Origin of the sequence: Streptomyces sp. NBC_01283, from assembly GCF_041435335.1 — a bacterium.
Taxonomy (GTDB): domain Bacteria; phylum Actinomycetota; class Actinomycetes; order Streptomycetales; family Streptomycetaceae; genus Streptomyces.
This window is the reverse complement of record NZ_CP108430.1, coordinates 903,166-959,360: the sequence shown is the minus strand read 5'-3', so window position 1 is coordinate 959,360 and position 56,195 is coordinate 903,166. Positions and strand designations below refer to the sequence as shown.

Annotated in this window: 53 protein-coding genes and 2 pseudogenes (2 of these 55 only partly in view); 36 read left to right on the top strand and 19 right to left on the bottom strand. The window is 70.0% G+C overall.

The features are described from left to right. The 9 genes from OG302_RS04490 to OG302_RS04450 form a co-directional block, all read left to right on the top strand. Positions 1-11 carry the final stretch of an extracellular solute-binding protein gene (locus tag OG302_RS04490; protein WP_371750016.1) on the top strand. Its footprint begins 1,432 nt before the window's first position, so 11 of the gene's 1,443 nt are visible here — the last part of the coding sequence; the start codon falls outside the window, past its left edge; it ends in the stop codon at positions 9-11. Further along, positions 11-967, top strand: a complete 957-nt coding sequence (locus OG302_RS04485) for a carbohydrate ABC transporter permease (RefSeq protein WP_371525494.1) — start codon at positions 11-13, stop codon at positions 965-967. Before OG302_RS04490 ends, OG302_RS04485 begins: the two co-directional genes overlap by 1 nt. Positions 968-985: 18 nt before the next feature. Beyond that, a complete protein-coding gene (locus OG302_RS04480; RefSeq protein WP_371525493.1) occupies positions 986-1,861 on the top strand; it encodes a carbohydrate ABC transporter permease in 876 nt (291 codons plus the stop codon). Positions 1,862-1,946: 85 nt separating this feature from the next. Beyond that, on the top strand, positions 1,947-3,554 hold the full coding sequence (locus tag OG302_RS04475; RefSeq protein WP_371525492.1) for a glycoside hydrolase family 13 protein: 1,608 nt from the start codon (positions 1,947-1,949) through the stop codon (positions 3,552-3,554). 71 nt (positions 3,555-3,625) lie between these two features. Further along, positions 3,626-5,827 (top strand): discoidin domain-containing protein, encoded by a 2,202-nt coding sequence (locus OG302_RS04470; protein WP_371525491.1) that lies wholly within the window; start codon positions 3,626-3,628, stop codon positions 5,825-5,827. A 315-nt stretch (positions 5,828-6,142) separates the two neighbouring features. Beyond that, a complete protein-coding gene (locus OG302_RS04465; protein ID WP_371525490.1) occupies positions 6,143-7,555 on the top strand; it encodes a family 2B encapsulin nanocompartment shell protein in 1,413 nt (470 codons plus the stop codon). Between the two features lie 98 nt (positions 7,556-7,653). Further along, positions 7,654-8,805, top strand: a complete 1,152-nt coding sequence (locus tag OG302_RS04460) for a family 2 encapsulin nanocompartment cargo protein terpene cyclase (RefSeq protein ID WP_371525489.1) — start codon at positions 7,654-7,656, stop codon at positions 8,803-8,805. A gap of 14 nt (positions 8,806-8,819) precedes the next feature. Beyond that, a complete protein-coding gene (locus tag OG302_RS04455) occupies positions 8,820-9,704 on the top strand; it encodes a geranyl diphosphate 2-C-methyltransferase (protein ID WP_371525488.1) in 885 nt (294 codons plus the stop codon). A 174-nt stretch (positions 9,705-9,878) separates the two neighbouring features. After that, positions 9,879-11,183 carry a cytochrome P450 gene (locus tag OG302_RS04450; RefSeq protein WP_371525487.1) on the top strand — a complete coding sequence of 435 codons (1,305 nt, stop codon included), beginning with the start codon at positions 9,879-9,881 and terminating at the stop codon, positions 11,181-11,183. Here OG302_RS04450 and OG302_RS04445 read toward each other — a convergent pair. Continuing rightward, positions 11,156-11,554, bottom strand: a complete 399-nt coding sequence (locus tag OG302_RS04445; RefSeq protein WP_371525486.1) for a 4-oxalocrotonate tautomerase family protein — start codon at positions 11,552-11,554, stop codon at positions 11,156-11,158. The genes OG302_RS04450 and OG302_RS04445 overlap by 28 nt on opposite strands. Before the next feature lie 137 nt (positions 11,555-11,691). Here OG302_RS04445 and OG302_RS04440 point away from each other — a divergent pair, with 137 nt between their 5' ends. Further along, entirely contained in the window at positions 11,692-12,564 is an 873-nt protein-coding gene (locus OG302_RS04440) for a LysR family transcriptional regulator (protein WP_371525485.1), read from the top strand. Positions 12,565-12,814: 250 nt separating this feature from the next. On the opposite strand, the gene OG302_RS04435 is transcribed toward OG302_RS04440, so the two are convergent. Beyond that, complete coding sequence (locus OG302_RS04435; protein ID WP_371525484.1) at positions 12,815-13,471, bottom strand: alpha-ketoglutarate-dependent dioxygenase AlkB; 657 nt, start codon at positions 13,469-13,471, stop codon at positions 12,815-12,817. A 41-nt stretch (positions 13,472-13,512) separates the two neighbouring features. Next, a complete protein-coding gene (locus OG302_RS04430; RefSeq protein ID WP_371525483.1) occupies positions 13,513-13,779 on the bottom strand; it encodes a GlsB/YeaQ/YmgE family stress response membrane protein in 267 nt (88 codons plus the stop codon). Between the two features lie 292 nt (positions 13,780-14,071). Between OG302_RS04430 and OG302_RS04425 the strand changes: the two genes are divergently transcribed. After that, the gene (locus tag OG302_RS04425) at positions 14,072-14,269 is read left to right on the top strand and encodes a hypothetical protein (protein WP_371525482.1); all 198 of its coding nucleotides are present in this window, start codon (positions 14,072-14,074) and stop codon (positions 14,267-14,269) included. 88 nt (positions 14,270-14,357) lie between these two features. Here OG302_RS04425 and OG302_RS04420 read toward each other — a convergent pair whose 3' ends face one another. After that, positions 14,358-14,780, bottom strand: a complete 423-nt coding sequence (locus OG302_RS04420; RefSeq protein ID WP_361830726.1) for an SRPBCC family protein — start codon at positions 14,778-14,780, stop codon at positions 14,358-14,360. 123 nt (positions 14,781-14,903) lie between these two features. Beyond that, positions 14,904-15,662: a hypothetical protein gene (locus tag OG302_RS04415; protein ID WP_371525481.1), complete on the bottom strand. Its 759-nt coding sequence runs from the start codon at positions 15,660-15,662 to the stop codon at positions 14,904-14,906. 193 nt (positions 15,663-15,855) lie between these two features. Here OG302_RS04415 and OG302_RS04410 point away from each other — a divergent pair, with 193 nt between their 5' ends. Beyond that, on the top strand, positions 15,856-17,901 hold the full coding sequence (locus OG302_RS04410) for a SpoIIE family protein phosphatase (RefSeq protein ID WP_371525480.1): 2,046 nt from the start codon (positions 15,856-15,858) through the stop codon (positions 17,899-17,901). A gap of 108 nt (positions 17,902-18,009) precedes the next feature. Here the strand turns inward: OG302_RS04410 and OG302_RS04405 are convergent, their stop codons facing one another. The 4 genes from OG302_RS04405 to OG302_RS04390 all read right to left on the bottom strand — a co-directional run bounded on the left by OG302_RS04405 (position 18,010) and on the right by OG302_RS04390 (position 24,311). Continuing rightward, positions 18,010-19,530, bottom strand: a complete 1,521-nt coding sequence (locus tag OG302_RS04405) for a catalase (protein WP_371525479.1) — start codon at positions 19,528-19,530, stop codon at positions 18,010-18,012. Between the two features lie 370 nt (positions 19,531-19,900). Continuing rightward, positions 19,901-21,631 carry a thiamine pyrophosphate-dependent enzyme gene (locus tag OG302_RS04400; RefSeq protein WP_371525478.1) on the bottom strand — a complete coding sequence of 577 codons (1,731 nt, stop codon included), beginning with the start codon at positions 21,629-21,631 and terminating at the stop codon, positions 19,901-19,903. Positions 21,632-21,718: 87 nt separating this feature from the next. Continuing rightward, on the bottom strand, positions 21,719-23,302 hold the full coding sequence (locus OG302_RS04395) for an FMN-binding glutamate synthase family protein (protein ID WP_371525477.1): 1,584 nt from the start codon (positions 23,300-23,302) through the stop codon (positions 21,719-21,721). 97 nt (positions 23,303-23,399) lie between these two features. After that, positions 23,400-24,311: an alpha/beta fold hydrolase gene (locus OG302_RS04390; RefSeq protein WP_371525476.1), complete on the bottom strand. Its 912-nt coding sequence runs from the start codon at positions 24,309-24,311 to the stop codon at positions 23,400-23,402. Between the two features lie 78 nt (positions 24,312-24,389). Between OG302_RS04390 and OG302_RS04385 the strand changes: the two genes are divergently transcribed. The 8 genes from OG302_RS04385 (at position 24,390) to OG302_RS04350 (ending at position 32,561) form a co-directional block, all read left to right on the top strand. Then, positions 24,390-25,049 carry a sigma-70 family RNA polymerase sigma factor gene (locus OG302_RS04385; RefSeq protein WP_371525475.1) on the top strand — a complete coding sequence of 220 codons (660 nt, stop codon included), beginning with the start codon at positions 24,390-24,392 and terminating at the stop codon, positions 25,047-25,049. 112 nt (positions 25,050-25,161) lie between these two features. Next, a complete protein-coding gene (locus OG302_RS04380; protein ID WP_371525474.1) occupies positions 25,162-25,659 on the top strand; it encodes a cupin domain-containing protein in 498 nt (165 codons plus the stop codon). A 65-nt stretch (positions 25,660-25,724) separates the two neighbouring features. Beyond that, positions 25,725-26,810 (top strand): hypothetical protein, encoded by a 1,086-nt coding sequence (locus tag OG302_RS04375; RefSeq protein ID WP_371525473.1) that lies wholly within the window; start codon positions 25,725-25,727, stop codon positions 26,808-26,810. A gap of 222 nt (positions 26,811-27,032) precedes the next feature. Beyond that, positions 27,033-27,548 carry a hypothetical protein gene (locus tag OG302_RS04370; protein ID WP_371525472.1) on the top strand — a complete coding sequence of 172 codons (516 nt, stop codon included), beginning with the start codon at positions 27,033-27,035 and terminating at the stop codon, positions 27,546-27,548. A 25-nt stretch (positions 27,549-27,573) separates the two neighbouring features. Next, positions 27,574-28,077 carry a GNAT family N-acetyltransferase gene (locus OG302_RS04365; RefSeq protein WP_371525471.1) on the top strand — a complete coding sequence of 168 codons (504 nt, stop codon included), beginning with the start codon at positions 27,574-27,576 and terminating at the stop codon, positions 28,075-28,077. A 105-nt stretch (positions 28,078-28,182) separates the two neighbouring features. Further along, positions 28,183-29,019: an alpha/beta fold hydrolase gene (locus tag OG302_RS04360; protein WP_371525470.1), complete on the top strand. Its 837-nt coding sequence runs from the start codon at positions 28,183-28,185 to the stop codon at positions 29,017-29,019. A 437-nt stretch (positions 29,020-29,456) separates the two neighbouring features. Next, on the top strand, positions 29,457-31,412 hold the full coding sequence (locus OG302_RS04355) for an RICIN domain-containing protein (RefSeq protein WP_371525469.1): 1,956 nt from the start codon (positions 29,457-29,459) through the stop codon (positions 31,410-31,412). 60 nt (positions 31,413-31,472) lie between these two features. Beyond that, entirely contained in the window at positions 31,473-32,561 is a 1,089-nt protein-coding gene (locus OG302_RS04350; protein ID WP_371525468.1) for a hypothetical protein, read from the top strand. Positions 32,562-32,653: 92 nt separating this feature from the next. Here OG302_RS04350 and OG302_RS04345 read toward each other — a convergent pair whose 3' ends face one another. Then, a complete protein-coding gene (locus OG302_RS04345; RefSeq protein ID WP_371525467.1) occupies positions 32,654-33,481 on the bottom strand; it encodes a hypothetical protein in 828 nt (275 codons plus the stop codon). 128 nt (positions 33,482-33,609) lie between these two features. Between OG302_RS04345 and OG302_RS04340 the strand changes: the two genes are divergently transcribed. Together OG302_RS04340 and OG302_RS04335 are read left to right on the top strand one after the other, a co-directional pair. After that, complete coding sequence (locus OG302_RS04340) at positions 33,610-34,161, top strand: GNAT family N-acetyltransferase (RefSeq protein WP_371525466.1); 552 nt, start codon at positions 33,610-33,612, stop codon at positions 34,159-34,161. Positions 34,162-34,288: 127 nt separating this feature from the next. Continuing rightward, positions 34,289-35,149 carry a helix-turn-helix domain-containing protein gene (locus OG302_RS04335; protein ID WP_371525465.1) on the top strand — a complete coding sequence of 287 codons (861 nt, stop codon included), beginning with the start codon at positions 34,289-34,291 and terminating at the stop codon, positions 35,147-35,149. A gap of 21 nt (positions 35,150-35,170) precedes the next feature. Here the strand turns inward: OG302_RS04335 and OG302_RS04330 are convergent, their stop codons facing one another. Beyond that, positions 35,171-35,623, bottom strand: a complete 453-nt coding sequence (locus tag OG302_RS04330; protein ID WP_361830694.1) for an Lrp/AsnC family transcriptional regulator — start codon at positions 35,621-35,623, stop codon at positions 35,171-35,173. A 111-nt stretch (positions 35,624-35,734) separates the two neighbouring features. On the opposite strand from OG302_RS04330, the gene OG302_RS04325 reads away from it, so the two are divergent. Further along, positions 35,735-36,355: a LysE family translocator gene (locus tag OG302_RS04325; protein ID WP_371525464.1), complete on the top strand. Its 621-nt coding sequence runs from the start codon at positions 35,735-35,737 to the stop codon at positions 36,353-36,355. A 39-nt stretch (positions 36,356-36,394) separates the two neighbouring features. On the opposite strand, the gene OG302_RS04320 is transcribed toward OG302_RS04325, so the two are convergent. Beyond that, entirely contained in the window at positions 36,395-36,952 is a 558-nt protein-coding gene (locus OG302_RS04320; RefSeq protein ID WP_371525463.1) for a GNAT family N-acetyltransferase, read from the bottom strand. 108 nt (positions 36,953-37,060) lie between these two features. Here OG302_RS04320 and OG302_RS04315 point away from each other — a divergent pair, with 108 nt between their 5' ends. Then, positions 37,061-37,711, top strand: coding sequence for a TetR/AcrR family transcriptional regulator (locus OG302_RS04315; RefSeq protein ID WP_371525462.1), 651 nt, complete (start codon positions 37,061-37,063; stop codon positions 37,709-37,711). 40 nt (positions 37,712-37,751) lie between these two features. On the opposite strand, the gene OG302_RS04310 is transcribed toward OG302_RS04315, so the two are convergent. After that, positions 37,752-38,324: a GNAT family N-acetyltransferase gene (locus OG302_RS04310; protein WP_371525461.1), complete on the bottom strand. Its 573-nt coding sequence runs from the start codon at positions 38,322-38,324 to the stop codon at positions 37,752-37,754. 38 nt (positions 38,325-38,362) lie between these two features. Here OG302_RS04310 and OG302_RS04305 point away from each other — a divergent pair, with 38 nt between their 5' ends. After that, the gene (locus OG302_RS04305) at positions 38,363-40,339 is read left to right on the top strand and encodes a PE-PGRS family protein (RefSeq protein ID WP_371525460.1); all 1,977 of its coding nucleotides are present in this window, start codon (positions 38,363-38,365) and stop codon (positions 40,337-40,339) included. Positions 40,340-40,349: 10 nt separating this feature from the next. On the opposite strand, the gene OG302_RS04300 is transcribed toward OG302_RS04305, so the two are convergent. The 3 genes from OG302_RS04300 to OG302_RS04290 form a co-directional block, all read right to left on the bottom strand. Further along, positions 40,350-41,129 (bottom strand): NAD(P)H-dependent oxidoreductase, encoded by a 780-nt coding sequence (locus tag OG302_RS04300; RefSeq protein ID WP_371525459.1) that lies wholly within the window; start codon positions 41,127-41,129, stop codon positions 40,350-40,352. 87 nt (positions 41,130-41,216) lie between these two features. Continuing rightward, positions 41,217-41,783, bottom strand: a complete 567-nt coding sequence (locus OG302_RS04295; protein ID WP_371525458.1) for a DUF6817 domain-containing protein — start codon at positions 41,781-41,783, stop codon at positions 41,217-41,219. 260 nt (positions 41,784-42,043) lie between these two features. Then, positions 42,044-43,075 (bottom strand): LacI family DNA-binding transcriptional regulator, encoded by a 1,032-nt coding sequence (locus OG302_RS04290; protein ID WP_371525457.1) that lies wholly within the window; start codon positions 43,073-43,075, stop codon positions 42,044-42,046. A 281-nt stretch (positions 43,076-43,356) separates the two neighbouring features. Here OG302_RS04290 and OG302_RS04285 point away from each other — a divergent pair, with 281 nt between their 5' ends. The 6 genes from OG302_RS04285 to OG302_RS04260 all read left to right on the top strand — a co-directional run bounded on the left by OG302_RS04285 (position 43,357) and on the right by OG302_RS04260 (position 49,987). Next, the gene (locus tag OG302_RS04285; RefSeq protein ID WP_371525456.1) at positions 43,357-44,724 is read left to right on the top strand and encodes an extracellular solute-binding protein; all 1,368 of its coding nucleotides are present in this window, start codon (positions 43,357-43,359) and stop codon (positions 44,722-44,724) included. Between the two features lie 83 nt (positions 44,725-44,807). After that, the gene (locus tag OG302_RS04280; protein WP_371525455.1) at positions 44,808-45,716 is read left to right on the top strand and encodes a carbohydrate ABC transporter permease; all 909 of its coding nucleotides are present in this window, start codon (positions 44,808-44,810) and stop codon (positions 45,714-45,716) included. A gap of 2 nt (positions 45,717-45,718) precedes the next feature. Continuing rightward, positions 45,719-46,606 (top strand): carbohydrate ABC transporter permease, encoded by an 888-nt coding sequence (locus OG302_RS04275; protein WP_371525454.1) that lies wholly within the window; start codon positions 45,719-45,721, stop codon positions 46,604-46,606. An 80-nt stretch (positions 46,607-46,686) separates the two neighbouring features. After that, a complete protein-coding gene (locus OG302_RS04270) occupies positions 46,687-48,207 on the top strand; it encodes an alpha-N-arabinofuranosidase (RefSeq protein ID WP_371525453.1) in 1,521 nt (506 codons plus the stop codon). Between the two features lie 63 nt (positions 48,208-48,270). Beyond that, entirely contained in the window at positions 48,271-49,470 is a 1,200-nt protein-coding gene (locus OG302_RS04265) for a sialidase family protein (RefSeq protein WP_371525452.1), read from the top strand. Between the two features lie 97 nt (positions 49,471-49,567). Then, the gene (locus tag OG302_RS04260; RefSeq protein ID WP_371525451.1) at positions 49,568-49,987 is read left to right on the top strand and encodes a hypothetical protein; all 420 of its coding nucleotides are present in this window, start codon (positions 49,568-49,570) and stop codon (positions 49,985-49,987) included. 53 nt (positions 49,988-50,040) lie between these two features. Here OG302_RS04260 and OG302_RS04255 read toward each other — a convergent pair whose 3' ends face one another. From OG302_RS04255 to OG302_RS04245, 3 genes are all read right to left on the bottom strand, one after another. Continuing rightward, the gene (locus OG302_RS04255) at positions 50,041-50,931 is read right to left on the bottom strand and encodes a DUF2382 domain-containing protein (RefSeq protein ID WP_371525450.1); all 891 of its coding nucleotides are present in this window, start codon (positions 50,929-50,931) and stop codon (positions 50,041-50,043) included. Positions 50,932-51,165: 234 nt separating this feature from the next. Further along, entirely contained in the window at positions 51,166-51,582 is a 417-nt protein-coding gene (locus OG302_RS04250) for a hypothetical protein (protein ID WP_371525449.1), read from the bottom strand. Positions 51,583-51,807: 225 nt separating this feature from the next. Further along, positions 51,808-52,749 (bottom strand): YihY/virulence factor BrkB family protein, encoded by a 942-nt coding sequence (locus OG302_RS04245; RefSeq protein ID WP_371525448.1) that lies wholly within the window; start codon positions 52,747-52,749, stop codon positions 51,808-51,810. A 378-nt stretch (positions 52,750-53,127) separates the two neighbouring features. On the opposite strand from OG302_RS04245, the gene OG302_RS04240 reads away from it, so the two are divergent. From OG302_RS04240 to OG302_RS04220, 5 genes and pseudogenes are all read left to right on the top strand, one after another. Then, positions 53,128-53,721 carry a hypothetical protein gene (locus OG302_RS04240; RefSeq protein ID WP_371525447.1) on the top strand — a complete coding sequence of 198 codons (594 nt, stop codon included), beginning with the start codon at positions 53,128-53,130 and terminating at the stop codon, positions 53,719-53,721. Between the two features lie 196 nt (positions 53,722-53,917). Next, positions 53,918-54,223: pseudogene (locus OG302_RS04235) on the top strand (ATP-binding cassette domain-containing protein); the annotation flags it as partial. A 234-nt stretch (positions 54,224-54,457) separates the two neighbouring features. Continuing rightward, positions 54,458-55,534: an IS110 family transposase gene (locus OG302_RS04230; protein ID WP_371525446.1), complete on the top strand. Its 1,077-nt coding sequence runs from the start codon at positions 54,458-54,460 to the stop codon at positions 55,532-55,534. 14 nt (positions 55,535-55,548) lie between these two features. Then, a pseudogene (locus OG302_RS04225) lies at positions 55,549-56,118 on the top strand (ABC transporter ATP-binding protein); the annotation flags it as partial. Then, positions 56,115-56,195, top strand: partial view of an ABC transporter substrate-binding protein gene (locus tag OG302_RS04220; protein ID WP_371525445.1) — the 5' end (the start) only. The gene runs 900 nt beyond the window's last position; the window shows 81 of its 981 coding nt (coding positions 1-81); it begins with the start codon at positions 56,115-56,117; its stop codon lies off the right edge, out of view. The pseudogene OG302_RS04225 and the gene OG302_RS04220, both read left to right, overlap by 4 nt.

The window sequence follows — 56,195 nt, the reverse complement described above, 5'->3', positions numbered from 1 at the left end:
CCAACCAGTGATGTCCGCTCCCACCCTCTCCAAGCGCAAGGCCCGGCCGTCCGCACCGACGGACAGCCGGGCCGCCCGCCCCGAACCCGGCGCGTTCCGCCAGGCGTTGAAGCGCAACCTGACCGCCCACGCCTTCCTGATCGGCGCTCTCCTGTGCTTCTCGCTCTTCTCCTGGTATCCGATGGTCAGGGAATTCATCCTGGCCTTCCAGAAGACCGAGAACGGCGAGACGGTCTGGGCCGGCTGGTCCAACCTCACCTACATCTTCAACGACCCGGCGTTCTGGCAGGCGTGGCGCAACACCCTCCTGTTCACCGCACTCGCGCTGGTCCTCGGCTTCGCCGTGCCCTTCGCCATCGCCCTGATCCTCAATGAATTCCGGCACGGACGCGGCTACCTGAGGCTGCTCGTCTACCTCCCGGTGATGCTGCCGCCGGTCGCCTCGGTGCTGCTCTTCAAGTACTTCTACGACCCCGGGTACGGCCTGTTCAACCGCATCCTGGAGTCCGTGGGCCTGCCCGGACAGGCCTGGCTGCAGGACACCGACACCGCGATGCTCTCCGTGGTCGTCGCCGCCACCTGGATGAACATGGGCGGCGCGACGCTGATCTACCTGGCCGCGCTGCAGTCGATCCCGGGCGAGCTGTACGAGGCGGCCGAGCTGGACGGCGCGGGCGTCTTCCGCCGGATCTGGCACGTCACCATCCCGCAGACCCGGCTGATCCTCTCGCTGATGCTGCTCCTGCAGATCATCGCCACCATGCAGGTGTTCGTGGAGCCGTTCCTGCTCACCGGCGGCGCGGGCCCCGAGGGCGCGACCCTGACCGTCGTCCACCTCATCTACCAGTACGCGTTCACCTTCAACAACTACGGCAGCGCGGCGGCGCTCGGCCTGGTCCTGCTCGTACTGCTCGCCGGATTCTCGGCGGCGTACGCGCGACTGAGCCGCGCCGGCAGCGAAGACTAGCCGGGGGAGACGACCGACATGAGCACACGCACCCTGATCTCCCCGGCCCAACTGGCCAGGCCCCGCGGCAAGTTCCTGTACTGGACCGCCTTCACCGCGGTGACGGTCCTCTTCACCCTGGTCTTCATCGGCCCGCTGTACTGGATGGTCATCAGCGGCCTCAAGTCCCCGCAGGAATTCGCCCAGACACCGCCCACCCTGATCCCCGACGCCGTCCATCCGAAGAACTACGCGGACGCCTGGGGCGTGATGGACCTGGCCAAGCTCCTGTTCAACACCCTGTACTACGCGTTCGGCGCGCTCGCCTTCCAACTGGTCTTCGACGTGGCCGCCGCCTACTCGCTGTCCAAGCTGCGGCCCGTGTTCGGCAAGGCGATCCTCGGAATGATGCTGCTCACCCTCATGATCCCGGCCACCGTCCTGGTCGTACCGCAGTACCTCACCGTCCTGGACGTGCCCGTCGTGGAGCGCAACCTCATCAACTCGCCCTGGGTGATCTGGCTGCCCTCGGTCACCAACGCCTTCAACATCTTCCTGCTCAAGCGATTCTTCGACTCGATCCCGCGCGAACTCCTGGACGCCGCCGCCATCGACGGCGCCTCCTCCCTGCGCACGCTGCGCTCGGTGGTCCTGCCGCTGTCCCGGCCGATCCTCGGTGTCGTGTCGATCTTCGCGGTGGTGGCGGTCTGGAAGGACTTCCTCTGGCCGATGCTCACCCTGCCCGACCCCGGCAAGCAGACCGTCAACGTCGGCATCTACTCCCTGGCCGCCAGCGTCTCCGAGAACTGGCTCCTGGCCGCCCTCGCCATCGCCTCGCTGCCGACCCTGATCATCTTCCTGATCTTCCAGCGCAACATCATGAGCGGCCTGACCGCCGGCAGCCTCAAGGGCTGACCCCCGGGACCACCCCCGCACCCCGCACGCCGCCACCGCACCGAGCCACGGCGGCGGGGTCCCACCTGCCCGAAAGGAACCTCACGTGGCAGTCACCTCCCCGACCGATGCCTCCTGGTGGCGCTCGGCCGCCATCTATCAGGTGTACGTACGCAGCTTCGCGGACGGTGACGGCGACGGCACCGGAGACCTCGCGGGTGTCCGGGCCAAGCTGCCCTACCTCGCCGAACTCGGCGTCGACGCCCTGTGGTTCAGCCCCTGGTACCTCTCGCCGATGGTCGACGGCGGCTACGACGTCGCCGACTACCGCGTCATCGACCCGGCCTTCGGCACGGTCGCCGAGGCCGAGAAGCTGATCGCCGAGGCCCGCGCGCTCGGCATCCGCACCATCGTCGACATCGTCCCCAACCACGTCTCCGACCAGCACGTCTGGTTCAAGGCGGCCCTGGCAGCAGGCCCCGGAGCCCCCGAACGCGAGCTCTTCCACTTCCGCCCCGGCCGCGGCGAACACGGCGAACTGCCGCCCAACGACTGGCCGTCCCAGTTCTCCGCGACCGCGTCGACCTGGACCCGCGTCGAGGACGGCGAGTGGTACCTCCACCTCTTCGCCCCCGAGCAGCCCGACCTCAACTGGGCCCACCCGGCGGTCCGCCAGGAGCACGAGGACGTCCTGCGGTTCTGGTTCGAGAGGGGGGTGGCGGGCGTACGGATCGACTCCGCGGCACTGCCCGCCAAGGACCCCGCTCTGCCCGACTTCACCGAGGGAGTCGACCCGCACCCCTTCATCGACCGCGACGAACTGCACGACATCTACCGCTCCTGGCGGGCCGTCGCCGACGAGTACGCGGGTGTCTTCGTCGGTGAGGTCTGGCTCCCCGACGCCGAGCGCTTCGCCCGCTATCTGCGCCCCGACGAAATGCACACCGCCTTCAACTTCTCCTTCCTGTCCTGTCCTTGGGAGCCAGGACAGCTGCGGACGTCCATCGAGGCCACGCTCGCCGAGCACGCCCCGGTCGGCGCCCCCGCGACCTGGGTGCTCTGCAACCACGACGTGACCCGCACGGTCACCCGCTACGGCCGCGACGACACCGGGTTCGACTTCGCCACCAAGGTGTTCGGCACCCCCACCGACCTGACCCTCGGCACCCGCCGCGCCCGCGCCGCGGCCCTCCTGGCCTTCGCGCTCCCCGGCGCGGTCTACATCTACCAGGGCGACGAACTCGGCCTGCCCGAGGCCGACATACCCCGGGACCGCATCCAGGACCCCATGCACTTCCGCTCCGGCGGCACCGACCCCGGCCGCGACGGCTGCCGGGTACCCCTGCCCTGGACGGCCGCAGAACCGCACGCGGGTTTCGGGTCGATGACAGCCCCCTGGCTGCCCCAGCCCGATGGCTGGCCCTCGTACGCCGCCGACCTGCAGGCGGCGGACCCCCGCTCCATGCTCATGCTCTACCGCGCCGCCCTGCGCCTGCGCCGCATCGAACCGGGCTTCGGCGACGGCCCGTTGACCTGGCTGCCGACCGCCGACGGCGTGCTGGCCTTCGTACGGGAGCCGGGCCTGGCCTGCGTCGTCAACCTCGCCCCCGATCCCTGCGAACTCCCCGCGCACACCCGCCTGCTGCTGGCCAGCGGCCCCCTGGACGAGTCGGGCCGCCTCCCGCAGGACACGGCGGTCTGGCTGCGCATGTGACGCGACCGCTCGCCCCATCCCTCCAAGTCCGAGCACTGACCTCCCCACCCACAAGGAAGGTGCACCACTCCATGACCAGACCTGACAGGAGCACTCCAAGAACGGTCCGCAAGTGGTACGCCGTCGTGGCCACCGCGGGCCTCGTCGGCACCCTCGTCACCGGCCTCACGACCACCGGCGCGCAGGCCGCCGAGTCGGCCGCGGGTGCCACCCTGCCCTTCACCTCCGTCGAGGCGGAAAGCGCGACCACCAACGGCACGAAGGTGGGCCCCGACTACACCCAGGGCACCGTCGCCTCCGAGGCATCGGGCCGGCAGGCGGTGCGTCTCGCGGCGGGCCAGAGCGTCGAGTTCATCCTCCCCAAGGCGGCCAACGCACTGAACGTCGCCTACAACGTCCTCGACGGCCAGTCGGGCTCCATGGCCGTGTACGTCAACGGCCAGAAGACATCCAAGACGCTGGCCGTCACATCGAAGTACAGCTACGTCGACACCTCCTGGATCGCGGGCTCCAAGACCCACCACCTCTTCGACAACGCGCGGCTGCAGCTCGGCCAGAACCTGCAGTCCGGCGACAAGGTGAAACTGGAGGCGACCTCCACCCAGGTCACCGTCGACGTGGCCGACTTCGAGCAGGTCGCGGCGGCCGCGCCGAAGCCTTCCGGCGCGCTCTCGGTCACCGACAAGGGCGCAGACCCCAGCGGTCAGGGTGACTCCACCCAGGCCTTCCGCGAGACCATCGCAGCGGCCAAGGGCGGCACGGTCTGGATCCCGCCGGGCGAGTACAAGCTGACCCAGTCGCTCAACAACGTCGACAACGTCAACATCCAAGGCGCGGGCAACTGGCACTCGATCGTGCGCAGTTCACGCTTCATCGACCAGTCGGGCGTATCCACCGGCAAGGTGGGCCTGCACGACTTCGCGGTGATCGGCGAGGTCACCGAGCGGGTCGACAGCAGCCCTGACAACTTCGTCAACGGATCACTCGGCCCGAACTCCACCGTCTCGGGCATGTGGCTGCAGCACCTCAAGGTCGGCTTCTGGCTGACGGGCAACAACGACAACCTCGTCGTGGAGAAGAACCGGATCCTCGACATGACCGCCGACGGCCTCAACCTCAACGGCACGGCCAAGGGTGTCAGCGTGCGCAACAACTTCCTGCGCAACACCGGCGACGACGCCCTGGCGATGTGGGCCCTCAACACCACCAACAGCGACTCGACCTTCGCCGGGAACACCATCTCGCAGCCCAACCTCGCCAACGGCATCGCCATCTACGGCGGCCGCGACATCACCGTCAAGGACAACCTGATCCTCGACACCAATGCCCTGGGCAGCGGCATCGCCATCTCCAACCAGAAGTTCCTCGACCCGTTCTTCCCGCTGGCCGGAACCATCACCGTCTCCGGCAACACCCTCGTGCGCACCGGGGCCATGAACCCCAACTGGCAGCACCCGATGGGCGCGTTGCGCGTGGACGCCTACGACAGCGCCATCGAGGCCACGGTGAACATCACCGACACCACCATCACCGACAGCCCCTGGAGCGCGTACGAGTTCGTGTCGGGCAGCGGCACCGGCAAGGCCGTGAAGAACGTCAGCATCGACCGCTCGACCATCGACAAGGCGGGCACGGTCGTCGTCCAGGCCGAGACGCCAGGCGCGGTGAAGATGTCGAACGTCAAGGCCACCGGCGTGGGCGCGGCCGGCAAGTACAACTGCCCCTACCCGACCGGTTCCGGCACCTTCACCCTCACCGACGGCGGGGGCAACTCCGGCTGGGACAGCACCTGGGAGGACTGCTCGACGTGGCCGAAGCCCGGCGCGGGCAACCCCGACCCGGACCCGGGCCGCAACCTCGCCAAGGGGCGACCGGCCACGGCGACCGGCTCCGCCGACGTCTACACACCCGCCAAGGCCGTCGACGGTGACGCGGCGACGTACTGGGAGTCCACCAACAACGCCTTCCCCCAGGCGATCACCGTGGACCTCGGCAAGGCCGAACCGGTGCGCAGGCTCGTCCTGAAGCTGCCGCCGCCCGCCGTCTGGGGGGCCAGGACCCAGACCCTGTCCGTCCAGGGCAGCACCGACGGCACCACCTTCAGCACGCTGGCCGATTCGAAGGGCTACCGCTTCGACCCGGCCGACGGGAACAAGGTGACCATCACCCTGCCCGCCTCCGCTCCCGATGTCCGTCACCTGCGGCTGCGCGTCACGGCCAACACCGGGTGGCCCGCGGCCCAGTTCAGTGAAGTGGAGGCCTACTTGTCCTGACCTCCCGCCTCTCCTGACCTTCAGTACCTCATGCGTATACGCGCCCCGCTCGCTCATGGCTGTGGCCTGAGCGGGCGGGGCGTGTGGTCTCTCGGCCAGGGGTGGCCAGAACCCAGTGGGTTGTTCGGATAAACCCCCCGCCAAGCAAGATCACCGCTTCGAGTGCTGCCGAGGGGCTTATCGGGCGAGCAGGGCGCAACGGCCGTTAAATGGTTCGTGGATCTGGACGAAATCCACGTGATTCGCCTCTGGTTCCGCCATCTCCGGTTGGTGCGCCCAGGCCGGTCAAGACCCCTGCGAAGGAGAGCTCGCCCGATGACCGTTGAGACCGGCCCGGAAGTACAGCTGGAGCCACCCCGGCAGTCCAGCCTGAGCACCGCGGCTGCCCGCAACCTCGCCCACACGACCAAATCCGCCCCGCAGATGCAGGAGATCACCTCCCGCTGGCTGCTGAAGATGCTCCCGTGGGTGGAGACCAAGGGCGGCGCCTACCGGGTGAACCGCCGGCTCAGCTACACCGTCGGAGACGGGCGCATCGAATTCGTCCAGGACGGCGGCGACGTCCGTGTGATCCCCCGGGAACTCGGCGAACTGGCCCTGCTGCGAGGCTTCGACGACGTGGAGGTGCTGACCGCGATCGCCGGCCGGTGCGTCCAGCGCGACTTCCGGGCCGGAGAGGTGCTCGCCGAGCGCGGCACCCCTGCCGACGAGCTCCACCTGATCGCCCACGGCAGGATCAACCAGAAATCCGTGGGCCCGTACGGAGACGAGGTCGGCGTCGCCGTGCTCGCCGACGGCGACCGGTTCGGGGAGAGCGCACTTCTGGACACCGATGCCAGATGGGACTCCACCGCGACCGCCGAGACCGCCGGCACGCTGCTCACCCTGTCCCGCGCCGACTTCGACGCCGTGCTGTCCACGGCCCCGAACCTGCGGTCGCACCTCGACGAGTTCAGCCGCATCCCGAGGCAACGCCAGAACAAGCACGGCGAGGCCGAGATCGCGATGTCGGCCGGCCATACGGGCGAGGTCGCACTGCCCGGCGCCTTCGTCGACTACGAACTCAAGCCGCGCGAGTACGAACTCTCAGCCGCCCAGACGATTCTGCGGGTCCACACGAGGGTCACCGACCTCTACAACGGGCCGATGAACCAGCTGGAGGAGCAACTCAGGCTCACCATCGAGGCGCTGCGCGAGCGCCAGGAGCACGAGCTCATCAACAACCGGGAATTCGGCCTGCTCCACAACGCCGACTTCAAGCAGCGGATCCAGCCCCACTCGGGACCGCCCACCCCGGACGACCTCGACGAGCTGCTCTGCCGCCGCCGTGGCACCAAGCTCTTCCTCGCCCACCCCAGGACGATCGCCGCCATCGGGCGCGAGCTCAACGCCCGCGGGATCTACCCCGATCACGTCGACCTCGGCGGGCAGCAGGCACCGGCGTGGCGCGGTGTACCGATCCTGCCCTGCAACAAGATCCCCATCACCAAGGAACAGACCAGCTCGATCCTCGCCATGCGTATCGGCGAGGACAACCAAGGCGTCATCGGTCTGCATCAGACCGGGCTGCCGGACGAGTACGAGCCGGGCCTCTCGGTGCGCTTCATGGGCATCAACGAGCAGGCGATCACCTCGTACCTGGTCAGCACCTACTACTCCGCCGCCATCCTGGTGCCCAACGCCCTCGGCGTGCTGGAGAACGTGCAGATCGCCCGCAGGTCCGCCTAGAGGATCCGTCGTACGGCCATGACAGCCCGGATCGCCCCCGGGCCGGGCCTCCATGCCCGGATCCGGGACAGCACACCCCTCTCACCAAGGAGCGACGGATGCCCGAACCCGGGTCTTCCCCTCTGCAGCCGAGCCCCGCACTGGAACGCATCCTTCGCGGCCCCAGCGGTCTGGGCACGGCGGGCCTGCACCTGGGCCGACGCGTGGAGCTGCCGGAGCCGCGAGAACCGCAGGCACCTCCGGCAGCCGAGGCACCCGCGGCTCCCGCGGAGGCCCTGCACATCCCGGGCCTCTACTACCACCCCGTCCCGGAGCCCGACCCCGCGCGGGTCGAGGAGGTCAGCCGCAGGATCAAGGACTGGGCGGTGGACGAGGTCGAGCTGTTCCCCGACGAGTGGGAGGGTCAGTTCGACGGATTCTCCGTCGGGCGCTACATGGTCGCCTGCCACCCGGACGCCCCGACCACCGACCACCTGATGGTCGCCACCCGGCTCATGGTCGCCGAGAACGCGGTCGACGACTGTTACTGCGAGGACCACGGCGGCTCACCCATCGGCCTCGGGGGACGTCTCCTCCTCGCGCACACCGCCCTCGACCCCCTGCACGTCACGAAGGAATACCAGCCGCAATGGGCGGAGTCGCTGCACGCGGATGCCCCGCGCCGCGCCTACCGCTCCGCGATGGAGTACTTCGTCCAGCAGGCCACCCCCTCCCAGGCCGACCGCTTCCGGCACGACATGGCGCGGCTGCACCTGGGGTATCTCGCCGAGGCCGCCTGGGCCCAGACGGACCACACCCCTGAGGTGTGGGAGTACCTGGCGATGCGGCAGTTCAACAACTTCCGGCCGTGCCCCGCCATCACCGACAGCATCGGCGGCTACGAACTGCCGACGGACCTGCATGCCCGGCCCGACATGCAGCGGGTGCTCGCGCTCGCCGGGAACGCCAGCACCATCGTCAACGACCTGTACTCGTACACCAAGGAACTCGCCAGTCCCGGGCGGCACTTGAATTTGCCCGTGGTGATCGCCGATCGCGAGAAGGTCTCCGACCGCGAGGGCTATCTGAAGGCGGTCGAGGTCCACAACGACCTCATGCGGGACTTTGAGGCCGAGGCAACGGCCCTCGCCACCGCCTGCCCCGTCCCCAGCGTGCTGCGCTTCCTCAAGGGCGTCGCCGTATGGGTCGACGGCAACCACTACTGGCACCAGACCAACACCTACCGCTACAGCCTGCCCGATTTCTGGTAAGGACGGAATCCACTGTGACCAGCACTGAAATCCCCACCGTCAGCGGTGCCTCCGCGTTCGTCCCCGCCCCGGCGACGCCCTACCAGGGCGACATCGCGCGCTACTGGAACAACGAGGCGAGGCCCGTGAACCTGCGCCTCGGCGACGTCGACGGGCTCTACCACCACCACTACGGCATCGGGGACGTCGACCACGCCGCCCTGGGGGATGTCGACGACAGCGAGCACGAGAAGAAGCTGATCACCGAGCTCCACCGCCTGGAGTCGGCACAGGCCGAAGTGCTCCTGGACAACCTCGGCTCCATCGGGCGCGACGACACGCTCGTGGACGCCGGCTGCGGCCGGGGCGGCTCGATGGTGATGGCCCACCAGCGGTTCGGCTGCACGGTCGAGGGCCTCACCCTGTCGGCCAAGCAGGCCGAGTTCGCCAACCAGCGTGCCCAGGAACTCCGCATCCAGGACCACGTGCGCGCCCGCGTGTGCAACATGCTCGACATGCCCTTCGAGACCGGGCAGGCGGTCGGCTCGTGGAACAACGAGTCGAGCATGTACGTCGACCTGCACGACCTCTTCGGAGAGCACTCACGCATCCTGGAGGTCGGCGGCCGCTATGTGACCATCACCGGCTGCTGGAACCCTCGGTACGGCCAGCCGTCGAAGTGGGTCTCGCAGATCAACGCGCACTTCGAGTGCAACATCCACTCCCGCCGCGAATATCTGCGGGCCATGGCCGACAACCGTCTCGTGCCGCAGGCCGTCATCGACCTGACGCCCGCGACCCTGCCGTACTGGGAGCTGCGGGCCACGTCCTCGCTGGTCACCGGCATCGAGGAGGCCTTCATCAACTCGTACAAGGACGGCTCGTTCCAGTACGTCCTGATCGCGGCCGACCGCGTCTGACCACGTCTGTCCTCGTCCGACGGGAGGGCCGGGCCCGCCATCCGGCGGCCCGGCCCCTTTGGCGCGCCAAGTGCATTGCTGAGGCGCCCTGTTGCGTGCCGCTCCCGCTCCCCTACAGTGCGTGACGCCCACCCCGTCCATGTCGACGTACAGCCGCCGATCAGGAGCACCCCCGTGGCCACCCACGCCGTACCCGAGTTGGACCCTGCCCTCGTCGGACAGTGGCAGGCCGGGGGAGGGGACATCATCGACCTCCTCACCCAGGCGCGCGAACAGCTCGGCGGCGTCGCCGCCTTCCGGCTCGGCCCGCGCCCGACCGTCCTGGTCACCGACCCCGTGGCCGTGCAGCACGTGCTCGCGCTCCATCCCGGCCGGTACGTGAAGCGTTCCCACCGCGCCCGGCTGCTGATCGGCGACGGGGTCCTGGCCGCGACGGGCGAGGCCTGGCAGCGTCAACGGCGGCTGCTGCAGTCCCAGTTCACCGGCCGGGGCATGCGCCGTTACGAGCAGCGGATCACCGAGGCCGCCCGGACCTCGGCGGCACGCTGGGCCGAGTACGCCCGCACCGGGCAGGTCTTCGACGTCGGCGAGGAGATGCGCCGCTTCGCCCTGGACACCATCTGGCGATCCCTCACGGGGCATCCGCTCGACCCGGCGACGGAGCGTGAACTGGCCGCCGTGCCCGCCGTGGTGGCCGCCCTGCCCAGCCTGCCCGCCGACAGCACCGCGCCCGAGGGGACGGTCGCCGCCGACCTGGCCGTCATCGACGCGCTGGCCGGCCACGCCATCGCCGCCGCGCGGGACAAGGAGGCCGGACCCGACGGCCCCGGCCTGCTGCACGTCCTGCTCGACGCGGCCGAGACACGCCCCGAGTACACCGACGGGCTGATCCGGGACGAGCTCGTCACCCTGCTCGTCGCCGGGCACGAGACCACGGCCACCACCCTGACCTGGCTCTACCTCCTGCTGGACCGCAACCCGGAGGCGCGGGAACAGGCACTCGCCGCGGGCGCCGACGGATCGCCGGAGCGACGGCTTGCCATCCAGGCGCTCGTCCATGAGGCGCTGCGGTTCTACCCGTCCGCCTGGATCCTGCCGCGCAGCGCCGCGGAGGACGACATCCTCGCCGGGTACGAGATCGAAGCGGGCACCGACGTGCTGGTCTGCCCCTATCTGACCCACCGGGACCCCCAACTCTGGGACGACCCAAGCCGTTTCGACCTGACGCGCTTCACGGTTTCAGGGCGACGCCCCGTCCACCCGGGGAGCTACTTCCCGTTCGGCATCGGACCCCGGGCCTGCCTGGGCCTGCAGTTCGCCCTTCGGGAGTCGACCGTCCTCCTCGAACACCTGCTGCCCGCCCACACCCCGCGCTTCCGCTCCATCCCGGACGGGGCCGCTTACAGCATCACCGTCCGGCCCGACGGCCCGACCCCCGCGGTACTGGGCGATCAGGCGGCCGATGCGGCCCGCCGGTAGTAGTCGAACTGGGTCACCCCGTTGTAGCCGTAGCTCTCGGGGTGCAGTTCGTGCAGCGCGACCCCGCACCGGGCGAGCGGCCCGAGGAGTTCCGTCAGCAACTGATCGGCCGCGGCGATGAACGCCGCCTTCTCCGCGGCGCTGCTGGTGCCCAGGGTGATGCTGACCTCGACATGTGCGTCGAGCCCGCCGGTCAGGGGCTTGCCGTCGACGAAGTACCGGTCGGCCGGCACGAGGTCGATGTGGACGATGGTGCGCGCACGGGCCTTGCCGAGGGCCGAGACCGCGAGGCCGGTGAGGCCCTCGGCCAGGGTGCGCTGCGTGGCGGTGGGAAGGTCGGCGTCGGTGACGGTGACACGGATGTACGGCATGGCTCTCCTCGGTACACGCTGCTATGGACTGGTACGCGCTCGGTGGGTGCCGACCGGGGCGGCGGCACTCGGCAAGCCTCGCCGACCTGCGACGATGGATCCAACGCACCTACGTCATAGCTCTATGAGGCCACCGCATGACCGTGAATCTTCCCCAGCTGAGGGCGTTCCTCGCCGTGGTCGAGGTGGGCGGCTTCAGTGCTGCCGCCGATGAGCTGGGCATGAGCCAGTCCGCGGTGTCGCACGCCGTCGCCTCCCTCGAACGCGAGCTGGCGGCTCCGCTGCTGATCCGCGCCACGCCGGTACGGACCACGGCGCTGGGTGAGCGGGTCCTGCCGCACGCCCGCGCCGCCCTGTCGGCAGCCCGATCCGTGGAAGAGATCGCGGCCGAGGCCGCCGGGGAACTGACCGGCACCGTACGGCTGGCCTGCACTCCGACGGTCTGCCGGGGGCTGCTCCCGGCCCTGCTCCGGTACTGGGCCGATGACCAACCCCGGCTGACGGTGAGGGCGTTCGAGGGTGACAGTGCGGAGGTGTCCGCCTGGCTGGCGGAGGGTGTGGCCGACGCGGCCGTCCTGATCGACCCGCCGCCCGGGACCGGCATCCACCTGGCCGAGGACCACTACCGGGCCGTGCTGCCCAAGGACCACCCCCTGGCGGACCAATCACACGTGGACATCGGGGAGTTGGCGGACGACCAGTTCCTGATATCGCCCGACAGCTGCGAGGCCCGCATCCGTACGATCCACACGCGGGCCGGGCTGCCCTTCACGCCCAACCGCCGCGTGCGTGACCTGGCGACGCTGATCAGCATGGTGCAGGCGGGCATCGGCGTGACCGTCCTGTCCGAGGTCTCCCGCTCCCAGCTCCCACCCGATCTGGTCCTGCTTCCGCTGAAGCCCGAGATGTCCCGCCGCCTCGTGCTGACAGGGCCTCAGGCCCGCCGCTGGCACCCGGCGGTGCGCCTGTTCGCGGAGTCGGCCGCCGCTCACCTGGCGCGGTCCGGGTAAGGCCGTTGGTGGCGGGGCAGCACGAAAAAGCCCCGGTCCCTCACGAGGGACCGGGGCTTGTCGCGAGCGCTGGGCAGGCCTTGCACCTACATTTCCCCGCAGGAAGCGGGGCGTCTTTCCTTGGACGACCAACGCATGGCCCGCTGCCAGGAGTTCCTGGCCACAAGCGCATGATCGACTCTAGCGCATGGGGCGGGCCCACCGCACATCCGCGCCCGTGCGCCGCTCCCGATCACCCGCGGGCCATCGGTCACTGGACTCCGTGCGGCCGGAACTGGATGCTGATGCGTCCACCCGCGGCCCGGGTCGACTTGGGGATGGCGTGTTCCCAGGTGCGCTGACAGGAGCCGCCCATCACGATCAGATCGCCGTGTCCGAGAGGGCGTCGGACGACGTCGCCACCGTGGCGCGGACGGAGCAACAGGTCGCGCGGTGCTCCCACCGACAGGATGGCGACCATCGTGTCCTCGCGGGCGCCACGGCCGATGCGGTCGCCGTGCCAGGCCACGCTGTCGCGCCCGTCGCGGTAGTGGCACAGGCCGGCCGTCGTGAAGGCCTCGCCGAGCTCGGAGGCGTAGTGCGCGGAGAGGACTTGCCGGGCCTCGTCGAGCACGGCGTGGGGGAGGGGTTCTCCGGCGCGGTAGAAGGCGAGCAGGCGCGGGACGTCCACGACCCGTTCGTACATCTGCCTGCGTTCGGCCTTCCATGGGACGTCCGTGGCCAGCCGCTCGAACAGGACGTCGGCGCCGCTGAGCCAGCCCGGCAGGAGGTCTATCCACGCACCGTCACCGAGGACCGTCCGGCGGATTCCGTCCAGCGGGCCCAGGCGCACGTCATCGCTCTGGTCGAAGAGCGATCCCTGCAGCTGATGCGGCTGATGCGGCTGGTGCAGCTGGTGCGTTGCCATGAGGCCAGTGTACCGAATGATTCGAACGTACGATCTAATGCCTAGCGGGATCGCTCTCCGGTGAGCAGGCGGTAGACGATCAGGACGATCACGGAGCCGATGATGGCGGCGATCCAGGTCGACAGGTGGAAGAACCCGTTGATCGAGTGGACGCCGAAGATCACCTTGCCCAGCCAGCCGCCGAGCAGGCCGCCCACGATGCCGATCAGCATCGTCACCAGGCAGCCTCCCGGGTCCTTGCCGGGGGTGAGGGCCTTGGCGATGGCTCCCGCGATGAGACCGATCAGGATCCAGGCGATGATGCCCACGAGAATGTTCCTTTCCCTTGTGTGCGTGTGCGTACGTGTCGGTGTGTGATCTGCCGTCCGACAGTGGGACCAATGTCCATCCGCGGGCATCACACACGGGACCAAGGTCACCCATGACGGGCCAAAGGTCATTCCTGTGTCGGCCGACCGGGTGACGGCTGCCCGGAAGCCGTTGAAAGCCGACGGAAGTCATGGATGTGAAGAGAGCGTTGCAGGCTCTCCATAACCTCGGGGTCGTGGGCATGCCGGACGGGGGCAGGCGAGAAGGGAAGCCGCGAGGAGGACGCTGCCGATGCTAGTTGTCGCACTCATGCTCCTGCCGGCCATGGGACTCCTGATCATCGCCATGGACCGCATCGAGGACCGGATGAACGGGGAAGCGCGGCCGAGAACCGATCGGCGCGTACGCCACCTTCGTCTCATCCACGGGGAAGGCCGCACGGGACGTCATCGAGCGTCCGCCGCCGCGCAGCACAGCGACGCGGCCTGACCACGGCCTGACACAAGGCGAGAGGGTGGCGGGCCCGCCTCCACGGAGGCGGGCCCGCCACCCTCTCGCCATGGGGCCCGGAGGGGACCTATCGCGCTGTCTTCTCGGCGAGCTTCTGGAATTCACCCAGGTCGTAGTTGGCCAGGGTGGAGTCGAGATTGGTGAGGGCACCGAGGTGCTCGATGAATCCCTTGGGGTCGTACTCGATCTGGAGAGTCACCCGGCTCGTCGTGTCGCTGAGGCGGTGAAAGGTCACCACGCCGGCATGCTCCACCCCCTCGATCGTGTGCCAGGCGATCCGGTTCTCGGGCACCACTTCGGTGAGCTCGGCGACGAAATTCTTCTCCGCGCCGGGCAGCTCCAGCTGCCACGCGAAGCGTCGCTCGTCCATCGGCTCGACCAGCCGCACATGGCTGAGGAAGGAGGGCCAGCGGGCCACGTCGCTCCACAGCTGCCAGGCGACGGAAACCGGTGCCTGCACATCGACGGATTCGAGCAGGGACGCGGACATACGCACCTCTTTCTGGACGGGGGAGTGGCCACGGGATCTCCGGGCCGGTGAGGCATGGATCTCCGGTACCCCTGACGGGACGGGCCATGCGAAATCGCCACTCCGCTGCGCGGGTGTCAGGTGTCAGGCGTTCTGGCCGGCTGCGGCGAGCTTCTTGAGGTCGACGGTCTCGCCGGGTGCGGGTGTCTCAGGGCTGACCGACTTGCCGTAGTCGCTGAAGGTGGCGGTGTTGGGTTCCTTGCCGCCGGTCGACGTCGAGCGCAGGATGTACGGCTTGCCCTCGGTGGCCACGTACAGCGTGAGTGTCTCGCCGCCGGAGGTCTTCTTCGTCAGCCGGATCGTCTCGTTGCCGTCGACGGTCGCCGTCGAGCCCTTCTTCATTCCCTTGCGTTCCGACGTGTCCTTGTCCATGGAAGCCATCAGCGCGTTCTTGTCGCACAGGCTCTTCGTCGTCGCGTCGTCGGCCGGGGCCTTCACCCATTTGTCGGCGATCTTCGGGATGATCTTGTCACCGCCGGCCTGACCCTTGAGGGCCTTCTGCCAGTACTTCTCGTCGCCCCGCAGATAGAACGTCCCCTTCGCGTTCCGCACATCCGCCGACGCGCCCTCTGCCTGGATGCTGCCGTCGCAGTTCTTGCTGTTGTCCACCGACAGGTCGACGGTCGTGGAGGAACCCGCCGACTGCTGCACGGTGCCCTTCATGTGCATCGAGTCGGCCTGCTTCGTGGCCTTGACCGCGTCGGCCGCGATCTGGTCGGCACTCTTGCCCGCGAACGGCTTGCTGTCGCCGGAGCCCTCGCCCGAGTCGTCCCCGCCGCATCCCGACAGGGCCACTAACGCCGCCCCGGTGATCACGGCCGCCATCGTTCTGCTGCCCTTCACCACGTCTGCTCCTTCCTGAGGACGCGCCTGCGCCCTTCGCTCGCCCGCGGCCGTCGAGGCCGCGGAACACCCGGTTACCCCGTTGCTCCGGTAGATCACCGGAAGAGCGATGTCCACTTTCTGCGGGGACGCGACGGCCGCGCGCCCGGGGCCGCTGGCGCTTATGGTGACCGAGCGGCATACGGAGACATCCATGACGTCAGCCAAGAAGTCACACATCGACCTGGAACAGCGCCTGTTCCTGACCGGCATGGGCAGTTTCGACTGGGACCTGGAGAGCGGTGAGCTAGGTCTCGACGCCAGTGCCCTCGCGGTGCTCGACCTGCGTCCCGACGAGTTCCACGGCCGGGTCACCTCATTGCGGAAACGCGTGCCTCCCGAGGAGGCGGTACGCATCAGCTTCGCCGTCACGGAGGCGGACACCACGGGTGCCGACGTCTACGGCGTCTACTTCCGTGTCCGCCACGGCGACGGTTCGGTGCACCTGGCGCACGCCCGTGGACGCATCCTGCGCGACGACGCGGGCCGGGCCGTGCGCGCCGTCGGAATCGTGCGGACCGCCGCGAACGACGGGTCGGAGCTCGCGGCCACCGACCCCAGGGAAGAGCGCAGGCAGGGCGTCGCCCTGATGGTGCAGGGCACCACGCAGGCCCTCTCCCGGGCCGTGACGGTCGACGACGTGGTGGCGGTGCTCTCCGGCGCGAGCGGCCTTGACCGGTTCGCCGCCGACGGCCTGGTCCTCGGCCTGGTCGACGGGGACAACCTGAAGCTGATCGCCCTGGTGGGCCAGACGATGCAGGCCCTGGACGAAATCAAGCTGCACAAGGTCGACGAGTCACTGCCGCTGGCCGAGGCCGTCATGACCAGGCAGCCCCGCTTCGTGGGCTCGTTGCCCGACCTCGGGCTGCGCTTCACCCGCCTCGGGCCCTACATCAAGCACATGGAGCTCGACTCGGCGGCGTTCCTGCCGCTGGTCGCGCAGGACCGCGCCATCGGCGGACTCGCGCTCTTCTACCGCGGCCGGAAGGACTTCACCGACGCGGACCGCAACCTCTGCATCGGCCTGTCCGGCATCGTCGCCCAGTCGCTGCAGCGCGCCATGCTGTTCGACGAGGAACGCGACCTCGCCAAGAGCCTGCAGGCCACGATGCTGCCGCGCGGGGTTCCCGACGTCGCGGACTCCGAGGTCGCCGTCCGTTACCACGCCGCCTGGGGCGGGCGGGACGTCGGTGGCGACTTCTACGACGTCATCACCCTGCCCCGCGGGCGCATCGGCGTGGTCGTGGGCGACGTACAGGGACACGACACCCACGCCGCGGCCATCATGGGTCAGCTGCGCATCGCCCTGCGGGCGTTCGCCGGTGAGGGGCATCCGCCCGCGACGGTGCTCTCGCGTGCCTCCCGCTTCCTGGCCGAGCTGGACACCGAGCGCTTCGCCACCTGCACCTATGCCCAGTTCGACCCGGCCACCGGCATCGTGCGCGCCGTACGGGCCGGGCACCTGCCGCCTCTCGTGCGGCATGTGGACGGCCGCGTGGGCGTGCCCCGGGTCCATGGCGGGCTGCCGCTGGGGCTGGCCACCGAGTTCGGCATGGAGGACTACCCCGAGGTGCGGCTCGACCTCGTGCCGGGCGAGACCATGGTGCTGTGCACGGACGGGCTCGTGGAGGACGCGGGCCTCGATCTCGACACCGGGATGCAGAACCTCGCCGAGGTGCTGTCCGACGGCCCCGAGAGCGCCGAGGAACTGGCGGACCATCTCTCGCGCGCGCTGTGGGAGAGATGGGGCAGCAGCGACGACGTGGCGCTCCTGGTCCTGCGCCGGCTGCCCGACCCCGGGACGCTCCAGGAGCCGCGCATCCACCGGTACGTCCACCAGGCCGACCCCGAAGGACTCGCCGACGCGCGCGCGGCCCTGCGGGAACACCTCGCGGCATGGGGTCTTGGGGCGGTCGCCGACGACGTCGAGGTGGCGGCGGGCGAACTCCTCGTCAACGCCCTGGTCCATACCGACGGCGGCGCCATCCTCACGCTGGAGGTGCTGACCGGGCCGCCTCGCCGGGTCCGGCTGTGGGTGAAGGACCGCTCGAGCACCCGCCCCCGCAAGAGGTCCCCGGTGGAGACCGCCACCTCGGGCCGTGGCCTCCTGCTGGTGGAGGCGGTCGCCTCGCGCTGGGGAATCGAGCCGCGGGGTGAGGGCAAGGCGGTCTGGTGCGACTTCGGCGTGCCGGAGGAGTGATCGGTTTCTGGCGGCCGTGCGTCTCCCATGACCCGCACACACGCGTCGGCCGCTGCCCCCCACGGGCAGCGGCCGACGCGTGTGACCGGTCAGGCCTGTCAGGACCGGTCAGGCCTTGTCCTGCATGCTGCTGCGAGCCGGGTTGGCCTGTTCCGCGGCCTTGGGGTCCTTCTCGTCCGCCTTGGAGCGCACGCCCTGCTGGATGCGCTCACCGATCGACTTGTCGATGTTCGACCAGTACTCGAAGGCCCTGACGAGGACGGGCTCGGACACTCCGTTGAGCAGGTGACCCACGACGTTGTCCACCAGGCGGTCGCGCGCGGCGTCGTCGAGGACCTCGCGCACCATCGTCCCCGGCTGACCCCAGTCGTCGTCCTCCGCGTGGTCGACGTACGCGGCGCGGGTGATGTCACCGTCCGCGTACCAGCTCGGCGGTGCGTAGCGGCTGGTGTCCGCCGCTGGGCCGCCCTTGGAGTTCGGTGCGTAGACCGGGTCCTCCGTCTTGCGGTACGCCATGGCCCCGTCCTTGGAGTACGTGCGCACGGGCGAGATCGGGGCGTTGACCGGGAGCTGCTGGTAGTTGCCGCCGATGCGGTGGCGGTGTGCGTCGGCGTAGGAGAACAGCCGCGCGAGGAGCATGCGGTCGGGGCTCGGGCCGATGCCGGGGACCAGGTTGTTCGGCTGGAAGGCCGCCTGCTCGATCTCCGCGTGGTTGTCCGTGGGGTTGCGGTCCAGGGTCATCTTGCCGACCTCGACCAGCGGGTAGTCGGCGTGCGGCCAGACCTTGGTGAGGTCGAACGGGTTGAAGCGGTAGGTGGCCGCGTCCTCGTACGGCATGAGCTGCACGTACAGGGTCCAGCTCGGGTACTCGCCGTCCCGGATGTGCTCGAAGAGATCACGGGTGTGGTAATCCGTGTCGGCCGCGGCCATCTGGTCGGCCTCGTGCTGGGTGAAGTGCTCGACGCCCTGGTCGGTCTTGAAGTGGTACTTCACCCAGAACCGCTCGCCCTGCGCGTTGATCCACATGTAGGTGTGCGAGGTGTAGCCGTTCATGTGGCGCCAGGTGCGCGGGATGCCGCGGTCACCCATCAGCCACGTGACCTGGTGGGCGGACTCGGGCGAGAGGGTCCAGAAGTCCCACTGCATGTCGTGGTCGCGGAGGTTGTTGTCCGCCCTGCGTTTCTGGGACCGGATGAAGTGCTGGAACTTCATCGGGTCCTTCACGAAGAAGACCGGGGTGTTGTTCCCGACCATGTCGTAGTTGCCCTCGGTGGTGTAGAACTTCACCGCGAATCCGCGCGGGTCACGCCACGTGTCCGGGCTCCCGCGCTCACCGGCGACGGTGGAGAAGCGGGCCACCAGGTCGGTGCGGGTGCCCGGCTGGAAGAGGGCGGCCTTCGTGTAGGAGCTGACGTCTCCGGTGACTTCGAAGTGGCCGAAGGCGCCGCTGCCCTTGGCGTGCGGCTGCCGCTCAGGGATCCGCTCCCGGTTGAACTGCGCCATCTGTTCGATCAGATAGGAGTCCTGGAGAAGGATGGGGCCACCGGCGCCGACGGTGAGCGAATGCTCATCGCTTTCGACCGGAACGCCGGCGTCCGTGGTGGTCGCCTTACCTGTGACGTCGCTCATGAGGTACGAGTGCCTTTCGGTGGGTGACGTGCTCTGCGCCGCGACGGCCTGCGCCCGCGGCTGCGAAGGGCTGTGTGTCGAGGGCCTGTCCGTGGTGTGGCGGATTCGGCGGCGTGCTGGCGTCGAGTCCATCTTGCGGCTTTTCTGCCGGTGTGGCCATTTGTTCGTGTTGCGCTCGTTGTGCACCTGCTTCCGCCCGGCGCGGGCCGACGGGGGTGGATCTTTCGCCGGACAGTCACCGAGTGCCCGACTTGGCGCCGCCAATACGTGGCGAACGCTTCCGTTTCCGGCCGGGGCGCGGGAAGTGGCGCACTACCGCCGGGCTGCGGCGCCTCGCAGCGGTGCGGGGCGGGCCGTGGCGGGCGCTCGCTCAGTGGCCGCCGGGACTGGTGAGGTTCTCGCGGATCTTGGCGATGGCGAATCCCCAGCCCTGCTGAATGGTCGGCTTGCCCGGCACGGCGATCTCCTCCGGGTTGGTCAGGACGTCCAGGAGGACCGGCCCCGGCGTGGCGAAGGCCCGGCCGACCCCCTCGGCGAGGTCCTCGGCACGGCTCACCCGGATGCCGGTGATGCCGAGCGCCTCGGCGACCGCGGCGAAGTCCGGGTTGTCGAGTTCGGTGCCGAACTCCGGAAGACCCGCCTGCTCCTGCTCCAGCTTCACCATGCCGAGCCGCTGGTTGTCGAAGACGACGAGCTTCACCGGAAGCTGCCGGCTGCGGATGGTCATGAGGTCGCCGAGGAGCATCCCGAGCCCGCCGTCGCCGCAGAAGGCGACGACCTGCCGGTCGGGGTCCAGGAGCTGTGCGCCGATCGCCTGCGGCATCGCGTTGGCCATCGAGCCGAGGTTGTACGAACCGAGCAGGCGACGGGAGCCGCGCATCTCGACGAAGCGCGAGAGCCAGACGGTGGCCATGCCGGTGTCCGAGGTGAACACGGCGTCGTCGGCCGCCAGGGCGTCCACCGCCGCGGCCAGCGCTTCGGGACGTACGAGGTGGTCACGGTTGTCGAAGGCGGAGCGCACCTTGCCGATCAGCCCGTGGTCGTGCCCGGGTGTGGCGAGCCGCTGCTGTCCTTCCTGCCACTTGACGAACTTCTCCCGCGCGTCGTCCAGGTGGTCGCGCTCCGCGCGTCGCTCAAGGCGCTCCAGGAGACCGCGCACGGTGGGGCCGACGTCGGCGGCGAGGGCCACGTCGACCGGGACGCGCCTGCCGATGTGCTCGGCGACCCGGTCGACCTGGACGACCTTCTTGCCCTGCGGATACCAGTCCCGGTACGGAAAGTCGGTGCCGAGCAGCAGCAGTGTGTCGGCGTGGTCCATCGCGTGCGCGGCGGCCGGGTTGCCGATGAGGCCCGTCTGGCCGACCTGGTAGGGGTTGTCGCCCTCGAAGCCCTCCTTCGCCTTGAGCGTGAGCACCATGGGCGCGGCCAGCCGGTCCGCGAGGGCGAGGACATCCTCGCGGGCACCGCGAGCCCCCCGGCCGACCAGCATGGTGACCTTGCCGCCGTCGGAGATGGCGGTGGCCGCCTCGTCGAGGATCGGGTCGTCGGGCCGGTTGGCGGACTCCGTGACGGAGAGCCGGGCCGGGCGGTCCGCCGGCAGCTCCTGGTCGCCGATGTCGCCGGGAACCGTCAGCACGGCCACACCGCGGCGCCCGATCGCGTTGCGTACGGCGATCTCCAGCAGGCCGGGCATCTGCTCGGGGGAGGTGACGGTGGCGCGGAAGACGGCGACGTCACGGAAGAGGAGGTCGTTGTCGACCTCCTGGAAGTAGTCGGTGCCGACCTCCGCGAGCGGCACCTGGCCGGCGATGGCGAGCACCGGGGTGCCGCTCTTGGCGGCGTCGTACAGCCCGTTGAGCAGATGTACGGAGCCCGGTCCCACGGTGCCCATGCAGACCCCGAGGGTGTCGGTGAGCTGGGACTGGGCGCCGGCGGCGAAAGAGGCGGCCTCCTCGTGGCGGCAGCCCACCCATTCGACGGACTCGCTGGCGCGGATGGCGTCGGTGAAGGGGTTCAGGGCGTCCCCCACCACGCCGAAGACGTGGCGCACTCCGAGTTCTTCCAGGGCGTCGATCGTCACGCGGGCAACGGTGCGGGTCATCAGGTGTTCCTTTCAGAATGTTCGAGACGTTCGAGACGGTGGGCAAGGGCGGCGGTCAGGGGAGCGGTGACGGCAGGGAGGTGGTCGTCAGACGGCGAAGGTGTCCGGATCCGCCGCCCGCCAGTCGGCGGCCCAGCTCTCCGGCGGTGCCGCGAGCAGTTCGCCGGGGGACAGCCACTCGTACAGCTCGGCGTAGGAGCGGAACTCGCCGTGGTCCTCGCGGCGCCGCAGCAGATGCGGGCCCAGTTCCGCGGTGTCGCGGACGCCCATCGCGGCCATGATCTGCAGGGCGCTGTGGACGGTGGCCCGTTGGTAGCGCGTGACGCGCGCGGCCTTGTCGACGACGTCCAGGGCACGGGCCCGGTGCGGGTCCTGGGTGGTGACGCCGGTCGGGCAGCGGTTGGTGTGACAGCGCTGGGCCTGTATGCAGCCGACGGCGAACATCATGGCGCGGGCGGCGTTGGTGTAATCGGCGCCCAGGAGAAGGCGCTTGACGATGTCGGTGCCCGTCGCGACCTTGCCGCTGGCGCCGATGCGGATCTTCTCCCGCAGGCCCGCGCCGGTCAGGGCGCTGTGCACGGTGAAGAGGCCTTCGCTGAGCGGCATCCCGAGGTGGTCGGCGAACTCCAGCGGTGCCGCTCCCGTGCCGCCCTCGGCGCCGTCCACCACGATGAAGTCCGGGGTGATCCCTTCGTCCGCCATGGCCTTGCACACGGCGAGGAACTGGGTCCGCGATCCGGGGCACAGCTTGAAGCCCACCGGCTTGCCCTTCGTCAGTTCGCGCATCCGGGCGAGGAACCGGACGAGTTCACGCGGGGTGGAGAAGACGCGGTGGTACGGCGGCGAGACGACGGTCTCACCTTCGGGCACGCCCCGTACGGAGGCGATCTCGGCGTTGACCTTGCTGCCGGGCAGGACGCCCCCGATCCCCGGCTTCGCGCCCTGCGACAACTTCAGCGACACGCAGCGCACGGAAGGGTGGGCGGCCTTCTCGGCGAACTGCCGCGCGTCGAACTCCCCGTCACGGGTGCGGCAGCCGAAGTAGCCGGTGCCGATCTCCCAGACGAGGTCGCCGCCGGGCCGCAGGTGATGGGTGGACAGGCCGCCCTCGCCGGTGTCGTGGGCGAAGCCGCCGCGTGCCGCACCCGTGTTCAGCGCCACCACGGCGTTGGAGGAGAGCGAGCCGAAGCTCATCGCGGAGACGTTCAGGAGGGCCATGTCGTACGGCTGGGTGCAGTCGGGGCCGCCTATCCGGACGCGGGGCGGCTCGTCGGGCACGGGCACCGGCGCCATGGACGGCACGAGGAACTCGTAGCCGCGGGCGTCCATGTCGCGCTCACTGCCGAACGGTTCCTCGGCGGCGACCCCCTTGGCCCGTTCGTAGACGATGCTGCGGGTGTCGCGGTCGTAGGGCCTGCCGTCGTAGTTGCGCTCCACGAAGTACTGCTGCAGTTCAGGACGGAGCGTTTCCATGAGGAACCGCAGATGGCCGAGCACGGGGTAGTTCCGCAGCACGGAGTGCCGCCTCTGCGCCAGGTCGTAGACACCGGTCAGCGCCACGACCAGGAGAGGGGCGGCGGCGAACCACCACCATGGGGATGCCAGGAGGGCGAGGAGCACACCGCCCACTGTGCAGGCGATCAGCAGGCCCACCGTTGCGAAACGCGTCATGCACGTCGTGTGACCTGATTTCAGCTGGTCACACGTTTCTGTGATCAATGCGTCGTCGGGTGCGGGCTGGCTGCGCGCGGGTGCCTGCTGCCTGCGGCTACCCCAGGAACGCCGCCGTGGCCGCCACGAACCGCTCGGCGTCGTCGAGCCAGGGATAGTGCCCAGCCGCCGGCTGCACCACGAACGTCGCGTCGCGGAACAGCTCCGCGAACTCGGCCACCGCACGCGGGGGGCTGTTCATGTCGAACTCTCCGGTGAGCAGCAGCACCGGCATGGCACAGCCGGCGAGCCCCGCACGCGTGGCCTGCGCGTCGAAAGCGCCCTCGGCCGCGAAGCCGACGACAGCCTCCTTGTTCTCCGGCTGACTGGTGGCGTGGTGCTGCCGTGCGGCGGAGTCCCACCGGCCGTAGAAGAAGGGGCTGATGGCATCCCAGTCCGTGCCGGTGCCTTCGGTGATCGCCTCCAGGGCGGCGAACGCGGACGGGAACCACGGCTCGCCCTTCCGCGACAGCGCGAGCTCACGCCGCATCTCACCAGGGATGGCAAGGCCGACGGCCCGGGTGCCGGGGCCGATCAGCGCGAGCTTGCTGACCCTGGTGGGGTGGCGGGCCGCGTATTGCGTCGCGACGTTCGCCCCGCCGGAATGGCCGAGCAGGTTCATCCGGCGGAGCCCGAGGTGCTCGCGCAGGGACTCGACGTCCTCGACGAGTCGGTCGCACCGGTAGGAGGAGGGGTCCTCGGGAATCGCGGACCGGCCGGTGCCGCGGGTGTCCAGGACGATCAGCTGCCGGTGTGCGGACAGGCCACCGAGGTCGCCGAGGTAGCGGGAGTCGGCGGGGCCGCCGGGGACGCAGACGACGGGGCCGCGGTCGTCATGCGCTGCGTCGAGTGCGGCTCCGAATACGCGGTAGGCGAGCCGGGTCCCGTCGGACGCGACGTACTCGGACGCGGTGTACACAGACGAGGAGGGCTCGGGCGCGGAGGACTCGGATGAGGAGTAGGGAGGCATGACGCGGATACTGACACTAATAACCAGGTTATACAACCCGGTTATGCCGCCGGGTGTGCCGAGCTGTATAACCGACCCATGGCGGGTAACGAGGACACTCACGAGGGCCCCGGGGTACTGACCGAGGGGCAGGCCGAGCGCATGCTGGCCGGAATGAACGAGGTCATCCGCGCGGGCGAGGAGATGCGGAAGCTGCGGTCGGAGATGATCAAGTTGTTCGTCGACCTCGGCTGGACGCAGGAAAGGATCGCCGAGCTCGCGGACATGAGTCAGCCCGCCGTCTCCAAGCAGGTGGCGAAGTACAAGACGAGCGGCGAGTACAAGGCGGACGGTGAGTACAAGACAGGCGGCGACCGGCTGCCGCCGATGGAGCTCCACCTCGACCAGCGAGACCTGCCGTGGCTCGAAGGGCGCCTGTGGGGCGTTGCCGAGGTGGTCTCCGAGGCCATGGACGACAGCGCGCACTGCACCGGCTACGTGAATGCCCTGGGCCGGGGCAAGAAGCGCTTCACGCCGCAGAACGTGGACGAGCTGCGACGCCTTCTCGAAGCGGACCTGAGGGAGCATCAGACTCAACTGCCGGGCGGCTGCCGGGGCGCGTACGACGAGATCAGTCGTCGTCTCGACGTCCCCGCGAAGGTGACCGCCACCGCGGTCACCGGCTCGGCCTCCGTGCGGCGGGCTCTCGCCCACGAGATCCAGCGAGACCGGCTCGGCGACAGCGGGCCAGGCGCATGAATTGACCCTCGTTTCCGGCACTGAATTGCACTCGGGGGAGGGTCTTTCGGCGCCATAGAGTGGTGATCACAACGAGGCGAGAGACCGCCGCGGAACCGGAGGGGACACCACCATGAACAGCAAGAACGCAGACTTCGCCGCCCACCTCACCCGCGCCTCGGAGGCCGAGACCAGCGCCGACCCGAGCAGCGTCATGACCCTGCTGGCCGACACCGACGGGCCGGGCGGCGGCTTCACCACCTACCGCTCCACCTTCACCGAGGGAGCCGTCGGCGCTCCCGCGCACTTCCACACCAAGGCCACGGAGCTCTTCTTCGTGATCAGCGGCTCCCTCCAGGTCCTGGTGGGCGACGAGATCACCGTCCTGACCGCCGGTGACTTCCTCGCCGTGCCGCCGCACACCCCGCACGCCTTCGCCGCCGCCCCGGGCTGCGAGGCGGACGTCCTGTTCACCTTCACTCCCGGCATGGCCCGCTTCGACTACCTGCGGCTCCTCGGCAGCGTGATGCGCGGTGAGACCGACCCGAAGAAGATCGCGGAATCCTCGGAGCGTTACGACAACCACTACGTGGACAGCCCGGTCTGGCGCGAGGCGCTCGCTGCTTCGTGAACGCGCGCGCCAACCCCGCGGAAAAGCTCTTCGTCCGGGAAGCCTGGTCCGGGCATGATGCGCCCGTGCATGAGGACAGTGACTCTCGCGGCTCTGGGCGGTTCACGCTGAAGGAGACCGAGCGCGACCGCGCCTGGGGCGTATGTGCCGCAGTGGAAGGACTCTTCGGGGAGCCCGGCCGCGGAATGTACGAACTGTTCGGCTGGGCCTCCGAGGGCGTCGAAGTGCGGGGGTGGGCCGGCAGCCGGGTGTGGTTGGTGCCCGACGACAAGGCACTCGGTCCCTGGCTCCTCGAGGACGCGGAGAGTCTGGGTCAACTGCCCGGGACGGACAGCCTCGTACTCACGGGTCTCGACGACTGCGAAGGCCCACCCGGGGGATTCCGAGGGCCCGTTCGCGTGCATGACGGGTTCCGGTGGCTGGGCTCGTGCCGAGAGTTCGCCCTCGTACTGCCGCCCGAGCGGGAGGCGGCGCCGCTCGTCCTGCGGGGGCTCGTTCCGGGGGAACGGCTACGAGCGGCACTGATGAAGGGCACCCGGCGGGCTCTGGACCTGGCGGAGGTCGCGGTGGAAGTGCATGACGATCAAGGCGAGTTGCTCACCGAGCGACTCCTGTGGACCGAGGTCAACGCCTGGCGCCCCTCTGCCCACGGAACGGACCTGATCGACCTGGAGCTCGACGGAGAGCACTTCACGCCCGTTCCCGCCTACGCCCGGCCCATCTGGGAACGATGGTTCGCCGGGCCCCCGGACACGCCGGGTGCCTGGGCCGACCTCGACACCCGGCGCCGCTGGGCCTGGCTCGATCTCGTCCAGGAGCTGGGCTGCCGCCGTGCCCGCCCCACCCGGCCCCCCGGCCACGCCTACGAACTCGACGGCAGGCACATCACCGACGAACCGGGTCTCTACCTGGCGCTCGGCGAGGCGGTCAACGGACCGGGCGGCTACTTCGGAGGTTGCCTGTCAGCCCTCGACGAATGCCTGGGTGGCGACTTCGGCCACACAGCCCCCGCACGTCTGCTCTGGCGGAACGCCTCGACCGCACGCGAGCACCTGTCCCGAACCCTGACACCGACCGGCCGGCCCTACGACCTGTTCGCCGAGGTCCTCGATGCCCTGGACGAGGGCGGCATGCGCGTCACCCTGGCGTGATCCGCCACTGCGCCGCTCCCACCCCGACGCGTCACGCCGTCCCCGGAAAAGCGGAGGCGTGCGTGGTGGTGGCGCGGGAGACTGGGGGGTGTGTTGATCATGGATGCCGTGTTGGAGACCTATGAGGCCAGGGACTTTGCTCTCTGGCCTGTCTCCGAACCCGTTGAGGACCGTCTTCTGAGTCTGTCCGGTGGACTGTCGCCGCGTCAGGTCGGTACGGCCATGGCGGTCTTGACCAGCTACAACAAAGGGCGTCGTACCCGTGGGGAGCGCAACGCCGGTGACGGCGGGGAACAGGTGCGCCGTCTGCTGACGGCCGAGTGTGTAGTGGCACCCGGCGGTCTGCGGGTTCGCGACACCGTCACCGGGGTCACGGCGTCGCCCGGCTGCTGCTTCGGGCTGGAGAACTGGCGGGACTGGCTCGACCTGGTGGAGGGCGGCGAGCCCTGGCTCGGCCATGACCCTGAGCCGCGTGTCGAGCACGTGGGGGCGGTCATCCGGCTGTGGCCCGACGCGGCCCGTCAGGAGGGGCTCCCCGTCGACATCCCTCGGGCGGAGCTGCGCGAACTCCTGGGCTCCGTCCGGGACGACCTCGCAGGGTTCCTGAAGTCCGTGGAACGGTGGGCTTCCGGCGGCTTCGCGCCCCTCACGGCTGCCCTGGTCGCGAGGCTCGACGAGAGCCTGGCCGTGTCCGCGCCGCTGGACCGGCCGCCCCGGCACTCCAGCGGTCGTCCGTGAGGACCTGTGGGGCAGAGTAGGGCCCATGTCCACATACGAGACGATGTCGTTCCACCTGGAGACCGAGCGGCTGATACTGCGGCCCTGGGCCGAGTCGGACGCCGCCGAGTTCAGCGCGCTCCTCTCCGAACGCGGCAAGGGGACACCTCCGGTCGAGCGCATCCGGACGTCCATCGCGGAGCTGCTCGCCGCGACGGTGACGACGGGGATCGCCCTGCTGCCCATCCAACGGCGCGACGAAAGCGACTTCATCGGCTACTGCGGGCTGATCATCGGCCGCTCCACCCTGGAGGAGCCCGAAATCGCGTTTGAGCTGTTCCAGCGCACGCATCGGTGTGGCTACGCAACCGAGGCGGCCGGCGCGGTGCTCGATGCCGCCATGGCGACCGGGCGGAAACGGATCTGGGCGACCGTCGGCACCTGGAACACACCGTCGCTCCGTGTCCTTGAGAAGCTCGGGTTCGAGCGGGATCGCGTGTCCACGGAAGACAGTGGCGAAGTGGCTTGGCTCACGCGCTCGTTGGCGTGACACGGGGCCGGGTCGTGCAGCGATGAGTTTCCTGCTCCGCGGGGGTCTCATCGGCAGGAACTCACGCCACAGCGGTACGGCCCTACGTGAACCGGAGAAGTGAACATGTCCACAGCCCGAGAGCAGTCGGCCGGAGCCGAGAACCGTGTCGTCTCCGCCGACGGCACCGAGATCGCGTTCGAGCAGTCGGGCAGCGGCCCGGCCGTCGTCCTGGTCTCCTCGGCACTGGCCGACCGTTCCGACACGACCAAACTCGCGGCTCTCCTCGCCGAGCACTTCACCGTGGTCAACTACGACCGGCGCGGACGGGGCGCCAGCGGTGACGCCGACCTCTACGCCCCCGACCGCGAGATAGAGGACATCGCCGCCTTGATCGAGCACGTGGGCGGTTCGGCGTCGCTGTTCGGCTCGTCCTCCGGGGCGGTCCTCGCGCTGCGCGCGGCTGCCGCCGGAGTGAATGTCGACCGACTGGCCCTGTACGAGCCGCCGTTCGTGGTCGCCGAAGGCGACAAGGGGCCGCCCACGGATCTCGCCGAACAGATCACCGTGCTGCTTGCGGGAGGCCGGCACAGCGACGCCGTCAAGTACTTCATGACCAGGGTGCAGGGCATGCCCGGCATCGCCGTGTTCGTCATGAAGCTCATGCCGAAGACATGGGCGAGCCTCACGAAGCTGGCCCGGACCCTGCCCTACGACATCGCGGTGATGGGCGATACCCAGCAAGGCAAGCCGCTCGACGCCGAAGAGTGGAAAGGGGTGGCCGTGCCCACTCGTGTGCTGACCGGGGGCAAGAGCCCGGCCGCCTTCCGACGTGCCGCCCTCGCCGTCACCGAGATCGTGCCGCAGGCCGATCACCGCACCCTGCCCGGACTCAACCACGGCGCCGTCGTCATGGCCCCGAGAAAACTCGCCCCGCAGATCACCGAGTTCATCAAGGGGTGAGGCAGGGGCGGGCAAAGGGCTGGCAGGGGTGAGCTTGTCGTTCGAGCGGCTTGGTTTCGAAAGCGGGTGCGAGTACCGCAGGTAACGCCTGCGTCCTTCTCCGTTCCCGAATGGAAGTCGCTCGAACTTCTTGTTTCCCGCGAGTCGGCTGTGCCAAGGTGAGCTTCCTCGCGCTGAGGCAATGATCAGGCTCGCCTTTCTCGTTCGGGATTCGTGCCGCCGACCCAAAAGGTCTTGAGGCTGCCGCATTCGGACGGTTCCGCGGTTTTGTCGATCCATTTTCCTGCCTCGGTGAGCCTTAGGTATGCACCAATCAGACGCCCCATCTCGGCGGGTGTGATTTCCGTGCGCCGTCTTGCGGCTTGGAAGGAAAAGGTTCTGTGCAATCCCCGCACCCCCCGCATCCCCCACGCCCGACTCACCCTCCTCGTCCGGGTGTGAACCCCGATGAATCCGACACGAGTCTCGCCGCTCGACTGCGTGGCCGGTCGGAGGGGGATTCGGACCGGCCCGTCGCGCTCCTGCTCGCGCGGCACTGGCAGGCGACGTACGACTACGCGGCCATCTGCCTTGCCGCTCGGTCGAGTTCGGCGTCCATTGTCGCCACGGCGTCCTTCCATCAGGTGCTCGGGCACCTGGCGAGTGGTGAGCCGGGCGGGGCCCTGCGTCCGTACCTCCTGGTGACCGTGCGGGAGACGGTCAGGGAGTGGACCGTCGACGACCGCATATCCGGCCTCATGCCGGAACTCCGCAAACCGACCGGTGGTCGCGGTATGCGGGCGGCGACCTCCATGACACCCGAAAAGCGACGACTCGCCGCGCGCTCCTTCTGGGCTCTTCCCGGAGTCGCCCAGTGCCTGTTGTGGCATGCGGTAGTTGAAGCTGAACACATATCCATACCCGCCGGTTTGTCAGGCTTGAGTGCCGACCGTGCGGCCGACGCGCTGGAGCAGGCGCGTGAACAATTCCGGGCAGGTATCGTCCGCGGTCACCGCGAACTCGCGCCGACCAAGGAATGCCCCCTTTACAACCGAATCCTCGACGTCACGATTCGCCGCGGCGGCGCCTTGCTGCCCGATGCGCGGCAGCATCTGGAGGGGTGCCGCCACTGCCGTGATGTCGCCGATCAACTCGGCTGTGTAGAGCGGGAGTTGGAGACGCTTCTCGCCGAAGCGGTACTCGGCTGGGGCGCCCGTCGCTATCTGGAGTCGCGGCCGGGGCGCGGGGGTACCCCGAAGCGCGCGGGAGGGGGCACCGGCCTCGGTGGCAGGCACTCGGGCGGCGGCGGACGGCATCGTACGGCGTCACACCTCGCCCCGCGGGGAGGCCCGTTCGCTTCGGCGCGCACACGCTCCGGGGCGCTGCGCACCGGAGCGGCCCTGGGAGCCGCCGCCCTCCTCGCGACCGTACTCGTCATCACTCTCTCGTCGGGCGACGACAACAGCGGCGAGACCGAGCCCCCGACCGGGATGACGGGGATGACAGGGATGACCGGGAGTCGGGACACTCCTCCGGGCGCTGGCGGCGAGACGCCCTCCGCCGGAGCCTCCGCGCCCACCCCTACGGTCACGCCCACGCCCACCTCCGCGGGGTACCCCGGCAGTCCCGGTCAGGGCAGACTCCGCAATGCGGCGGCGGGTCTGTGCCTGGACGTACGGGGCAAGGCGAAGCCCGGTGCCGAGGCGAAACTGGCGAAGTGCTCGACCGCGGGGAGCCAGCAGTGGTCGTACGACGAGAACGGACTGCTCAGCAGCGTCACGCGCCCCGAACTCTGCCTCGACTCCCACCGGAACGACGGGGTGATCGTCCTGGGCACGTGCGCGGCACCTTCGGCCGCGCGAGCCGACGAGGTGCGCTACGACCTGACTGTGCTGGGGGAGTTGCTGCCCCGGTGGCACGAACGGCTGGCGGTCGCGCCCGCCTCCGAGCGCAAGGGTGCGGATGTCGTGGTCAAGGTGCGTGACGGATCGAAGAAGCAGCGCTGGATGCTCGACTCCTCGACGGCCTCTACGACCCCTGCAGCTCCTACGGCCGATCCCAATTCCCGCTCGATCAAAGGGGAGAGTGAGCCCTCCCTGAAGCCTTCCTTGAAGCCCTCCCTGAAGGGCGGCCCTGATGTGCCGCGCAGGGATGGCCAGGCGTGCACCGGCTCGGCGACGTGTGAGCCGTCCTCGCCCCACGAGCAGAGGCAGAGGCAGGGGCAGGGGCAGCGTCAGAAGCCGGGGTCGGTGGAGGGCGGGAAGAGGGGGAGTGGGGAGGCGAACCGCGAGGGACAGCGGTTCGCGCCGGACTCGACCCGGGAGGGAGAGGCCGCGGAGCGGTATGCCGAAGCCGGTTGCTGTGAGGTGCCATCGGGTGTGGTGTCGACCGCGCCAACTGGCGGCAGTTGGTGATGCCAGGCGCGCGTGGGGGCGCCGCGAGGGCAAGACCGCCGGGTATTTAGAGTCGGCGCCATGACGAAGACCACACCGCCCCGGCCACTGGACGTCGAGGCGCTCTTCCCGGAGCTCGCCGCGTATCGGGGCACCACCACCCGGCTGCACCCGAGGCCGGGCAGCCCCGACGTGACGGCCAGTTCCGTGGGTGGGCCGATGCTGTGGCCGGCGGACGAGCCGTGGCCGGTGTGCCCCGAGGCTCATCCTCGTAGGAGTGGCCGGCGTCCTGCGGACATCCACCGAAGGCGGGAGATCCTGGACCGCGCATGGGCTCACCCACCGTTCCGGGGTCCCTCGGAGGAGGACCGGCAACTCCTGGACGAACTGGACCGCAGGCACCGGATCCCCGGCCTCTCCGACACTGATCCGCTGCCGCTGGTCGCGCTTGCCCAGCTGTACCGGCGGGACATCCCCGACCTGTCGGCGGGCCCGGACGACTGCGACCTGCTCCAGGTGTTCTGCTGCCCGTTCGACGCACACGGACCCACCCGGTACGGCATGCTGCTCCACCTCCGCTGGCGCAGGTCGGCGGAGGTCGGCGAGGTGCTGGCCTCGCCGCCCCAGCCGCAAGTCGTCGGCTCCGACGGCTATGTGCCCGAGCCTTGCGTGCTGCAGCCGGAGCAGGTGGTCACGTACCCCTTCGCCGGGCTCCTGCCCGAGGACCTGTGCGAAAGGATCTACGCCCGGGAGGACGCTCTTGAGGAAGCGCTTGAGGCGGCACTTGAGGAACAGGCGGAGCAGGAGAGGACGGAAGAGCACGAGTACGAGGGTGAGGGCGGTGGCGGAGACGACGACGGGCTGATCCGCTACCAGTACGACCTGTCCATCCCACCCGGATGGCGCGTCGGCGGCTTCGCGTCCTGGCACACCACTGACCCTTCCCCCATGAACTGCCTGACGTGCACCACGCCCATGCAGTTGCTGCTGACCATCGACAGCTCGGAGTGGGACGGCGGCAGCGGAAGCTGGAAGCCGACGGAGGAACGAGACCTGACCCCGCACCCGTTCGCCACGCCCACCAAGGTCATCGTGGGCCGCGCGGGCGAGGCCAACATCTTCGCCTGCCCCACCGATCCCGGCCACCCGCACCGCTGGAGCATCCAGTAGGCCGTTGCTGACGTCGCGACCCACCGGTCCGCCTCGCCGACGAAGTCGTTGCGCTGCCAGCCGAAGCCCATCACCCATGCCGGCCGCGCGGGTTAAACGTCTGTGCCGTACAAGGTGGTGCCCACCTCCCGGGCGAGGTGTGCGGTCCACCGGACGGTGTCGTCGCGGTCTGCCGTACCCGCGACGCCCATGACTGCGACGAGTACGCCGCCGACGCGGACGTGGGCGGCGTATTCGGTGCGGACGCTGCCTTCGTAATCGATCTCGTGGATCTCCAGGTACGCCTCGTCGCCGAGCCCCCGCAGGGGTTCCACGGAGTAGGTCTCGTCCGCCGTGCCCGCTTCCATGTCGGAGGAGAAGGACCGGCAGTGTCGTCTGATGTCCTGTTCGAGGCGCATGTAGTCGCGGGCCGAGGCCACGGGCAGCGACACGAGATGCTGCACGGCCACCGCCTCGCCCTCGTTGCCGACGACGCGCAGCGTGTGGGCCGCCGTCTCCGTGCCGCGGTAGGTGGCCGGGCCCAGCCAGGCCGGGTTCGTGGCCCCGGGCAGGCAGTACTGCCAACGCTCCCGCCGCTGCTCGCGGTTGCTCGCGAAGGCCATCGTGTACTCGTCGCCGCGCTTTAGATGCCGGCCGAAAGTGGAGTCCGGCAGGAGAGCCTTTTTCAACTCCGGGCCGGTGAAGACCTGTTGAGGGTTCGCGACGGTGTCGCGGCCGGGTGCGGTCGCCGGGCCCGTGGGCGACAGGATCTCAGGGGCGGGGCTCTCCCGCGTACGCGAGGGGGAGGGCGAGGGTGGTGAGGGCGTGGACGGGGACGCGTTGCCCTGCCCCGCTTGGGTTGGGTCCCCGCCGCAGCCCGCGAGAGCCGTGATCACCACCGAGGCCGCCGCAAGCATCGGGACCACGCGTCGTCCGTTCACCTGTTCCGCTCCCCCCTCAAGCCTCAAGTCTCATGTCTCAAGCCAGCCGATCATCGGCCGCGTCAACCTAGCTCAGTTGCCGGGAATTTGGCTGGCGGCGTTCATGGAACCGATGACAGACTGCGCCGATGATCGATGTTCTTCCTGGTGGTCTGACGGCACGGCACCTTGTCGAGGGGGATCACCCGCGCGTGCTCGCGGTGCTGGACACTTGGTGGGGCGGTCTGAAAGGGCCGGCGGGGGCGTTGGAGCGTTCGCTGCTCCTGCCCAGGCTGTACTTCCAGCACTTCACCACCACCAGCTTCCTGGTCGAAGGTGACGAAGGGCAGGCCGACGGAGGACAGCCCGACGAAGGGAAGGTCGCCGCCTTCCTGGTGGGATTCCTCTCGCAGACCGATCCCGACGCCGCGTACGTGCACTTCGTCGGTGTCGACCCGCAACTGCACGGGCAGGGCATCGGGCGCGCCCTGTACCGGGCCTTCTTCGCACTCGCCCGGTCGCACGGCCGCCGGTACGTGCACTGCATCACCAGCCCGCAGAACACCGCGTCGCAAGCCTTTCACGCCCGGCTCGGGTTCACGGTCTCGACGATGAAGCCGGACTACGACGGCCCCGGGCTCGACCGGGTGGCCTTCACCATCGACCTCGACGCGCACCCGGTCCACCTCGCTTCCGAGTGACGCGACCGGCCGGCAACTGTGCCGCAAGGCCGCGCTACCGTCGACAGTCGCGGCAACCCCACGAGGACGGCTCGTTCGCCGAGTGGTGAGGGCGGCGGGGGAGCGGGACGCAGGTAGCTTGGAAGGCGTGGACCCTGTTCTGCACGAGGGTGACCGCCCGCACGAAGGTGACCACCTCTACGAGGGTGACCGCCTGCGCGGGTGGGAGGTCGCGCGCCCGCGCCGCGCGGCGCCGCTCGACGGCGTGGAGATCGCCGGATTCCGCGACCGGGCGGCGGCCGGGCTGGACCTGCGGGTCCTCCCCCAACCGATCCTGACGGTCGTCATCGAACTCGGCGACGACGCTCTGGTCGTCGAGAACACCGGCGGCAGCAGGGCGCTGTGGAGTCTGGCCGCCGGAATGTCGCCGGGGGCGGTCCGCGTCCGCGCGGAGCGCGTGGACTGCGTGGAGGTACACATGTCCCCGGTGAGCGCCTACTCGCTCCTGGGCGTCTCACCCACCGACCTGCACGGCGGTGTGTTCAGCCTGGGAGAGCTGTGGGGGCGCCATGAGCCCCGCCTTCGCGAGCAGTTGACCACCGCCAAGGAGTGGGACGACCGCTTCGCGCTGCTGGCCGACTTCCTGGTGCGCCGCCATGCGTCGGCGCCGTCGATGGACCCGGAGGTCGTGGTGAGTTGGGAGCGCATCGTCTCCCGCCGGGGCCAGGTGCGGGTCGGCGACCTGGCGGTGTCGTGCGGGTGGAGCCGCAAGAGGCTGTGGTCGAGGTTCACCGCCCAGGTGGGCCTCACGCCCAAGCGCGCCGCGATGCTCGTACGGTTCGACCGCGCCGTCCGAGGCCTTTCGACGGGACTCGACGCGGCCGAGGTCGCCGTGGTGTGCGGATACGCCGACCAGTCCCACCTGCATCGGGACGTCCTGGCCTTCGCCGGCTGCACGCCGGGCGCACTGGGGCCGCGGGCGGACGCGGACCCCGCGTCCACGACGTGAGGAGCCGTCAGCTGCCGACGTTCACAGAGGCAGGGCGCGCTCGTTCACCACGTGCTTCATGACGAGCGTCGAGCTCAGGCGCTGCACGCCCGGCAAGGTGGCCAGCTTGTCGTCGTAGAGCCGCTGGAAGGCGGGCAGATCCTTGCTGACGATGCGTACCAAATAGTCGGGGTCCCCGAAGAGGCGCTCGGCCTGCAGGATCTCGGGGATCTCGGCGAGGGCGTGCTCGAAGGCGGAGACGGTGTCGCGGTCCTCCTGACGCATGGTGACGAAGACCAGCGCCTCGAAGCTCAGACCGACGGCTCGCGCGTCCAGGATCGCGTGGTAGCCGCGGATGGCCCCGCTGCGTTCGAGTTCCCGCAGCCGACGGTGGCACGGGGAGAGGCTCAGCCGCACGCGGGCCGCCAGTTCCGTGACCGTCAGACGGCCGTCCGTCTGGAGCTCCGCAAGAATCTTCCGGTCCACATTGTCCATGGGGAAGATTCTGCCACTGGTGCCCCCTCAGACGGGAATACTTGGAAACACCTTTGGGCTCTTCGGAACTAATCTCCTACTCAGAACCTGTTTGAGAGGGAGAAGTACGTCGTGGCAGTCAGCTCCATCACCGCCTTCTGGGCGGTCTCAGTCCTGCTCATCCTCGTGCCGGGGGCGGACTGGGCCTATGCGATCAACGCCGGGCTCCGCGATCGGTCGGTGGTCCCGGCCGTCAGCGGTCTGCTGCTCGGCTATGTCGCACTGACCGCCGTGGTCGCCGCCGGGGTGGCGGCGGTGGTGGCGCGGACACCGTCCGTCCTCACCGCCCTGACCGTCCTCGGCGCCCTCTACCTCGTGTGGCTCGGGGCCACGACGCTGGCCCGGCCCGCCGTCGCCGGCGCCGCCTCGCAGGAGGAGGACAGCGGTGCGGTGGGGGCCCGGGTCCTCAAGGGGGTGGGGATCAGCGGCCTCAACCCCAAGGCGCTGCTGCTCTTCCTGGCCCTGCTGCCGCAGTTCACCGCCCCGCACGGCAGTTGGCCGCTGGCCGCCCAGATCGGCACGCTCGGCCTGGTCCACACGCTCAGCTGCGCGGCGATCTACCTGTGCGTGGGCGTACTGGCCCGCACCATCCTGCGGGCCCGCCCCACGGCCGCGCGCGCCGTCACCCGCGTCTCGGGCGCCGCCATGATCGTGATCGGCGTGCTCCTCCTCGCGGAACGCCTCGCGGCCTGAGGCGCGCACGTCACGTGGCCGCGATCCGGTGTGCGTGGGTCAGGCGGCGTCCTGCGCGCCCTGCCACTCGTGCGCGAGCAGGGACCAGATCTCCATGTCATGGCGGACGCCCTGGTACAGCGACTGCTCGCGCAGGGTGCCGTCCAGGTGCATGCCCATGCGCTGGGCGACGGCTCGGCTGCGTGTGTTCCCGGCGCTGTTCCACCACTCGACGCGGTGCATGCCGCGCTCGCCGAACGCGTACGCGATCAAGTGCCGGACCGAGGCGCTGATCAGACCGTGGCCCTCACCGGCCGGCTCGGCCCACACGCCGATCTCGCAGTTGCCCCTCTTGGCGTCGAACTGCACGAACATCACGCCGCCGATCAGGATGCCGTCCCGCCAGATCCCGTAGATCCGTCCGGAGTCGGCGGCCTGCTTGTCCGCGAAGTTCTGGAGGGTGGCACGGGCGGACTCCAGGTCCGTGGAGCGCGAGGCCCAGGGGATCCACGGGTCGGTGTTGGCGCGGGCCCGGTCGATGTGGGCCAGGAACTCGGCGTCCTGCCAGGGCTCCAGCATGCGGAGCTCGGCATTCTCGGTCAGCGGTATGGCGTACATGGCGGGTCCTATGCGGTGGTCCGGCTGGGCGCGGGCAGATGGACGGGCGGGTGTCCGGACAGCGCGCACCAGGTACGTAACGAACGTTGGGTATGTACTCTAGCGGCTATGACTCCGCCGGCCCGAACAGATCATGACGCCCGCAGGACCGAGGTCTCCCAGGCGGTGTGGCGGGTGCTCGCCGCCCATGGCTTCGGCGGCCTCACCCTGCGTGCGGTCGCCGCGGAGATGGGGGCCACCACCGGCCTGCTCACGCACTACTTCCCCAGCAAGCGTGCGCTCCTGAAACACGCCCTGGAGGTACTCGACCGGCGCTCGGCCGATCGCCCGCGCCCCGCGGCGGAGCGGGCCGGGGAGGCATCCGGTCTGGTGATGCTGCGGGCGACGCTGCTCGACATCCTGCCGCTGGACGCCGAGAGCGCCGCGAGCAACCGCATCTGGGTGGCTTCCTGGGACGTGGCGCTCGCCGATCCCGAGCTGGCCCGGGAGCACGCGGAGCGCTACCGCCGCGCGCGCGAGCGAATGTCCGGGCACGTCGTGCGAGCCCAGGAGCTGGGCGAACTGCCACTCGGCCCCCGGCCCGAGGACATCGCTGCCGCTGCCCAGAGCTTTGTGCTGGGCCTGGTCGTCCAGGCACTGTTCGCGCCTCAGGAGTTCCCTGCGGAGCGGCAGATCGCGATGGTCGACACGTACGTGGCGGGGCTCGGCGACGGGCGGCCCGATGAGCCGCGGGCAGGGTCGGCCGGCGTGCCCCGGTGAGGAACGACTACCGACGGGCACGAGGGTGAAGAGCTGTGCTTCACCGCCCAACTGACGGCATCCGCGGGCGCGTTGCCCGCGGCGGCGCGGACAGGAACACGACGATGCCGGTGTCGTGACCCGGCAGGGGCTCCGGCTCGTGCCAGCCCATCCGGCGGTAGAACGCGAGCGTCTCGTGGGCCTCGTCCCATGTCAGCAGCCAGGCCCGGCCGTCGGGCGCGGCGGCGGTGAGGGCGGACAGCAACTGCCGTCCCAGGCCGGTGCCGCGAGCACGCGCGCGTACCCCCAGCTCATCGACCTCGAAAGCGCCCACCAACAACCCCTCGACACGGTCGGGACCGAGGCGGCGCGTCACCTTGCCGTAGGCGCGGTCGGCGGGGAACGGGGCCTGCGTGATCCATCCGGTGACGAAGCCGTCCACCTCGCCGCTCGCCGAGAGGGAGAGAGCAGCCCGGAAACCCGGGCGGTGCGCGTCCGTCTCCAGGCGCTCGCGGAACGCCTCCCGGGTGGCGGCGGGATCCCGGTGCTCCCAGGGCGGGGCGGTGAAGACCTCGACGTAGGCGTCGGTGAGACGGTCGGCGAGGGTGAGGATGTCCGAGCCCAAGAGCTGCATGGTCGGTGAATGTAGCGGTTGCGGCAGGATGACGCCCCATGACGTGTTGGGGAGATGAGCTCGCGGAGCTGCTGCGCCGGGCCGGGCTGGAAGTGGTGGGGGACGGTCACGGCGAGAACGTGCCGCGAACGCGATCCGCGTGGCGGTGGACCGGTTCGCCAGAAGCCCGGACCGTCGTTGCCGTGCGCGCGGACCGGCCCGGCCTGAGTGCCGAGGTCGACGCGCAGTGGCATCGGCTCGCCGTCGAGCTGGGGCTCATGGGCGCGGACGGTGAGTTCCTGATCGATGTCGGCGGGGAGTGGACGTGCTGCCCGCCCCGGCGCTGGACCCGGGTACGGCTCACCCCGGACTGGAGCTTTGCCGCGCTCCTCGGCGATCGGGCGGCCACCGAGTTCGTCACGCTTGCTTCCGACGGGGATGCCCTGCTCGGGGTGACCACGGAGGAGTCAGAGGTCCGGCTCGTCACGGTGAGCGGCGTGCGAGAGCGGCAGGAGGCAGCCGCCCAGGCGCAGGCCCGGGAAACCCCGCAGGAGCGGGCGGCGGCCTGGGCCTCGCTGCTCCAGGGGGCGGATCCCTCCACCGGGGTGCGTGAGGCGTGGGCGCATGGTCTTGCCCTCAACCCGGCCACACCGGACGACCTGCGGGGCGACCTGCTGGGACTGTCGCATCACCTGCTGTGGCGTCGGCTGCCGAGCGCGGTGGTGGAGGCGGCCATCGTCCATCCGGACTGGAAAGTACGGCAGTTGCTCGCCGAAGCCCAGCCGGGCCTCACGGCCGACCAGTGGTCCCGGCTGATCCTCGGCGAGGAGAACTCCCGGCGGCGGTGGATCCTCGCCATGATCGCCGCGGACCGGCGTGACGTGCTCGACGAGGCCGTGCAGCAGCAGCTGGCCGCCGATGGGTCCGCGCAGGTCCGCGAAGAGGCCGCACGCCTCACCGGCCTGCCTGCACGGATCCTGACCGCCCTGGCCGCCGACCCCGAGCCGGCCGTACGTGCCGAGGCCTGCCGCGCGGCCTGGCCCCACCTCGACGAGCCGGCCCGGCGCCTGCTCCTGACCGACCCCGACAGCAAGGTCCGTGCCACGGCACTGTTGCGCCACCACCAGGATCACCCGCTGTCCCGGTCGGTCTTCGACGCCGAGGGGCTCACGGATGATGCGCTGGGCAGCTGCCGGCTGGAGCGCGACCTCGCCGAACACCTGGCCCGCCACGGGAGTGAGGCCCAACGCGGCTCCCTCGCGGGCAATCCGTTCATGGACCCTGACCTTGTCGCCCTCCTCGCCCAGGATCTCGACGAGCGCGTCCGTGACGTGGTGGCCAGGCGACCCGACCTCACCGAGGAACAGCGGGCGGCCATCCCCATCACCTTCGACCCGGGTACTCACCACCGCTCGCTCGACTGGGTCGAGGCGCTCCATCACGACCCCGCCGCCATGCGCCGCCTGGCCGCCTCCGCCCACCCGCTGGTGCGCAGAAGCGTGGCCCGGGCCCGTCGCCTCCCACCGGACGTCATCGACCGCCTGGCCCGGGACGAGGACCGCGTCGTACAGCTCTTCCTCGCCGAATCCTGCGACGACGCGCCCGCCGACATGCTCCTGCGGGTGTGGCAGTGGTGGACCGGCAGCCTGACCGCCCCCGACCGCCCACGCGGCCACCCGAACTTCCCCCGCACCGGCCTGCTGCACTACGCCGACGATCCGGACCCCCGCATGCGCCGGCTGGCTCCGGACGACCCGGAGTCGACACCTGAGCTGGTGGAGCGGCTGAGCCGGGACTCCAGCGAGGAGGTGCGCCACCGTGCGGCCAGCGACCCGCGCCTCACGGCCGCGTCCGCGATACGGCTGCTCGACGACCCGCGGGATTCCGTGCGCCACGCCGCCGCCAGGCACCCGCGGCTGCCCGCGCGGGTGCTGGTCCGGCTGCTCGGCGACAGGGACACCGCGCAGGACGCGGCCCGGCATCCGGCCCTGCCGGTCGCCGTGATCCGGCAGATGATCGAACACCTCCGGGGCTGAGCGGGCCCCATCAACCCTTTGGTGGGCGCGACCGGTGGGCCGCGATGCCGGTGAGGCCCGGTGCGATCTCCGGATGCAGGACGAGTGCGTCGTCGTAGTCGCCCCCGTGCTCGTGGCGGTAGGGGAGCGGCTCGGTGTCCGGCAGCGCGCGGAGCCGCTCGCGCAGTTCGGCCACGCGGTCACCGTAGCCCGCTTCGTCGAGGCGGTCGGCTCCGTGGACGACGTACGGCGGGAGTGGGTCCATCCCCGTGTACCAGAAGGTGCCGTGCAGCACGGGGAACAGCACCTCGTCGAGCTGCCCGTGGACGCCGCGCGGCCCGAAGCCCGACTCCCGCGCCCCGACCGAGGTGATGACCATGGCGCGTTTGCCGGCGAGTCCGCCGTCCCCGTAGCGCAGGGTCCGCCCCGAGTCGTCCTGGAGTCCGAAGGCGAAGCCCTGCACGAGCACCCGGTCGAACCACCCCTTGAGGATGGCGGGCGGACCGAACCACCACAGCGGGAACTGGAACACCAGCGTGTCGGCCCAGGCGATCTTCTCCTGCTCGGCGGTGATGTCGTCCGTCAGCTTCGCCGCGCTGTAGGCGTGCTCCTGCGCGGCGCCGACCAGCAGCCGGCCGACCGATTCGCGGTGGAAGTCGCCGGAGTCCACCACGGGTTTCCAGTCCATCGCGTAGAGATCGGATTCGCGGACGTCGTGCCCGAGATCGCGCAGCTCCCGGATCCCGTCGTCACGCAGGGAGCCGTTGAGGGACTGCGGTTCGGGGTGTGCGAATACCCAAAGAATCTTCATGCCATCGATCCTGCGCCGCGGCCCGGTGGGGGACGAGTGGCCAGATGGCCAGGCAGTGCAAGTATCTGGCCACACGGCGGCTCACCTTCAAGGTGTGGGCGCAGGGGTCAGGACGGTCTCGCAGTCCTGCCAGGCAGCGGGGCTGAGGAAGGGGCGGAGCCTGCTGCACAGCTTCAGCAGGTCGGCGCCCCGTTGGGCGCGGAAGTCACTGTCGACGCGTGCGATGTCGAGTTCATTGGCCGCGGTGAGGTGGGCGAAGTCCTCCCACCGGCGGCGGATGGGGACGAGAGTGCGGGCGGTGAACCGGTCCCGGAAGTGCGGGGTCTCGTCGGTCAGCGTGGGGTAGGTGGCCCGCCGGTCGCAGCTCGCGTAGAAGTGCACGAGGGACTCGGCTTCGGGGCCGATGATGCCGGTGGCTTCCGTGCGCCGGTCGAGCGGCAGCAGTGCCGTGGCGAAGCCGTCGGTGCCGTACAGCGCGTGGCAGAGTCCGGCCAGCCGCAGCGTCGGCCGCGCGTTCCAGTGGGCGAGCTGTCGGCGTACGCGTTCGAGGTGGGCCAGGAGGGTGCCGCCGGGGTGGTCGAGGGTCTCGGCGCCGAGGTCGTGCAGGAGTTGGCGTGCGGCATGGGTGCGGCGGTCGATGGGGGCGTCGGGCATGGGCGCGGATTCCTCCGGTCGATGGGGGCGACGCCCGGTCCACCCTGCGACGCCGGTGCGTGGAACAGTGTTGGGGGAGGGGCAGGTTGCCGCCTTGGGACCCGCAGAGAGCGTCCCGTCCGCCCGACACCCAAGTCAATCCTCGGGTTTGCTTGCAGTGACCCAAGCGTCAGCTTCGGTCACTGCCGCGGCCACCCTCCAGGCGCAACCGCAATCGCAATCGCAACCGCAACCGCAACGGCCGCCCAGCCTCAGCCGGTTCAGCACCCGTCTCGTGCGCCATCTGGCCGCGTACTCTCCCGCACCACCAGTTCGTATCCCGCGGTGAGACGCGTGTGCGGGGCCGTCGCTCCCGCGTCGATCCTGCGGAGCAGCGCGTCCACGGCCAGTTCCGCGATGCCTCGCTTGTCGGGGGCGATGGTGGTCAGGCTCGGCACGCCGTAGCGGGACTCCTCCACGTCGTCGAAGCCGACCACGGCCAGGTCGTGCGGGACCCGCAGTCCGTGTTCGTGCGCCACGCGCAGCGCACCGGAGGCCAGCAGGTCGTTGAAGCAGAAGACGGCGTCCGGCGGGTCGTCCAGCATCAGCAGCGCCCGCATCGCGTCGGCGCCTGCCGCGCGCGTGAACGACCGCGTGTCCGGGGCAAGTTGGGGGTCGTGCGGGACGCCCGCCGCGTGCAGGGCCGTCAGGTAGCCGTGCATGCGCTGGACCGTCGTCGCGTGAGCGGGGCCCGAGGGCTGGCCGATGACGGCGACGCGGCGTCGGCCGAGGGACAGCAGGTGGCCGGTCGCCTCGCGTGCCGCCGCCGAGTTGTCGATCAGGACGTGGTCGGCGGGGATCTCGTAGGACTGCTCGCCCAGGAGCACGAGCGGTACGCGGCGTTCGCGGGCGGCGAGGACCTGCTCGTCGAGGCGGAGGGGGCTGAGCAGGACGCCGTCGATGAGCGGGTCGCTGAGGCCGCAGGCGATACGGAGCTCCTCGTCGGCGCTGCCCCCGGTGTCCTCGATCAACACCGTACAGCCGCGGTTCTTCGCGGCCGCGATGACCTGCGCGGCCAGTTCGGCGAAGTACGGCGCGACGAGCTCGGGCACGGCGAGCGCGATGATGCCGCTGCGTCCGGTGCGCAAGTGGCGTGCGGAGGCGTTGGGTTGGTAGTCGAGGTCGGCGATGGCGCGCAGCACGCGCTCGCGTGTCCGGTCGGCGACCCTGGTCTCGCCGCGGACGACGTTCGACACCGTCTTGATCGATACTCCGGCGCGCTCCGCGACGTCCTTCAGGCGGGTGCCTGCCACGGTGTTCCTCCCTCCCCCGACAGCAGCAGCGTACGTCATGGTCCAACGTTGTAACCCGGGGGAGGCATTGGAGGCGTCGGTCCTTCGTCGAGTACGTGAACAGGTAATGCGTGCCGAGGTGTTGACGCCGTATTGCCAGCTGAGTACAACGTTGTAAACGCAGCGGACAGCCAGGAAGCGCGGCTGTCATCGATGTGTATTGCAACGTTGCACTCTGTCTCAGTCTTGTCCGCCCTTGTTCCCCTTGCCCAGTCTTGTTCGCCGTGGAAGGACGCATGCCCATGCGGGACCGCATACCGACCCCGTCGCCGCCAGCCCCGTCCCGCCGTCGTGTACTGCGCGGAGGGCTCGCGCTCGGTGCGGCCGGCGCCGCCACGCTCACCCTCGGCGGCTGCGGCAGCACCCTCGCGCAGGGGTTCACCGGCGGCGCTCCCTCACCGTCGCGGCTGAACTTCTGGAACCCGTTCACCGGCGGCGACGGCGAGCGCATGCTGGCGATGCAGGACGCCTACCGGGCCGCGCACCGCTCGACCGAACTGAAATCGGCGACGTTCCTGTGGGGCAACCCTTACTACACGAAGCTGACTCTCTCCACGCTCGGCGACCGGCCGCCGCAGGTCGCGGTGGTCCACCTGTCGAAGCTGCCCACGCTCGCCGAAGCGGGCCTGCTCACCGAGCTGCACACCGGGGATCTGGCCCGGCACGGGCTGACCGAGGACAAGTTCGACGCACGGCCCTGGCGGAAATCCCAGTTCGGCGGGGCACCGCACGCCGTGCCGCTCGACACGCATCCCTTTGTGCTCTTCTTCCGTACGGACATCGCAGAGAAGGCCGGACTGCTGGACCAGCAGGGCCAGTTGGCCGATGTGGACGGGCCCGACGCCTTCATCGACGCGCTGCGCGCCGCGAAGGAGGTGACCGGCGCCTGGGGCGGTTCGGTCGCCTCGGTGAAGGAGGCCTCGATGCAGTTCCGGCTGTTCTGGTCGTTCTACCGGCAGGTCGGCGGCGGGGATCTCGTAGCCGACCAGGGCAAGCGGGTGGTCATCGACACCGCTGCCGCGGCCGAGGCACTCGCGTACATCCGCCGCCTCAGCCAGGAGAAGGTGATTCCCGCGAACACCGACGGGAAGGGTGCCATCACGCTGCTGACCACGGGCAAGGCCGGATTCCTGATGGACGGCGTCTGGCAGGCCCTCGCGGTCCAGTCGGCGAAGGTGAAGTTCGACATGCGGCCCCTGCCCCGCATCTTCAAGGACGCGCCCTACGCCTGCGCCGCCGACTCGCATGCCCTGGTGCTGCCCAAGGCCCCCACCGAGACGGCCCAGCGCCTCGATCTCTCCCTGGGATTCATCGCGTCGATGCTGCACTCCAGCAAACTGTGGGCGGAGGGCGGCCATGTGCCCGCCTGGCTGCCGACACAGCGTTCACGCGCGTACAAGGAACTCGTTCCGCAGTCGCACTACGCCACGGCCGCCGACGGCGCGGTCTACGACCCGGCCGCCTGGTACGGCGGCGCGGGAAGCACCATGCAGAACGTGGTGGGCGACGCCGTGACCTCCGTCTTCACCGGCGACACCAGCCCGACGGCGGGCGCCGCGCGGTTGCGCCGCGATCTGCGCGAACTGGCGTCGCGCCCCGCTCCCGTATGACCGGGCCCGCTTCCTGCCGACGCCCGACTCATCTCGCACCACCCGCCCTTGGATCCCGTACGCCTTGACCGAAAGGCCGAACCGTGGCCACGACGACCGCTCCCTCCTCGACGTCCAGCAGACGCGACCGCTGGGCAGGCCCGGGGATGCTGCTGCCCTTCGCCCTCTTCTACCTGGTGTTCCTGGTGGGGCCGCTCATCTACACCGTGGTCGCCGGATTCTTCGAGACGAGCCTCCTCAAGAGCGGTCTCGGCGACTTCGCGGGCCTTTCCAACTACTCGGCGGTGCTCGGCGACGCGGAGTTCTGGCGGACCCTGCGCAACACGCTCTGGTTCACGGTCCTGACGACCGTGCCGCTGGTGTTGCTCAGCCTGGTCCTCGCGCTGTTCGCCGACCGGTTCGTGCGAGGCCGCTGGTTCATCCGCTTCGCGTTCTTCGCGCCGTTCGTACTGCCGTCCGCGGTCGTCTCGCTGCTCTTCATGTTCATCTACGCCGACCAACTGGGCCTGGCCCAGGAGGTGGTGAAGTGGTTCGGCGTCGACACCCCGCCGTCCTGGCTCGGTGACCCGGACTGGGCGATGATCTCCATCGCCGCGGCCACGGTGTGGTGGACGATCGGCTTCAACTTCGTGCTCTATCTGGCCGGCCTGCAGGACGTGCCGCGCGAGGTGCACGAGGCGGCCGCCATCGACGGGGCCGGGCCCTGGCAGCGCATCCGGCACGTGGTCGTGCCGATGCTGGGCCGTACGACGACCCTGGTGACGGTGCTGCAGGTCATCGCCTCGCTGAAGGTCTTCGACCAGATCTACATGATGACCAGCGGCGGACCCGACGGCAGCACCCGCCCCTCCCTTCAGCTCATCTACGACACCGGGTTCGTCGAGGGCCGCGTGGGCTACGCATCGACCGTGTCGCTGCTGCTGTTCCTGGTGATCCTGTTCGTCTCCCTCGTCTGGTTCGCCCTCGTACGCCGTGCCGAGAAGGAGAACTGACCATGACCGCGATCGCCACGCGCCCCGACACCGGACAGCGCGGCACCACCACCCCGCCGGCCCGCCGCCGCGACTCCGAGCGCCTCTTCAACCGGGTGGCGCTCGGCACGCTCATCGCCCTCGCGCTGCTGTGGCTGGTGCCGCTCGCCTGGGCCCTCGCCACCTCCGTGCGGCCGGCCCAGGAGGTCGTCACCAACCCGACCGGCTGGTTCACCGCGCATCCCACCCTGGACGCGTACGGGGAGATCTTCGACGCGGGCAAGCTGCCCTACTGGTACGCCAACAGCTTCATCACCTCGATCCTCACCACGGTCCTCACGGTGATCATGGCGTCCCTGGCCGCCTTCGCCCTCTCGCAGACCCGTTTCCGGCTGCGCCGGGCCGCGTTCGTGATGCTGCTCGCCGGGATCATGATCCCGGGGCAGGTCCTGATGATCCCGCAGTTCCTCGCGCTCCAGTCGGCGGGACTCCTGAACACCTACTGGGGTGTCGTGCTGCCCCAAGTGCCCAATGTGGTCGCGGTGTTCGTCTTCAAGCAGTTCTTCGACGGAATCCCGCGGGAGCTGATCGACGCGGCGCGCGCGGACGGCGCGGGCTGGCTGCGCACCTACTGGCAGATCGTCATGCCGATCTCCCGCCCGGCCGTCTCCGCCGTCACGATCTTCGTGTTCGTCGGCGTCTGGAACAACTTCCTCTGGCCCCTGCTCGTGGTGACCGACCCCGAGATGATGACGCTGCCCGTCGGACTCACCTCCGTCCAGGACGTGTTCGGCGTGCCCTACGCCCAGCTCATGGCCTCCGCCGTGCTCGGCGCGATCCCACTGCTCGCCGTCTTCGCGCTGTTCCAGCGCCGCATCGTCGAGGGCATCGCAGGCACCGGCCTCAAGTAGCCCACGGCCAGGCCAGGCCGGCTCAGCCCTGCCAAGCCCCTGCCAAGTCAGCAAGCCGCACCACAGAGAGGCACCAGAACATGCCGCACACCGCACGGTTCGTCATCGACCCGGAGTTCAGCGTCGGAGACGTCGACCCGCGCCTGTACGGAACCTTCGTCGAGCACATGGGACGCTGCGTCTACACCGGCATCCACGACCCCGAGCACCCCACCGCCGACGCCGACGGATTCCGCGGCGACGTCGCCGATCTCGTACGCGAACTGGGCACCGGCCTGGTGCGCTACCCCGGCGGCAACTTCGTCTCCGGCTACCACTGGGAGGACGGCGTCGGCCCGGTCGCCGATCGCCCGCGCCGCCTCGACCTGGCCTGGCGCTCCATCGAGACCAACCGTGTCGGAACCAACGAATTCCTCGGCTGGGCGCGCCAGTTGGGCCTTGACCCGATGATGGCCGTGAACCTCGGGACGCGCGGCATCGACGCCGCCCGCGCCCTGGTCGAGTACTGCAACCACCCGAGCGGCACCGCCTGGTCGGACCTGCGCATCAAGCACGGCGTGAGCGCACCGCACGACGTGAAGCTGTGGTGCCTGGGCAACGAGATGGACGGTCCCTGGCAGACCGGCCACAAGTCGGCCACCGAGTACGGGCGGCTGGCGGCCGAGGCCGGAAAGGCGATGCGCCAGGTCGACCCCTCCATCGAGCTCGTCGCGTGCGGCAGCTCCAACTCGCGGATGCCGACCTTCGGCACCTGGGAGCGCGAGGTCCTCGAGCAGACCTACGACGAGGTCGACTACCTCTCCCTGCACGCCTACTACGAGGAGTTCGACGGCGACCGCGCCAGCTTCCTCGCCTCGGGCGCCCACATGGACCAGTACATCCGCGACGTGGTGTCGACCGCCGACCACGTGCGGGCGGTGCGCGGCGCCAAGAAGCACATCAAGCTCTCCTTCGACGAATGGAACGTCTGGTACGCCGCCCGCTTCGTCGGCGAGCGCAACCTGGAGACCGCCGAGACGCCCCGCCTCATCGAGGACACGTACAGCGTGACGGATGCCGCGGTGGTCGGCTCGCTGCTCATCACGCTGCTGCGCAACGCCGACCGGGTGGCCATCGCCTGCCTCGCCCAGCTGGTCAACGTCATCGCGCCCATCCGTACCGAGCCCGGCGGTGCCAGCTGGCGCCAGACCATCTTCCATCCCTTCGCCCAGGCGGCCCGGTTCGCCACCGGACGCGTGCTGCGCACCGAAGCCACCGGGCCCCGCATCGACACACCTCAGTACGGGGACGTGTCCGCCCTCGACACCGTGGTGACGCACGACGAGGAGACCGGCGCGCTCACCGTCCTCGCCGTCAACCGCGACCAGGAGCAGCCCCTGCTGCTCGAGGCCGCGCTGCGCGGGGAAGCCGCCGGATACCGCGTCGTGGAGCACCTGGTCCTCGCCGACCAGGACCCGGACGCGGTCAACACCGAGGCGGAGCCGGACCGGGTGGTGCCGCGCCGCGCGTCCGGTACGCACATCTCCGCCGAGGGTGCGCTGACGGCCGAGATCCCGCCGGTGTCCTGGAACGTCATCCGGCTCGCGCCCCAACGCGACTGACAGCGGGCCCAGTTCGTTCCCTCAACTCCCGTGCACCATCCACCGCAGAGTCAGGAGAGGCCCATGTCCGCGCACGACCCCGCACGATCACGTCTCCTCCGCCCCACTGTTCTGTTCCCCTTGCTGCTCGCCTTCCTGGCGGCGCTGTTCGTCACGCAGTCCGGGTCGTCGGCCGACGCCGCGACGGGCACCTTGCTGCGCGATGGCACCGGCCTGTACCCGCGCGCCGTCAGACTCGCCCACAACGGCGATGCCAACGGCCGCGTCCTGGCCTCGGTCGTCACGTTCGACGGGAACAACGGGCTCGGCGCGATCCACGAGAGCACGGACGGGGGTGCGTCGTTCCGCGAGGTCGGCACCGTGCGCGATCCCGAGGCCGCGGGCGGGCAGGGGCTGTGCTGCTCGACGCTGTACGAACTCCCACAGCGCATCGGCAAGTTGCCCGCGGGGACGCTGCTGTGGGCGGCGTCGGTCGGGCAGGACGAGCCGAACCGGCGCATGGCCCTGCGGGTCTTCAAGAGCAACGACGTGGGCCGCAGCTGGAGCTATCTGTCCACCATCGCCACGGCGTCCAACGACAAGGGGCTGTGGGAGCCGGAGTTCTCCGTCGACGCCTCCGGGCAGCTCGTGGCGCACTACTCCGACGAGACCGATGCCGCGCACAGCCAGAAGCTGGTGGCCGCGCGCACCGCGAACGGAGTGAACTGGACCGGCCACCACGACACCGTCGCGAGCACGCTCGCCTCGGACCGGCCCGGCATGGCGGTGGTACGCAAGATGGGCGACGGGACCTACTTCATGTCGTTCGAGATCTGCGCGGCGGCGGGCCAGTTCCAGTGCGTCGTGCACTACCGGACCTCGTCCGACGGCTGGAACTGGGGCTCGACCACATCCCTGGGCATCCGCCCGGAGACCGCCGACGGCAAGTACTTCAAGCACGCGCCGAACCTGGCCTGGGCGCCGCAGGCGGGCAACCCGAAGGGCAGGCTCTTCCTCGTCGGCCAGGTCATGTACAACCGCGACGGCAGCAAGGCGGCCGGGAGCGGGCGCACCGTCTGGGTCAACAGTGCGGGCGGCTCCGGAAGTTGGCGGGAGATCCCCGCGCCGGTCGCCGTGGAGTCGACGGCCGTCGACTACTGCCCCAACTACAGCTCGAGCCTGCTGCCGTCGGCCGACGGGAACAGGCTCCTTGAGATCGCCACGGACTGGTCGGGCTCGGTCTGCAAGCCGTACTTCGCCACCGGGCCGGTGCCCCCCGCCTGAACGTGGACCTGCCGCGGGCCCGCCGGTGTGCGGCCACACGGGGGAGCCCGCAGCGAGCCTGCGCCGCGCCGGCCTCGGCAGCCGTTACCGAGAGATCATGACCTACGACCCACTCGACGTGATGTTCCGGCGGATCGACCTGACGCAGGCCATGGAAGAGCACTTCGGCAGCAGCCGTGACTGGCCCCTGCGCCTGCGTGCCGCTCACGCCCAGCTCGAGCAGTTGCGCGGACTGCTGGGAGACGCCCACTACGAGACGTTCACGGAGAGCGCCGTCGAGGCCGTCCGGCGTCGCGCGGAGAGCCAGGGCCCCCGGGACCTCCACGGCCAGTACCTCGGCCGAGAGCTCCACGAGCAGGAACAGTTCCTCGGAGAGGACGCCGCACACGTCGCCTGGGGCATCGCCTGCGGGCTCACGGTCCTGCTGGACGACGAGTTGTACGAACAGGTCATCGAGACAGCGGCAGCGGCATGCCGCACCGACGCGGGCGTGCGGAGGGAGGGAGCACTCACCTGAGTGCTCCCTCCCTCCGGCGTCAGGTGCCCTGGTTCAGGGCGTCCCGAGGTGCGTCAGTGGCGCGGGCCCTGCTTCCGGTCGCGCCAGCCTTCGCCCTTCGCGCCGCGCTCGCCCTTGGCGTCGTCGAACTCGATCTGCTCCTTGCGCACGGTGTCCGAGACCTCCTGGGTCTCGGTGACCTTCTCGGTCTCCAGGCGGACACGCTCGACCGGCACGGATTCCTTGCTGACCACTGCCTTCTCGGCGTGCAGGGTCACCTCGGTCTGCTCCTCGCCGATGTTGGCGCGCGTGCGGTCGCCCTCGCGGATGGGCTCGCGTACGACACGAACCTCCTCGTGCGAGACGGGGACGGAGGTCTTCACGTCTTCGGTGACGACCACCTTGCGCAGTCGGGCCTGCCCGACCTCCTGCTCTTCCGTCCCGACACGCAGTCGCTCCTCCGAGCGGATCATCTCGTCCCGCTTGGCGTCGTCGCCGGCGCCGGAGCGCGTCGCGAACTCACGCGCGCCCGCGTTGCGTCCCTCGCCCGCACCCATGCCCATACCGGCACCCGCGCCGGCTCCGGCCATGCCCGCGGCACCGCGGTTACCCGCGGCCGGGGCGGAGCGGGGCGTGCCGCCGGTCCGCTTCATCCCGTAGTGGGTGTAGAGGTCCTGCTCCTCGCCCGGGTCGAGGTGCTGATCGGCGTCCACGCGCGGAGCGTCCTTGACGGCCTCCTTGGTGGCCGTCACGTGGAGCTCGTCCTGCTGACGGCGGGCTCCGGCGAGCGGCACGAAACTCTGCTTCATGCCGAAGAGACCGGTCTTGACGGTCACCCACTCGGGACGCCCAGTTCGGTCGTCGAGATACACCTGCTCGACGCTGCCGATCTTCTCGCCGGTCCGGTCGTAGGCCGTAAGGCCCGCGAGCCCATCGGCGCTGGTGAAGGCCTCGCCCTGAGTCATGGGTGATCACTCCCTCGCAGCGCGCGACGGGCGAACCGAATCTCGCCACGGACGTCGCACGCGTCCCCTCCATCCCGCTCCGGACCGGTGGGCGACGCAACCAGGAGAGTCACTGAGCGTGCGCGGACGGCGAGTATGAGGTCCATTCGCTGGCTGTTTGCGGCGATCGGGGCGATTTGGCCCGCCGCCCCTGCGATTAGCCCGTACGGGTGAACCGCCCCAGGGCAGGGCCGGCTAGGGCAGTGCTGCCCGCACCAGGACCTGTTCCGTCTCGGACGGGAAGAAGCCGGTGATCCCCTGCATCAGACGCAGCGCCGTGTTCACGCGCCGGGGGAGGGGCCGTGGCAGACCCGCCGGAGCCAGAGCCGCCACGCACGGCGTGGTCCGCGCCTGGTCCAGTTCGTGCTGGGCGCGCTGGTCCTCGCCGTTGCGGATGTGGACGAGCGCGCGCCGGACGCTGCCCGACGCCTGTTCCGAGACGCTCAGGAGCGCGGTGATGCCGGACGCGTCAGGATCGCCGGCCGGCCGGGTCAGGGGGGCTGTCGCGGCCTCGGCGAGGGTGGACTCGCGGGCGGCCAGCCGGAGGTGGGTGCTTGCCTGGTCCAGGATTTTGACGATCGCGCACAACCGTCCCGTGTCGAACGAGGCCATGGGATGACTCCTCTTCGATGCCGCGTGGGCGAACACGCGCACGAGTAGTTTGTCCTTCAGGCCTATCACCGGTGCGCGCCGTGCCCGAACCCCTGCGGGGGGAGCGCACGCGGCGCGCAGGGAAGAACGGACTGGGACGCGTCGGCCGGTATTTCCGCCCGGGGGCGCACACCCCGTCCACGGCCCACCCCGTTCGCAACCCGCCCCACCCTGGCCGGGCGGGCGTCAGGACTCGGGTGCGGCGGCGACCGGTACGCGGGCCATCTCCACCGTGAACTGCGCTCCGGCCAGCAGCGCCAGATTCGACATCCAGAGCCACACCAGGAAGACGACCACCCCGGCCAGCGAGCCGTAGAGCTTGCCGTAGCTGCCGAATCCGGTGGCGTACAAGGTGAACAGGCCCGAGGACAGGAGCCACAGAAGCGCGGCGAGGAAACCCCCCGACAGGCTGCGGCGCCATCCGCGCTCCGAGGGCGGCGCGTTGCGGAAGAGCACGAGGACGAGCAGGACGACCAGACAGACCAGAGCGGGCCATTTCATGACATTCCATACGGTCTGTCCCGCGTCGCCGACCCCGATGCGCCGTCCGACGGTCGGGACGAGAGAGCCGCTCAGCACGAGCAGGAGCGCGCTGGCGGCCAACAGCGTGAGCAGCGCGACGGCGGTCATCAGCACGCGGTGCGCCTTGCGCCACACGGGCCGGGTGTCCTTGACGCCGTGCATCGCGTGCAGCGCCCGCCGGAAGACGGCCGCGTAACTGGAGGCGGACCACAGCGCGCTGACCCCGCCGGCGATCACCACCGTCACGGCGGCGGACCGTGCGTCGGCCATCTCGGTGAGCGCCTCGTGCAAGGCGCTGCCCGACTCTGCGGGTGCCCAGTCGGAGACCTCGGCGATGAGTGTCTGGGTGGTGCCGGGACTGACCAGGCTGATCAGGCTGACCGTGACCAGGAGGGCGGGGAGCAGGGCGAGAATCGCGTAGTACGTCAGTGCCGCCGCCCAGTCCGACACGTCGTCGTTCCACATCGCCACCGGCGTGCGGCGCAGCGCGGCGCCCCGCCGCGCCCACGCCGAGGAGGCCCCGGCCCGCCCCGCAGGGGCGCACAGCGCGCCCGACCCGTCCGATACGCGGGCGGTCGCACGCGCAGGCGTCGCGGAACTGTCCATGGGCTACTCCTCGTTGTCTCTGCTGCCGACGGCGCACCGCGCCGCCCTATCCGCTCGATTCCTTGGACGCCGGTCGCCCGGGCCCGTTACGCGGAAGCGAGCGGAATTCAATCTTCCACTGCCCTCCACTGCTCTCCCGCAGCCGCCCCGGCATGCGGGCGCCGGGCGGTACACCTCCTGGATGTGCGTCTTCCCGCGGACGGCGGATGCAAGGGTGCGCACGGGCCCGGGCTCCGCCGTTGCCGTTCGGTGACATTGCGGACAGTGCTGTGACGGGGGAGAGGGCAACGGACGCGGGGTGTCGCAGGTCGTATGTGGTGTGAGGGTCGGGCAAGCTGACCTTTCGACAACGGGGAGTTGACGATGATGAGCGTTCGCATGAGCCGAGGACTGTGTGCTCTGGGTGCCGCGGTGGCCGTGGCGGGTGTGGTGGCCGGCACGAGCCCGGCCTCCGCCGCCGGATCGCCCCGGTTCCTTGCTCCGGCCGAACTGCCGCCGCACGCGTCGTCGGCGTGGACCGCGGGTCCGGTGACCTCCGGACAGCCCGACCCGCTGCCGATGTGCGTGGGGGAGGCCCTGCCCTCGATCTCCGTGCACCGCGCCTACCGCACGGATCTGGACACCAGCGCCCTCCAGGTGACGGTGGTCGAGCGCAGCGAGCAGCGCGCCAAGGACTTCGCGGCCCTGCTGCGCAAGGACCTGGACGGCTGCGCGAAGAAGGTGATGCAGGAGAACCCCGACATCACCGCGACGCAGAAGTACTACGGCAAGCTGAACGTCGAGGAAGGCGCCCACGTCTACGGCGTCCACACCGAGTCCACCGGTGGATCCTCCGACATCAACATGTTCTCCGTCGGCCGGGACGGCACCACGGTGACGCTCGTCAAGTGGGGGCAGATGGGCAACTTCGCCAACGCTCAGGTGGCCGACTTCAAGGCCACGACCATCAAGGCGGTCAACAAGCTGTACTGACGGTCCAGCTCCACCGGTGCCGCCCATCGTCTCGGCCGATGGGCGGCACTCGTGCGTAACGGGGCTGCTGTGGCGGGTGGTTGAGGGGAAGCGGGGTGATCGTCGGGGTCGCTGCCAGGGGAGTGGTGTGCGCGCTCTTTCCCGGGTTCGGACCCCCTACTTCCAGCCAGACTAAGGTTAGGCTAACCTTCACGCCGTGAGATCAGGTGAACGCGCAGGTAGCGCAACACGTCCGCGCGGTCACGAACTGTCCGCCGAGCGCATGACGGTGTCGTACGACGGCGTCGACGTCGTCCACGACGCCGCCATCCAGCTCAGGCCCGGCGAAGTGACCGCTCTCGTCGGCCCCAACGGGAGCGGGAAGTCGACGCTGCTGCGGTCCGTCGCCCGTCTCCAGGGCGCCCGGCAGGGCACGCTGACCCTCGATTCCGGCACGGCCGAGGCCGCCGACGGCTTCGACCTCACCGCCCGCCAGTTCGCACGCCGCGTCGCGCTCCTGACAGTGAAGATGTGATTGGTGGTTCCGCTGGTGAGCCTGACTCGCCTACTGACTGACGTCAGCGACTGTCCTGTTTGGGATTTGTCGGTTCATCGGCGGGTCCGCCATGCACGCGGCCGGACGGGCGCTTGTGACCTCATAGGAGCTTGGTCCAGAAGCCCCGTCACTGTCTTGTCCACCCGCCCGACCGGCGCGTGCCGCCCTCGGAACGGACTCGCAAGGACGGACACGACCAGCATGACGCACGAAGCCCGGGAGATCACCGGCGGAGTCGACACCCACGGCCTGACGCACCATGCCGCGGTAATCGACCAGATCGGCCGGCACCTGGCCGACCGGGAGTTCCCCGCCAGCATCCGTGGCTACCGCGACCTGCTGGACTGGATGCGTTCCCGCGGCGAGTTGGCAGCGGTCGGAGTGGAGGGCACCGGCGCCTACGGGGCCGAACTTGCCCGGGTTCTCACCGCGGCCGGGGTCACCGTCATCGACGTGGACCGCCCCGACCGCAAGACCCGCCGGATGAAGGGAAAATCCGACCCGATCGACGCCTACGCCGCCGCGACGGCGGTACTGTCCGGCCGGGCGACCGGCGTTCCCAAGAGTCGGGACGGCGTGGTCGAGGCGGTGCGGGTCCTGCGGATGGCCCGCCGCAGCGCGGTCAAGGCCCGCACCCAGGCGATGAACCAGATCCGCGGCCTGCTTGTCTCCGCGCCCGCGATGCTGCGCGAGCAGGTCGCAGGGCTGGACCGGGCCGTGCTGATACGCACGCTCGCCCGCCTGCGGCCCGGCGACGACCTGTCCCGCCCGCTCGCGGCGACCCGGGCATCGCTGCGGCGACTGGCCCGCCGTCACCTGGCGCTGGACGAGGAGATCACCGAGCTGGACTGCGAGATCGGACCGCTGGTGAAGCAGGCCGCCCCAGCACTGCTGGAACTGTTCGGCGTCGGCCCCGAGACCGCCGGGCAGCTGCTGGCCTCAGCCGGCGACAACCCCCAACGCATGCGCTCCGAGGCGGCATTCGCGCACCTCGCCGGAGTCGCCCCGATCCCGGCCTCGTCCGGCCGCACCCACCGCCACCGGCTCAACCGCGGCGGCGACCGGGCGGCGAACAACGCCCTGCACACCATCGTGCTGGTCCGCATGCGCTTCGACGAACGTACCCGCGCCTACGTCGAACGCCGCACCAAGGAAGGGCTAAACAAAAAGGACATCATGCGCTGCCTCAAGCGGTTCGTCGCCCGCGAGGTCTACCGCGCTCTGACCGCCACACCAACGGAACGAATCACTCAAACCGACCTCGCTCCTGCAGCTTGACAAGCATAGGAGCATCCCAAGGGCGCCCCACACCGGGCGGCCTGACCGTCCGTGACGTCGTGGAGTTCGGCCGCTACCCCTACCGGGGCCGCTGGGGTCAGGCCGACGCGGGAGGCGCCGCCGTGGTCGAGCGGGTGCTCACCCTGACCGGCGTCGACGGCTTCGCCGACCGCGCCGTCGACCAGCTCTCCGGCGGACAGCTGCAGCGGGTGTGGCTCGCCAGCTGCCTCGCCCAGGAGACCGGCGTACTCCTCCTCGACGAGCCGACCACCTACCTCGACCTGCGCTACCAGATCGAACTCCTCGACCTGATGCGTGACCTCGCGGACGACGGCGGCATCGCCGTCGGCGTCGTCCTGCACGACCTCGACCAGGCCGCCGCCGTCGCCGACCGGATCGCCCTGCTCGACGCCGGGCGCATCGTCGCCGACGGCGCCCCCGAGGACGTACTGCTGCCGGAGCGCCTCTCCGCCACGTACGGCATCCGTATCGAGGTCGACACCGACCCCCTCACCGGCCGGCTGCGCACCCGCGCGATAGGCCGCCACCACAGCAGAAGCGAAAGGCTCCACACCTCCTCATGAGACGCCCCCTCATCGCCGCGACGGCCGCCACCGCCGTGGCCCTCATCCTGGCCGGTTGCGGCTCCTCCGAGCCCGCG

What these genes read in the sequence shown, in the direction of transcription:
- OG302_RS04465 (WP_371525490.1), top strand. Translation starts at nt 6,143, where the DNA reads ATGACCGTTGAGACCGGCCCGGAAGTACAGCTGGAGCCACCCCGGCAG.
- OG302_RS04320 (WP_371525463.1), bottom strand. Translation starts at nt 36,952, where the DNA reads ATGTACGCCATACCGCTGACCGAGAATGCCGAGCTCCGCATGCTGGAG.
- OG302_RS04315 (WP_371525462.1), top strand. Translation starts at nt 37,061, where the DNA reads ATGACTCCGCCGGCCCGAACAGATCATGACGCCCGCAGGACCGAGGTC.
- OG302_RS04435 (WP_371525484.1), bottom strand. Translation starts at nt 13,471, where the DNA reads ATGGCAACGCACCAGCTGCACCAGCCGCATCAGCCGCATCAGCTGCAG.
- OG302_RS04340 (WP_371525466.1), top strand. Translation starts at nt 33,610, where the DNA reads ATGATCGATGTTCTTCCTGGTGGTCTGACGGCACGGCACCTTGTCGAG.
- OG302_RS04270 (WP_371525453.1), top strand. Translation starts at nt 46,687, where the DNA reads ATGCCGCACACCGCACGGTTCGTCATCGACCCGGAGTTCAGCGTCGGA.
- OG302_RS04400 (WP_371525478.1), bottom strand. Translation starts at nt 21,631, where the DNA reads ATGACCCGCACCGTTGCCCGCGTGACGATCGACGCCCTGGAAGAACTC.
- OG302_RS04385 (WP_371525475.1), top strand. Translation starts at nt 24,390, where the DNA reads ATGGCGGGTAACGAGGACACTCACGAGGGCCCCGGGGTACTGACCGAG.
- OG302_RS04265 (WP_371525452.1), top strand. Translation starts at nt 48,271, where the DNA reads ATGTCCGCGCACGACCCCGCACGATCACGTCTCCTCCGCCCCACTGTT.
- OG302_RS04285 (WP_371525456.1), top strand. Translation starts at nt 43,357, where the DNA reads ATGCGGGACCGCATACCGACCCCGTCGCCGCCAGCCCCGTCCCGCCGT.
- OG302_RS04365 (WP_371525471.1), top strand. Translation starts at nt 27,574, where the DNA reads ATGTCCACATACGAGACGATGTCGTTCCACCTGGAGACCGAGCGGCTG.
- OG302_RS04480 (WP_371525493.1), top strand. Translation starts at nt 986, where the DNA reads ATGAGCACACGCACCCTGATCTCCCCGGCCCAACTGGCCAGGCCCCGC.
- OG302_RS04230 (WP_371525446.1), top strand. Translation starts at nt 54,458, where the DNA reads ATGACGCACGAAGCCCGGGAGATCACCGGCGGAGTCGACACCCACGGC.
- OG302_RS04440 (WP_371525485.1), top strand. Translation starts at nt 11,692, where the DNA reads ATGACCGTGAATCTTCCCCAGCTGAGGGCGTTCCTCGCCGTGGTCGAG.
- OG302_RS04330 (WP_361830694.1), bottom strand. Translation starts at nt 35,623, where the DNA reads ATGGACAATGTGGACCGGAAGATTCTTGCGGAGCTCCAGACGGACGGC.
- OG302_RS04485 (WP_371525494.1), top strand. Translation starts at nt 11, where the DNA reads ATGTCCGCTCCCACCCTCTCCAAGCGCAAGGCCCGGCCGTCCGCACCG.
- OG302_RS04305 (WP_371525460.1), top strand. Translation starts at nt 38,363, where the DNA reads ATGACGTGTTGGGGAGATGAGCTCGCGGAGCTGCTGCGCCGGGCCGGG.
- OG302_RS04445 (WP_371525486.1), bottom strand. Translation starts at nt 11,554, where the DNA reads ATGCCGTACATCCGTGTCACCGTCACCGACGCCGACCTTCCCACCGCC.
- OG302_RS04360 (WP_371525470.1), top strand. Translation starts at nt 28,183, where the DNA reads ATGTCCACAGCCCGAGAGCAGTCGGCCGGAGCCGAGAACCGTGTCGTC.
- OG302_RS04350 (WP_371525468.1), top strand. Translation starts at nt 31,473, where the DNA reads ATGACGAAGACCACACCGCCCCGGCCACTGGACGTCGAGGCGCTCTTC.
- OG302_RS04390 (WP_371525476.1), bottom strand. Translation starts at nt 24,311, where the DNA reads ATGCCTCCCTACTCCTCATCCGAGTCCTCCGCGCCCGAGCCCTCCTCG.
- OG302_RS04380 (WP_371525474.1), top strand. Translation starts at nt 25,162, where the DNA reads ATGAACAGCAAGAACGCAGACTTCGCCGCCCACCTCACCCGCGCCTCG.
- OG302_RS04410 (WP_371525480.1), top strand. Translation starts at nt 15,856, where the DNA reads ATGACGTCAGCCAAGAAGTCACACATCGACCTGGAACAGCGCCTGTTC.
- OG302_RS04250 (WP_371525449.1), bottom strand. Translation starts at nt 51,582, where the DNA reads ATGGCCTCGTTCGACACGGGACGGTTGTGCGCGATCGTCAAAATCCTG.
- OG302_RS04240 (WP_371525447.1), top strand. Translation starts at nt 53,128, where the DNA reads ATGAGCCGAGGACTGTGTGCTCTGGGTGCCGCGGTGGCCGTGGCGGGT.
- OG302_RS04295 (WP_371525458.1), bottom strand. Translation starts at nt 41,783, where the DNA reads ATGCCCGACGCCCCCATCGACCGCCGCACCCATGCCGCACGCCAACTC.
- OG302_RS04245 (WP_371525448.1), bottom strand. Translation starts at nt 52,749, where the DNA reads ATGGACAGTTCCGCGACGCCTGCGCGTGCGACCGCCCGCGTATCGGAC.
- OG302_RS04425 (WP_371525482.1), top strand. Translation starts at nt 14,072, where the DNA reads ATGCTAGTTGTCGCACTCATGCTCCTGCCGGCCATGGGACTCCTGATC.
- OG302_RS04460 (WP_371525489.1), top strand. Translation starts at nt 7,654, where the DNA reads ATGCCCGAACCCGGGTCTTCCCCTCTGCAGCCGAGCCCCGCACTGGAA.
- OG302_RS04260 (WP_371525451.1), top strand. Translation starts at nt 49,568, where the DNA reads ATGACCTACGACCCACTCGACGTGATGTTCCGGCGGATCGACCTGACG.
- OG302_RS04470 (WP_371525491.1), top strand. Translation starts at nt 3,626, where the DNA reads ATGACCAGACCTGACAGGAGCACTCCAAGAACGGTCCGCAAGTGGTAC.
- OG302_RS04275 (WP_371525454.1), top strand. Translation starts at nt 45,719, where the DNA reads ATGACCGCGATCGCCACGCGCCCCGACACCGGACAGCGCGGCACCACC.
- OG302_RS04255 (WP_371525450.1), bottom strand. Translation starts at nt 50,931, where the DNA reads ATGACTCAGGGCGAGGCCTTCACCAGCGCCGATGGGCTCGCGGGCCTT.
- OG302_RS04405 (WP_371525479.1), bottom strand. Translation starts at nt 19,530, where the DNA reads ATGAGCGACGTCACAGGTAAGGCGACCACCACGGACGCCGGCGTTCCG.
- OG302_RS04370 (WP_371525472.1), top strand. Translation starts at nt 27,033, where the DNA reads ATGGCGGTCTTGACCAGCTACAACAAAGGGCGTCGTACCCGTGGGGAG.
- OG302_RS04300 (WP_371525459.1), bottom strand. Translation starts at nt 41,129, where the DNA reads ATGAAGATTCTTTGGGTATTCGCACACCCCGAACCGCAGTCCCTCAAC.
- OG302_RS04310 (WP_371525461.1), bottom strand. Translation starts at nt 38,324, where the DNA reads ATGCAGCTCTTGGGCTCGGACATCCTCACCCTCGCCGACCGTCTCACC.
- OG302_RS04420 (WP_361830726.1), bottom strand. Translation starts at nt 14,780, where the DNA reads ATGTCCGCGTCCCTGCTCGAATCCGTCGATGTGCAGGCACCGGTTTCC.
- OG302_RS04395 (WP_371525477.1), bottom strand. Translation starts at nt 23,302, where the DNA reads ATGACGCGTTTCGCAACGGTGGGCCTGCTGATCGCCTGCACAGTGGGC.